Raw genomic sequence first — 55007 nt, 5'->3', positions numbered from 1 at the left:
CGGACTGATGGCACTTGCTCTTCCTGAGGTGCTCGGCAGCGGCTACGGCTGGATTCAGCAATCGATGGCCCGCGTCGACCTCGCCGCGATTCCGCTGTGGGTGGTGATGTTGTTGCCGTTCGCGAAGATCCTCGCCACGTCGTTGTCAATCGGGTCCGGTGGTTCCGGCGGCATTTTCGGTCCCGGCATGGTGATCGGGGCATTCACCGGGGCTGCGGTCTGGCGTTTGCTCGAACCCATCGCCCCCGGCGTCCCCGACAACCCGGCGCCGTTCGTCATCGTCGGCATGATGGCCTGCTTCGGCAGCATCGCCCGGGCACCGCTCGCGGTGATGCTGATGGTGGCAGAGATGACGGGCAGCATCGGCGTGCTGGCCCCGGGAATGGTTGCCGTCGCCCTCTCGTATCTCATCGTGCGGCGATCCGGGAAGACGATCTACCGGGCGCAGCTCGAAAACCGCGAGGAGGCTCGGCAGTTGCAGAATTCGCCCGGGTGAGCGGATCGGGGTCCGGTGTGTGGGCGGCCCGGTGGATTCCGGCATGCTTGTCGCCATGACTGTTCAGGTTCCTCGGTACGTCGATCTCCTGTGGCCGGCACTTCAGGCTGTGATTGCGCTCGGCGGTTCGGCGTCCAACGAGGAACTCGACAACGCGGTCATCGAGCGTGAAGGACTGTCGTCCGACGTGCAGGGTGTGCTGCACGGAGACGGGCCGAGTACCGAGATCGAATATCGATTGGCGTGGGCCCGCACCCACCTCAAGGGGATGGGTCTGCTCACGAACAGTCGCCGCGGGGTGTGGAGCGTGACAGAAAAGGGTCGCGAGGTCACCGAAGGTGAGATCCGGCCCCTGCACGCCGAGTCCTCGGCCGAGAACCGAAAAAGGAACGCCGCGCGCAAATCGGCCAAGGCCGCGTCACGCAGGAGTGACGAGCCGGAGGCGAACATCGCCGAAGTCGATACTGATGCCGGCTGGAAGGACGTGCTCCTCGAGACTGTCCTGAAGATGTCGCCCGCTGCGTTCGAACGCCTCACTCAGCGGTTGCTGCGCGAAGCCGGGTTCTCGAGCGCGTCCGTCACGTGGCGCGGGGGAGAGGGCGACATCGAGGGTCTCGGCGTGTACCAACTGTCGTTGCTCAGTTTCCCCGTTTTCTTCCAATGCAAGCGTCACAGCGGCAGCGTCGGCGCCGGGGCCGTGCGTGATTTCCGCGGCGCAATGGCAGGACGTGGCGAGAAAGGGCTCCTCATCACGACCGGCACCTTCACCGGTGACGCCCGCACCGAGTCCAAGCGTGACGGGGCACCTCCCATCGATCTCATCGACGGAGACCGGCTGTGCGACCTGCTCAAGGAACACGCGCTCGGAGTTCAGACCACCACGCGCCTCGTAGAGGACGTGGAGGTCTGTTCGGACTATTTCCGCTCACTCGAACCGAAATAGCGAAAGGCCTGCTCGTGCGCTGTTCAGGCGCATTTTCCGTTGCGGTATGGCCACGAAGCGGTCACGTCGGCCTCCAACCGCCACCCACAGCCTCCGCGGTGTGTACAGAGGAAGTAGGTGTGCACAGTGCTCACGGGAAACGAGTGCGAGGACAACTGGCATGACGACCACAACGCCGTGGCCGTTGATCGGCCGAACGGCGCGGCCTCCGGCAGGAATGCTGGTTGACCGGCGCTTCGGGAAGCTCGTGGACCAGTTCTTCCAATTGTTCAGAGACACGAAGCAAGGCGGCGGCGCCCTGTCGGTGTATCTGCACGGCGAGCCCGTCGTCGACGTGTGGGCGGGATGGGCGAGCCGGGCCACGCAGTGGAACGGCGACACCGTCACGCTGACGTTCTCCACCGGCAAGGGTGTGGCGTCTACGGTGTTGCACAGACTGGCAGGGCGCGGCGTCATCGAGTACGACGTCCCCATCGCGCAGTACTGGCCGGAGTTCGCAGCGGCGGGCAAGGAGGCGATCACGGTACGTGAGCTGCTCTCGCATCGTGCCGGGCTCCACCGGGTGCGAGGGCTGGTTCCCGAACCATTGAGCCTGATGGACCATTCCCTCGTCAGTGCCGCGCTTGCCGCCGCGACCCCGGATCGGCGCCGATTGCGCGCTCCCGGCTATCACGCGGTCACATTCGGCTCGCTGATCGCGGAAGTGACGTCGCGGGCGGCGGGAACGCCTTTTACCGAGCTGGTGCGAGCCGAGATCGCCGAACCGCTCGGGGTCAAGGACTTCTGGTACGCGGTTCCGCTCGACGAACGCGGCCGGATCGCCCGAACCTTCCCGCACATCAACCCGTTCGGTGTGCCGTGGGCCGCGACGTCCTTTGCGATGTCGCAGTTGCCGGGACTGCGCAACGTCGCTGATGCAGGAATGCCGGCGGGGTTCGATCTGCTCGTCCGCAACCCTGCTATCCACGACAGTGTGATGCCCGGGTGGAACGGAGTGTTCAGCGCTCGCGCGCTGGCAAAGATGTACGGGGCGTTGGCAAATCGCGGCACGGTGGGTGGCGTCGAATTTCTCGCCCCCGAGGTCGTGACGCAACTCGGTGAGGTACAGACGACGGGCCGCGACTACGTTCTGGGTCTACCCATGAATTGGCGTCTCGGCTACCACGCCGGCATGGTAGCGAGGCGCACCCAGCCGTCGAAGACGTTCGGCCACTACGGCTTGGGCGGCTCGGGCGCGTTCGCCGACGCCGAGACGGGGCTGTCGATCGCCTTCGTCACCAATCGGCTGGGCAACATGCTCACCCCCATCGCCGACCTACGTCTACCGAAGCTCGGATCGACCGCACTCGCTATCGCGTCCAAGGTGTAACTCTCTGCGTCAGTGGCGGGCCCGCATTCGGTCCCCGAGTTGGCGGGCCTGGAAGTCGAGGTCTCCGCCGCCGCTCACGAGGAGTGGAGTGAGTCCGATGGCGATCAGAATCGAGACAACCGCAATGCTCATGACACACCGCCCTTTCGCGATGGAACGACACTTGTTCGTGCGAGGCGTCCACCCCACACGGCCCCCAAGGTATGTGTTAATCGGAGTAACGTGCAACGTGTGGTCCCTCACGCCGCCCCGGCACCTGGCTGGGCGTCACATCGACAGGAGGCAGTGACTCGCGCGATGGTGCTTCGCCGAACTCGAGTGTCCAGTGTGACTGATGTCGTGCAAGTGGCTGGCGGGACACCAGTGAGTGTGGTGGAATGCAAACCGAACAAGATAACTACTGAGCGGAACCACACGTCGACGACACGCCGGGGCGCGACCGATTGGATATGAGGGGCACAGTGCATATTTCTCGACGAGACCTGTTCCGGTACGCGGCGGCGGGGTCGGCCGTGGCCGGAGTTGCCGCGCTCACCTCCAACTTGGTATCGGGGGCGGTGGCGCATGCCGACAGTCTCGGCACGCTCATCGACTACTCGGGCGGAGTGCCGTCTGCAGAGGCGATCAGCGCGGCCGGATACGCCGGGGCCATCAGGTACGTGTCGGATCGGCGGCCGGGGGCGGAGTGGATGGTGGGTAAACCGCTCCGCGCCGACGAGGCGAGCGCATTGCAAGAGGCGGGGTTGTCTGTCGTGTCCTGCTACCAGTTCGGGAAAGGTTCGACGGCGGATTGGCGTGGCGGACTCGAGGCGGGCAAACGTCACGCGGAGCGCGGACTCGAGCTCCACCTCGCGGCCGGGGGTCCCGAGAACAAGCCGATCTATGCGTCGATCGACGACAATCCCACGCCGGCAGACTTTCTCACGATGATCGCGCCCTATCTCGCCGGCTGGGAATCGGTGGTGGGTAAGGCGAATACGGGAATCTACGCGAACTCCCCGACGCTCGACTTAGCCATCCTCGCCGGACTCGGATCGTGGTACTGGCAGCACGATTGGGGTACACCGGAGGGGTTCGTCCACCCGAAAGCACATCTGCACCAGTACGAAATCGACGCCAGCACGGTCGACGGCGTCGGCATCGACCTCAACGACATTCTCGCCCCCGACTACGGCCAGTGGTGAGCTTCTAGCTGTGCTGAGCGCCTAACCTGTGGGCTTCTCGCCCATCCGGACAAGCCACTTCCGAGCATCGTCGGGAAGCGTTCCCGCCGCTTCCGCTGCGCGGCACCAGTTCTTGGCTGTGGCAAGAAAATTCAGCGGGTTGTACGCGTCTTCTTCCCGCGACCACAGGTTGTCGCCCGCGTAGTGGAGGATCGTGATGTTGGCGGCCGCGTGCGCCGAGCCATCTCCCGGATCTTCCATCGGGTTATCGATTTCGCAGATCACCCATCCGCGTTCTTCGTCGATCACGTACCAGTTCGCGGGAAACTGTGTCATTCGGCTGCCGGGAAACGCAGACATGGTCCGCGTGACCCATGCGCGGATCGCCTCGCGCCCCTCGAAATTTCCGAACGCATGCTCCGCGTAGGTGGCGTCCTGGGTGAAGAGGTCGGCGAAACCGTTCCAATCACCGAGTTCGACGCAACGGTTGACGCTTCGTTGATAGTGCGCGAATGCCTCGTCCAGTTCGGCCCGGCTCCACGACATGCACGTGTCCTTCCCTCGGATGACGCTCGTCGATGAGCTCCTACGAGAATGAGAACACGTTTCACTGCGGGCGTGGGGAAGTTCCCGGTGAGCGGGATTCGATCTGAAACACTGGGCGAGTCGACTCCGATGCAACAGGTGTCTCTTCTTTCACTTCGACACCGGAGGTTTCACCATGGATCTGCTCATCGACTTCGGCTACACCGTCGCGTCGTTCCTCTACACCGCGTTCTTCGTCAATGGGTCGTAGTTCCCGACGGATCTTTTGATGGGGCGTGAAGGGCGCGAGCGCGCGGGTTCAGGACTGCACGTGGGCTGTCGTGTCCCGGGCGAGGTCGGGTTCTTCGGCGATGACCGTGAGGTGGGGGTGTTCCTGGGGCGACTCGTGCCATCCGCGCCACGACATCAGCGACCAGCCCGACAGCCCGGACAGAGCAGAGCCCAAGCTCCCGAACGAGGCTGTGCTCAGCACCGACCCGATCGAGCCGGCCGACCCGATCGACAGGACCGAGCCGACGCTGCCGATGGACAGAACGGAGTAGGCCGACCCGATCGAAAGGATGGATCCTTCCGATCGAATCGACAGTATCGAGCGGTGGCCGTGCCGGGATCGATGTGAACGGCGGAAGGGTTGCGTCGCGGGAGGCATTCCTCGGTCTACCACGGTGGTGCCGCCGGCAAACAGTGATCGGCCTCGGACCGACGAAAAGACCCCCGGATGTCCGGGGGTCTTTTCGCGAGTTCGACTACTTCACGCGACGCGGAACATGCCCACGGTTGGGAGGAAGCTGCACGTGATCGGTGCCGCCCCTTCCTTCTGTGTGGTCAGTCCACCGGAAACGACAGCGATCACGCGACCGGGGCCGGTGTCGGCGATCGCGGACAGTGTGGCGGGGCCGTCAGGGTTGATCCGCGCCTCGTTGGTGAGGTTCTGGGTTGCGCGGCGCTGGTTGTCCAGGTTGATCCACGTGACGGTCAGGGGATTGGGCTGCTCGGGAGCGACCGCGCTGGTTCCGAGTGCCGTGAACACGAAGCCTGCTTGTCCGGCCTGGGGTCCGGGCGGCGGGAGATGCGCGGGGCCGGGCACGGCGAGTGCGGTGCCGACGGAGTCGGCGCCCTCTCCGATGCAGCCCTTACCGAGCGTCGGGTACAGGAACTGCGCGATGACCGGTGCGTTGTCCTGCGGGATCTCGGGGCCACCACCACCGCTGCCGTCGAGGAACGTGATGACGCGCTCGAGCGTGGACTTGATTTCGGGAGGAATCCCGGGGGACTCGAGAAGGTTGCGTGCCTGCGCGAGCAGGTCGGCCTGAGGACTGGCGGCGACGTCTGCGGTACCGGCGGCTGCGCCGATGATCGCGGGAGCGAACGACGCGAGCATCTCCACGGGTATGCCCTCGGGCACGGGCGGCGGCGCCGGCTGCGCGGATGCCTGTACCGGCACTGCCATCGCTGCTGCTGCGGCAATTGCGAAAGCAGTCAATGCCCTGCGCATACCTCGGGTTCGAAGCACAGTCTCCCCATCCTTGTCATAACAGCGTGAACGACAATCCAATCCACGTCTTACGGCTCGGGGGGTCACTCTATGTACAGCGCCCCCGGGTTGTACAGCTGACGAGTGCATCCCGTGGAAGCTGCGGCACCCCGATGGGGAGTGTATGGCATGTCGACCCCGGCGGTGATCCTTCCCGGAACCATAGCGTGTGACTAGTGGGGTCAGTGGTGATGGTGATGCAACTGTTACGCGCTACTACGGACACGACGAGGCGCGTGGGCCCGGGCGTCTACGCTGTGCGAGACCGTTTCAGGATCGGCTGAGACGTCTACACACCTCACGGGAGAGCGCCACACTGTGTCCGACCATGCAGCGTCCCACGACGGAGCGTCCGACGGCGGAGCAGGCTCCGAGGACCCGTCTTCTCCCTCGTCACAAGGTGTTTCCGTAGCCCGCGCGCTGTTGCGCTGCGCGCCCGTGCTTCTCGCGCTGTCGGTGCTCGGGCGGATGGCCTGGACGCTGCTGAGTCCCAACGGCATGAACCTCGTCGACTTACACGTCTACGTCGACGGCTCGGAGGCCCTCGGCGGTGGCAGTCTGTACGACTTCACCTATTCGGAAGTGACACCGGACTTTCCACTGCCGTTCACGTACCCGCCCTTCGCCGCGCTCGTCTTCTTCCCCCTGCATTTTCTGCCGTTCGGGCTGGTCGGCGTCTGCTGGCAGTTGCTCACCATCCTCGCGTTGTATGCGTTGGCTCGCCTCAGCCTGAGTCTCGTGCTGGGCGCCGCGGCGCGTCGTCCTCGGTGGCAGGCGGCGGCACTTCTGTGGACGACGGTGGGCGTCTGGCTGGAGCCGGTGCGCACCACACTCGACTACGGCCAGATCAATGTTTTCCTGGCCTTGCTCGTGATGACTGCGGTACGCAGTTCGCGGTGGTGGCTGTCGGGTGCGCTCGTAGGCTTCGCCGCCGGCATCAAACTCACTCCGGCCATCACGGGGCTGTACTTCCTGCTGCAACGCAGATGGAAAGCTGCCGTCTTCTCGGGGGTGGCCTTCGCCGCGACCGTCGGCATCAGTTATCTCCTGATCGGGTCCGAGGCCCGCGAGTACTTCACCCACCTCCTCGGCGACGCAGATCGCATCGGTCCGGTCGGTTCGGTCTGGAACCAGTCCCTGCGTGGGGCGCTGTCCCGGCTGCTGGGGTACGACGTCGGGACGGGCGCGGTCTGGTTGGTGGCCGTCGTGGTCACCGTCGTCCTGGCGGTGCTCGCGTGGCGTGCTCTTGCCCGCGACGACAGGCTGGGCACGCTCGTCATCGTGGAGCTGCTGGGACTGCTCGTGTCCCCGATCTCGTGGTCGCACCACTGGGTGTGGGTGATCCCGATGCTGATCTGGCTGCTTCACGGCCCGTACGGGTCGATGCTAGGCACCCGGATCGTCGCGGGGTACTGGCTCGTCACCACCCTGATCGGGGTGCCGTGGGTCCTGAGCTTCTTCCAGGACTCGATCTGGCTCATCTCGAGGCCTGCAGTGCTCGCCTGGCTCGGCACCGTCGATGTCGTGGGCGCCTTCGGTGTGTACGCCTGGGTGGCGTGGGCGGGTCGGCGGACGAAGCGGACGCCTACCCCGCCAGCACATCGATCTGAGCAGCGAGATCCAGATCGAGCTGTGTGATTCCCCCGGCCGAGTGGGTCGACAAGGTGTAGGTGACCTTGCGCCAGCGAACGTCGATGTCGGGATGGTGATTGGCGGCCTCCGCCGCGGCGGCAACCTTCCGGACCAGTTCTATCGCTTCGATGAAGCTCGGCGACTCGATGGTGCGGACCAGGGAATCGCCGGTACGCCGCCACTCGGGCAGCCCGGCGAGCCCGGTGTCGATACTTCCGTCTGACAGCAACTCGGCCATACCCCATGATGGTGCGGTGCCGAGGGAACCTGCAAGACCCACCGCTGACGTCGGCGAGGTGGTGGCGGCGGCGATCATCGTCGACGGACGCCTCCTGCTCGCCCAGCGGATGCGACCGCCGGAGCTGGCGGGCCTGTGGGAACTGCCGGGCGGCAAGGCCGAAGCAGGGGAGACGGCCGAGGACGCGCTCCGGCGGGAACTGCGGGAAGAACTCGGAGTCGAGGTGGCAGGCGGCACCCGGGTGGGGAACGACGTGCCTCTTCCCGATGGGCGCGTGCTCCGTGCATACCGGGTGGAGCTGGTGTCGGGAACGCCGTCCGCACTCGACCACGCCCAGCTGCGATGGGTGAACGGCCGGGAATTAGGAGAGGTCGACCTGGTCGCCAACGATCGAGGTTGGGTGCCCGACTTGCGCCCGTACCTCGACAGTGGGATCTGAGGGCAGCGGATCCGCGAGGGCAGGCTCAGGGTTTGCGGGCCTTCGCGAGGCCCTTCTTGAGTTCCTTTTTGGAGGCGCCTTCGTTCTCGAGCTTCTTCATCCGCATGATGACCACGGGGCACTTGAGACAGCGCTTCTTGCTGCGACAGCATTTCTTCTTCGGCTTGAGGCCCGACACCTCGGTGGCCTTGATCTTGCCCATGCTCGGCTCGGCCTCCCTGATCGGATGGAGCACCGGATGCGACGCTCGACCCAGGCTAGCGTGGTCTCGCCTTGGTCCCCGGTCGGCCCGCGAGCCGGCCCGCACACTGCGTGGCGCAGATCACTTTACGCTGATGGTCCATGGCGCTCGACGTCGGCGATGCGCGGAACTGGCCTCCGGGCGGGTAGTATTTACGTGGCCGCGATGCCTGTATGGGCGATATTGCCATCGCCTCGACGAGGGATTTTCTGAATCAGGATGACAATGCGGCCGCCAGAATGCCGTGCGAGGGAACTTTCGCGTGGCCGAATCAACTCAGCCAGGAGAGCCATCGCGTGACCATCACCAGCTTCCGTAACGTTGCCATCGTCGCACACGTCGACCACGGCAAGACCACTCTCGTCGACGCCATGCTGCGCCAATCGGGGGCTTTCGAGGAGCGCGCCGAACTGGTCGATCGCGTCATGGACTCCGGCGACCTCGAACGCGAGAAGGGCATCACCATCCTCGCGAAGAACACCGCCGTCCACAAGCATCATGCCGACGGCAGTGTCACGGTCATCAACGTCATCGACACGCCCGGTCACGCCGACTTCGGTGGTGAGGTCGAGCGCGGTCTGTCGATGGTCGACGGTGTCGTCCTGCTCGTCGACGCCTCCGAGGGCCCGCTGCCGCAGACTCGGTTCGTGCTTCGCAAGGCGCTCGCCGCGTCGCTGCCCGTGATCCTCGTGGTCAACAAGACCGACCGCCCCGACGCCCGCATCGAAGAGGTCGTCTCCGAGAGCCACGACCTGCTCCTCGACCTCGCGTCGGATCTCGACGACGAAGCTGCGGAAGCCGCCGAACTCGCGCTCGATCTCCCGGTCCTCTACGCCTCTGGCCGTGAGGGCAAGGCGTCCAAGAGCCAGCCCGAGAACGGTCACGCACCGGACGCCGAGAACCTCGACGCCCTGTTCGAGGTGCTGCTGAACTACGTTCCCGCGCCCAAGGGCAACGTCGACGCTCCGCTGCAGGCTCACGTCACCAACCTCGACGCGTCCGCATTCCTGGGGCGTCTTGCGCTGGTACGCATCCACAACGGCGAGCTGACCAAGGGTCAGACCGTCTCCTGGTGCCGTGAGGTGGACGGCGAGCCCGTCGTCACCAAGGCGAAGATCACCGAACTGCTCGCGACCAAGGGCGTCGAGCGTCAGCCCGCCGAGAAGGCGGTCGCCGGCGACATCGTCGCCGTCGCGGGCTTCCCCGACATCATGATCGGCGACACCCTTGCCGACCTGGAAAACCCGGTTCCGCTGCCGCGAATCACGGTCGACCAGCCCGCCATCTCGGTCACCATCGGCACTAACACCTCGCCGCTCGTCGGCCGCGTCAGTGGACACAAGCTGACCGCCCGCATGGTGAAGTCCCGCCTCGACCAGGAGCTCGTCGGCAACGTTTCGCTCAAAGTCCTCGACATCGGCCGCCCGGACGCCTGGGAGGTTCAGGGCCGTGGTGAGCTCGCGCTCGCCATCCTCGTCGAGCAGATGCGACGCGAAGGCTTCGAGCTGACCGTCGGCAAGCCGCAGGTGGTCACCCGTCAGGTCGACGGCAAGGTGCACGAGCCCTTCGAGGAGCTCACGATCGACAGCCCCGAGGAGTACCTCGGTGCCATCACCCAGCTGCTGGCCAACCGCAAGGGCAAGATGGTCCAGATGGCGAACCACGGTGCAGGCTGGGTTCGGATGGAGTTCATCGTCCCCTCGCGTGGCCTCATCGGTTTCCGTACCGACTTCCTCACCGAGACTCGCGGCACCGGCATCGCCAACGCCGTGTTCCACGGTTACGCACCGTGGGCGGGCGAGATCCGTGCGCGCCACACCGGTTCGCTCGTCTCGGACCGCACCGGCACCGTTACCCCGTTCGCGATGATTCAGCTGGCTGACCGCGGCACCTTCTTCGTCGAGCCGGGTGCCGATACCTACGAGGGCATGGTCGTGGGCATCAACCCGCGCCAGGAGGACCTCGACATCAACGTCACCCGCGAGAAGAAGCTGACCAACATGCGTCAGTCCTCCGCCGACGTGATGGAGACCCTCGCCAAGCCCATCAAGCTCGAACTCGAGGGCGCGATGGAGTTCTGCGCCGGAGACGAGTGCGTCGAGGTCACCCCGGAGGTCGTACGCGTGCGCAAGGTGCACCTGTCGGCCACCGACCGCGCCCGTGAGCGTTCGCGTTCCAAGGCCCGCGACAAGGCGGCCCTGTAGGTCGCGCGTCCGACCACGTAAGACACAACCGGGCGGATGTTCCTTCGGTCGATCGCCGACCGAAGGTACATTCGCTCGAGGGTTTCCGGAGCCTTCCGGTATCTCTGAGGAAAGGCGGCGCGGTGGTTGCTGGGGGTTCGTTCGACAGGGCGTGGGGAGTGCGGCGTCGAAGGCGTGGCAACGGGCTCGTGACCACCGCGGTGTTTCTCGCAGTGTCCACGACGGTCCTCACCTCGTGCACGGCCGATCCGCCGCCTCCTGTGGAGAGCACCGACAGCCCCAAACCCACCGTCTCACCCACGGAGAAACAGCCCGTCGTGGTGGCTATCGACGACGTCGGCAGTGGATTCAATCCGCATCTTCTGTCGGATCAATCGCCGGCGAATTCCGCTGTCAGTGCACTCGTCCTGCCGAGCCCGTTCCGCCCCGTGCCCGACCCCCAGCGTGCGGGCGGCAGCAACTGGGTCCCCGACTCCTCGCTCGTGATCTCCGCCGAGGTGTCTTCGCAGGAACCGTTCACCATCACCTATCAGTTGCGCAACGAAGCCCAATGGTCCGACGGCGCGCCCATCGCCGCGGAGGACTTCCGCTATCTGTGGCAGCAGATGATCAGCGCCCCGGGCGCCGTCGACCCGGCCGGCTATCAACTCATCGAGGACGTGCGGTCGTCGGGCGGTGGCAAGACCGTGAACGTGGTGATGAAGTCCGCGTACCCGGCGTGGCGAGAACTGTTCACCGACCTGCTGCCGTCGCACCTGATCAAGGATTCGCCGGGGGGATTCGCCACCGGTCTGTCCGAGAACATCCCGGTGTCGGGCGCACACTTCCACATCAAGTCCATCGACCGCGGTCGCGACGAGATCCTGCTCGAACGTAACGATCGGTTCTGGGGCAAGCCGGCGACCCCGGACCAGATCCTCATGCGGCGTGACGGAACCCCGTCGCAGCTCGCCGACTCCATGCGCAACAACGACACGCAGATCGTTCAGATTCATGGTGGGACAGCGGCTTCCGCTCAGCTCGCGGCGATTCCGACCGTGCGCACCGGTGCGTCGTTCCAGCCGCGAGGACTGTCGCTGACACTCAACGGTCGGGTGCCAGAACTCGCGGATGTCCGGGTACGCAGAAGTCTGCTGGACTTGCTCGACACAGATCTTCTAGCGGTCGTCGGGGCGGGAAGCGACGCGGCCGCCGTTCCCACGCGCTCGCAGGTGTACGCCCCCTCGGACCCGGGTTACACCGCCACCGCGCCCGCGCGTCCGTCGCGCGAACAGGTCCTGACACAGCTCGCGGAGTACGGATATATCGCCGAAACTGCCACGCCCACCCCTGATCCCGCCGGAACTGTGCCCCAGGCGAGGCTCGTCCGCGGTGGCGTGCCGCTCACGCTCGTCATCGGAACTCCGGAGGGGGACGACACCGCTGGCGCTGTCGCCAACACGGCCGCCGACCAGTTGCGTGGTGCCGGAGTGGACGCGAGCGTGCAATCCGTTCCGGCGGAAGAGTTGTACGGAGAAGCGCTGACGAGCGGCGAGATCGGTGCCGTCGTCGGGTGGTCGCGCGACGGGTCCGATCCCGCAACCGCGCTGGCCTCTCGGCACAGTTGTCCGACCGCCGCAGCGACCGGGGTTCAGACGCACACCGAAGGCGCTGCGCCAGAACGTGATTCCACGGCAGAAGCGGACGCGCCGTCCAATCTGTCCGGCGTGTGCGACCCGTCGCTGCAGCCCGCGATCGACGCCGCGCTGCGCGGTGCGGGCGACGTATCGCAGGCCCTGGCCGACGCGGATCGCCGACTGTGGGATCTTGCCGCCGTGCTGCCGATCATGCAGGACCGTACGTTGGTCGCGGCAGGGCCTGGCGTCGAGGGAGTGTCGCTGTCGGGCGCTGTGCCGGTGGGGATCTTCAGTGACGCAGCCGACTGGAGCAGGATCGAGGAATGACCGACCGGCGACTGCTGCTCGTCCATGCCCATCCCGACGACGAGACGATCACTACCGGTGGCACCATTGCGCGTTACGCCGCCGAGGGTGCCGAGGTGCACGTCCTGACCTGCACGCTGGGTGAGGAAGGCGAGGTGATCGGCGACGACTGGGCCGGGCTCGTTGCCGGCGCGGCCGATCAACTCGGCGGATACCGGATCGGTGAACTGACGTCGGCTCTCTCGATTCTCGGCGCCGGACGGCCGCGATTCCTTCTGGGGGCTGGACACTTTCGGGATTCCGGAATGGCGGGCACCCCGTCGGCGGCCAATCCTCGTGCCTTTGTCAACGCGGACAGAGAGACCGCAATCGCGGCCCTGGTGGCGGTCATTCGGGAGCTGCGACCGCACGTCGTCGTCACCTACGACGAGCACGGCGGCTACGGGCACCCCGACCACATCCAGGCGCATGGCCTCACCGAGGCTGCCGTGGAGGCGGCGGGGACCACAAGTTTCCCGGACGCCGGCGAGCCGTGGTCGGTGTCCAAGCTGTACTGGACGGTCACCGAGGCAAGCGCGCTCGAGTCGGGGATCTGCCGGATCGGCGACCTTCCCGAGGGGTGGCGACTGCCCGAGCCCGGCGAACTACCGAGCGTGCCGGACTCCGACGTGACCACGGTGATCGACGTGCGGGAGGTGTACGACGCCAAACGGGCCGCTCTCGCGGCTCATGCCACGCAGGTGACGGTGGCACCCGGAGGTGCCGAGTACGCGCTCTCCAACGCCATCGCGCAGCCCATCCTCACGGAGGAACACTTCGTGCTGGCCCGTGGTCTGTCAGGGCAGGTCGACGGACGTGGTCGCGAGCGCGACCTCTTCGGCGGCGTCGAACTCTGAACCCGGGTGTGTGCGCCACGACCGCACTCAACTGTGACGGGCATGACGTATTACACTGTGGCGCACGTCACGCAGCGGCTTCGGCCGAGTCCTTGTGACACCCGTCAGGAGAGGCATTCGATGTACAACTGGGATGTTCAGAACGCCATTGTGGCGTTCGTCGACACGCTGAAACCGTCATGGCCCGCCCAGCGCGAGCTGTACTACAGCGTGCTGTACGGATTTGCCGACATGCAGAGTCACTTGCTGACCCTGCTGGGCTACCCGCCGGTAGCCTGATCCACTATTGACACATGGCCGTCGGCACCGCAGCGAAACTTGAACATACGGACGTTCTCGCAAGGGTTACCCTTGCGCTGCTGGTGTTCGACGGCTTTTTGTGCGCCGTCCTCGCCGTTCTCTTTCTGCCGATGTATCTCGGGGCGACACCGTTCCCGGTCAGCATTCTCGTCGCCGGAGCGGTCAACGTGGCCCTGGTGATCGCCGCGCGGTCCGCGACCGGCCGGGTGGGTTCCGCGGCCCTACCGCTCGTCGGGTGGACCGCAGGCTTCCTGCTCTGCATGTTGGGCGGTCCGGGCGGCGACATTCTCCTGCTCGCGTCCGCGTGGACATTGCTGCTCTTTCTCGGCGGGTTGATTTCACCTGCTGCGTATCTGTGGAAGGTCGGGTCGGCGGTTCCGCCGACCTCCCCGGTTTCCGCCTGATCGCATATATCTCTCAGTACGCGACCGGGTGTTGCGGCTGATACACCATCATCTCGCCGGCCCCGGGAACTTTCAGAGCGGTAGTGCGGCCGTATCCTTCGTCGCGAATGTCCCGGGTGAACTCGGCGCCCTTTTCCTCCAGCTCGGCCACCGTCGCCTCGATGTCGTCGCACACGAGCGAAATCTCGTGGTGAGGCTGCGTCGACCACGGCTCCCCGCCGCGGTCGTCCGACGTGGGGTGCACGCCCATCTCGGAGGGTCCGGTGCGGAAGATCAGCCAGCCACCCCCGGCGTCCACGTGGTCCCAGCCCAGCACGTCCCGGAAGAAATCGCGGGCAGCCTCGGCGTCGTCGGCATAGACGAGCGTGTGCACAGCGGTGATCATATCGTCAGCATAAGCCGGAAAGTCCGTCACACTGGGACAATGTCGAACGATGAACTCGCGGGACTGACCATCGCCGTCACCGCCGAACGCCGAGCCGCGGAGTTCGTCACGCTGCTCGAACGGCACGGTGCCACCGTGAAGCACACCCCCGCCATCCATGTGCTGCCGTTGGTGGACGACTCCGATCTGAAAGCACGCACATCCGACATCATCGCGTCGCCGCCGGACCTCGTCGTGATCAGTACGGCCGTCGGCTTCCGGGGGTGGATGGACGCCGCACGGGCCTGGGGCGATGAAGACGGTCTCCTCAGCGCATTGCGTACGGCACGGATCATCACCCGCGGCCCCAAGGCCAAAGGCGCCGTGCGCGGCGCGGGCCTACGGGAAGAATGGTCCCCGGAGACGGAGTCGTCGGAGGAAGTGTCGAATCACCTCATCGCCGAGGGCGTGCGGGGATTACACGTTGCAGTCCAGCTGCACGGGACGATCACGGAATGGGAACCGATCACCGATCTGAGTGTCTCCCTGGCCGAGGCGGGCGCGCAGACCACGGCGGTGTCGGTGTACCGGTGGATCCGCCCAATCGATCAACGACCCCTGCGGGCGCTGCTCGACGGCATCGTCCGTGGGGACGTCGACGCGGTCACCTTCACCAGTGCGCCGGCGGTGTCCTCGCTGCTGAGCACCGCGAAGGATGCAGGCCGTGTCGATGCTCTGGTGCGCGCGTTCAACGGGCCGGTGGCCGCGATCTGCGTCGGCTCGGTGACGGCGTCGCCTCTGACCGTGCTCGGCGTCGACACCCTGCAACCTACCCGCTCGCGACTGGGCAGCATGGCCAAGTTCATCATCGAGGAACTGCCGAACCGGCGGTGACGTTCTTCGCGTGTCGGACGAACGGGACGCCCGTTGCGTCAGATCGAACGGGCGTCCCGTTCGTGCGGTGGCCGGGGGCGGGCGGGGCGGTCGGGAGCGCGCGGCTACCCGAGGAGCCCCGCAGCGCGTCCGGCGTCGGCCAGTACGGCTTCGAGCATGCTGGGGGTCAATCGGCCGGTGAAGGTGTTCTGCTGGCTGACGTGGTAGCACCCGAACAGGTGCAGAGGTTCGGTTCGGCCGGCGAGTTCGACATGGGCGCCGTGCCCGAACTTGGGGCGGGGTTTCGGGACGACCCATCCGGCGTCTGACAGCACGGGCAGCAGCGCCTGCCAGCCGAACCCGCCCAGCACGATCACCGATCGAAGCCGAGGCTGCAGAATCTTCAGTTCGGCATCGAGCCAGCGACGACAGGTCTGCCGTTCGGTGGGAGTGGGTTTGTTGTCGGGCGGCGCGCAGTGCACGGGGGCGGTAACTCTGGTGCCGAACAACTCGAGACCGTCACCGATGTGCGTGGCGGTCGGCTGACTTGCCAGCCCGACGGCATGCAGCGCGGCGTAGAGGAAGTCGCCGCTGCGGTCGCCGGTGAACATGCGTCCCGTCCGGTTGCCGCCGTGTGCGGCGGGAGCGAGTCCGACGATCAGCATCGCGGCGTCGGGTGGTCCGAATCCGGGAACCGGTCGGCCCCAATATGTCTCACCCCGATAGGCGGCGCGCTTCTCGAGGGCAACCTTCTCTCGCCACTCCACCAGACGGGGGCAGGCCCGGCAGTCGACGAGTTCGGCCTCGAGACGCGCGATGTCGTTCAGCGGCGCGCCCACACGTCACCTCCACCGGGAGTGACGGACTCGATGAGAGTCCAGGCCTGATCGGCAGGCAGGTCGATCACGAGGTATTTCCCGGTGCCCGCCGGCGTGGCGGCGATGACGGTGGCCACCCCCGACCGGCGTTGGAAGAACGTCTGGCGGACGGTCCACCCGATGATGCCGTTCGCTTCGAGGCTGTCGCGGGCCCGGTCGAGGGAGCCGCTGCGGGTGATCAGCCAACCGGGAAGAACCGCGTGGCCGAGCCCGCGGTACCGGTCCCACGCGAGGGCGGCGGCGCCGATCGTGAACACACCGATCCCCACCCAGACGGGCCAGAACACCGGCCGGCCCAGGCTCACGAGCAAAAGCGCGGCGAGGAGCGCGACACCCGCCGGCGCCAGCGCCCGCGTGAAGCGCCGTCGTCGCGCGGCAGCCCCGTGCGGTTGGAGGGCCACCGCGGCTTGACGACTGTCTCCGATCACCGTGGCCATCACCCGTTCGGCTTCTCGGCGCGGCGCCTGGGGGAGCAGGAGAGAAGACTCGTGCTTCTCGGCGCTCACGCCGGTCATGACGGCATCGAGCCGGGCGCCGCCGGCCAGCCGGAGAAGCAACGGCTCCTTCAAGGTCGTGCCGCGCAACCTCGCACGGTCGAGAGTCGTCTGCCGCGTCTTCAGGAGGCCGTGGCTGACGTGCAGCGTCCGCCCGTTGTCGGTGAGGGTCAGGTTGCCGTACGCGAGGAGATAGCGGACGCACGCCAGCGCACTGGCAGCGATCAGGAGTAGGACGATTCCGACGACCACGACGAGCGCGACACCGAGCCGTTCGGCCGACTCGATACCTTCGGTCACCGTCGACGACCGAGCGATCTCCCGGGCGAGTCCGTACTGGAACGCAACGCCGACGATCGCGCCGATGGTCACCACCCCGGTTATCGAGAACGGGGCGTATCGAACCCAGGTGGGCTTCCAGTGGCCGATCTCGCGGACAGGGGACTCGGTCGCGCTCGCGTCGGGTCCTGGCACTGTTTCGGGTGTGCGGGTGAGCAGAGCGGCGCGCAGATCCGGCACGAGGGCGGCGGAGAGCGCATTGAGTTCGAACGTCGCCGCGTCCGGTTTGGACCCGACCTGCTGTCCTGTGCCGATCCGGACGATCGACAACCCGAGGAGGCGATGCAGGACGCCCGCTTCGACATCCACCGACCGGATGCGGTTTCGTGGAATGGACAGAAGCCGTTTGCGGAAAAGTCCCTGTCTCAGTTGCACGTGAACGGGGCCGATGCGGTAGCTCGTGGTGAACCAGCGCGACAGACCGAGAGCCACGAACGCGACCACCGCGATCAGGCCCCACACGTGATTGCCGCTCTGGCTGCCCACCACCAGCGACAGCAACAGGACCGGGAGCAGCTTCACGATCTCGCTCACCGGGTGCACCAGCAGCATCCGTCGATCCAGGCGGAGCCACGGTTGTTCCGCCTCGGCAGCGACCGCGGCCTCACCGTGCGCGAGGGGAGGCGCGACTCCGGGCCGCGGGGCTGCGGTCACGTGGCGTCACCGAGGTTGGTGCCGGCGATCTCGGTGAGCTGGGCTACGGTGCGATCGGCGATGTCCTGATCGAGGGCGGTGATCTTGACCGCACCGGCCGACGAGGCCGTGGTGACGGTGACAGTGGCGAGTCCGAGCATGCGGTCGATGGGACCGCGTTCGGTGTCGACCGTCTGTACCCGGGAGATGGGTGCGATGCGTCGTTCCTGTGTGAACCATCCGGTGCGCGTGTACACGGCGGTGTCGCTGATCTCCCAGCGATGCACGCGATAACGCCAGAACGGAACGACGGTGACGTGCAGCAGTGCAAGGGCGAGAGTGATTGCCAAAACGGCGATCTGGGCCCACGCCGGCCACCAGCTGCCGACGAAGGCGCCCACCGCCTGGAGGGCGAAGACTGGTAGCCACAGGAGTGCGGCGTTGATTGCCCACAACTGCCTGGCTCGGGGACTGGGTCGCCACAGCGGGTCGGCCATGGTGACGGTGGCGGGCGCACTCATGCCCCTACTTTGGCCGTGTACCGGCATTCTGTCGAGAACCGACCTATCGTGGGAGGTCCCCCCGAAGTGAAAGGAGCGCAGACATGACGTCATTCGATGCGGCCAACTCTCCGGAGGTACCCGAAGCCGACCGTCTGGAGCAGGATCTGGCCGTCGACGACGAGCCCACCGACCAGGTCGAGGAGTTGTCGTCTTTGGAAGTGAACGAGGCCGACGCCGCAGAGCAGAGTCGAGTCGTCCCGGACGACGAAGACTATCCGCGCGAATAGCCGTACCCGCCGCTCGGGGAGTCTGGGTGGCACGCGCGCTCGTGCGTGGCGCATGATCGCTGGGTGACCCATTCAGGTGAAGAAACCGGCCGGCCCACCATGCTCCCCATGCCGGGTGTTCCAGCGGCGACCCCGACTGGCGCATCGGTGCAGGAAGTGGCACCTTCCGCATCCGCTATGCGACGCGTGTTGCGCCGCGCCCGCGACGGCGCGACGTTGAACGTCGACGAGGCGACGATCCTGCTGCAGGCCCGGGGCGAAAGTCTCGTTGATCTGTGTTCGTCGGCGGCGAAGGTCCGTGATGCGGGGCTGCTGGCGGCCGGGAGGCCGGGAGCGGTCACCTATTCACGCAAGGTGTTCATTCCCTTGACGCGGTTGTGCCGCGACAAGTGCCACTACTGCACGTTCGTGACCGTGCCGGGCAAGCTGCGGGCCGAGGGGCGCGGTGCGTACCTCGAGCCGGACGAGGTGCTCGAGATTGCCCGGCAGGGTGCCGAATTGGGGTGCAAGGAAGCCCTGTTCACGTTGGGTGACCGTCCGGAGGATCGGTGGCCCGAGGCCAAGCAGTGGCTCGATGAGCGTGGTTACGACTCGACGCTCGATTACCTGCGGGCCATGTCGATCCGGGTGCTCGAGGAGACCGGGCTGCTGCCACACCTAAACCCGGGGGTGATGAACTGGGAAGAAATTTCCCGCCTCAAGCCGGTGGCGCCCTCGATGGGCATGATGCTCGAGACCACGGCCACCCGATTGTTCACCGACAAGGGGGAGTGCCACTACGGCAGCCCGGACAAGGATCCGGCGGTGCGGCTGCGGACGCTCACCGACGCGGGCCGACTGAACGTGCCGTTCACGACGGGCATTCTGGTGGGCATCGGTGAGACCGTGCGGGAGCGGGCGGAATCGATCATGGCGATCCGCAAGTCGCACAAGGCGTTCGGTCATATTCAGGAAGTGATCGTCCAGAACTTCCTGGCCAAACCCGATACCGCGATGCGCGATGCCCCGGACGCGGGCCTCGAGGAGTTCCTGGCGTCGATCGCGGTGTCCCGGTTGCTGTTGGGCCCGGGGATGCGGATTCAGTCGCCGCCCAACCTGGTGTCGAACACCGAATGCGCCGCGCTGCTGGGTGCGGGTGTCGACGACTGGGGTGGAGTGTCGCCGCTGACCCCGGACCACGTGAACCCGGAGCGTCCGTGGCCGAACCTGGACACCCTGGCCGCGATCACGGCGGAGGCCGGGTTCGAGCTCACCGAGCGCACGGCGGCGCAGCCGCAGTTCGTGCTGGCCGGCTCGCCGTGGATCGATCCGCGGATTCTCGGGCACGTACAGGCGCTCGCCGACCCGCAGACCGGGCTGGCGAGGCGCGATACGACGCCCGTGGGCCTGCCCTGGCAGGAGCCGGACGAGTCGTGGGAGTCGACCGGCCGGGTAGACCTGAACACCGGGATCGATACGGACGGGCGTAACACGCAGACCCGCAGCGACCTCGGTAGCGCATTCGGGGACTGGGAGACCGTCCGCGAGCAGGTGCTGGAGTTGAGCGGCCCGGTGCGGGTGGACACCGACGTCCTGGCCGCGCTGCGCAGCGCGGAACGGGATCCGGCCGGGTGCACGGACGACGAGTACCTGGCCCTGGCCACGGCCGAGGGTCCGGGACTCGAGGCGATGGTGGCGTTGGCCGACGCGCTCCGCAAGGAGGCCGTCGGTGACGAGGTCACCTACGTGGTCAACCGGAACATCAATTTCACCAACATCTGCTACACCGGCTGCCGGTTCTGTGCGTTCGCGCAGCGCAAGGGGGACGCGGACGCGTTCACCCTGTCGACGTCGGAGGTGGCGGACCGGGCCTGGGAGGCGCACGTCGCCGGGGCCACCGAGGTCTGCATGCAGGGTGGCATCGACCCCGAACTTCCGGTCACCGGATATGCGGACCTGGTGCGCGCGGTGAAGGCGCGGGTGCCGTCGATGCACGTGCACGCGTTCAGTCCTATGGAGATCGTCAACGGTGCTGCCAAGGGTGGTCAGAGTATCCGTGACTGGCTCACCGACTTGCGGGAGGCCGGCCTCGACACCATCCCGGGCACCGCCGCCGAGATCCTCGACGACGAGGTCCGCTGGGTGCTCACCAAGGGCAAGTTGCCCACGGCCACCTGGGTCGAGGTGGTGACCACTGCGCACGAGGTGGGGCTGCGGTCCAGTTCGACGATGATGTACGGCCACGTCGACAACCCCAAGCATTGGGTGGGGCATCTGCGGGTGCTGCGCGGGATCCAGGATCGGACCGGTGGTTTCACCGAGTTCGTGCCGCTGCCGTTCGTGCACCAGAGCGCGCCGCTGTATCTGGCGGGTGCGTCGCGTCCGGGCCCGACCAACCGAGACAATCGCGCGGTCCACGCCCTGGCCCGGATCATGTTGCACGGCCGTATCCCGAACATTCAGACAAGTTGGGTGAAACTCGGTGTCACGGGTACTCAGGTGATGTTGCAGGGCGGCGCCAACGACCTCGGCGGCACCCTGATGGAGGAAACCATCTCCCGGATGGCCGGGTCCGAGCACGGCTCCGAGAAGACCGTCGAGGAACTGCGGGCCATCGCCGAGGGAATCGGCCGCCCGGCACGCGAACGCACCACCACACATGCACGACGCGAAGGAAGGTCACCGGCAGCATGAGCGATACGGATCGACTTGGAGACGACAAGGTCGTCGGAATACTGGATCGGGCCGCACGAGGCATCAACCCCGTGCTCGATCTGGCAATGACGGACCCGTTCGGAATCAAGGGCCGGACGTTCGTGCCGACACAGGAGGAGCGGAGCGCCGCGGAAGCCGTGCTCGACGGCATCGCCTGGGTGCTGGACACGATCCAATTCCCGGGAACTGCGTCGTGGGAGAAGGCGAACGACGAGGAACGCGCACGGTGGTGGGTGACGCGCATCGGGGCGCTCAATACCATCGCCGTCGCATTCCCCGGCATGTTCGGCGTCCTCCTGAACCGGCTGCCCATCCGAGATCTGCTCGGGTTCGCGAACCAGGCGCTCGTACTGGTCGCCGTTGCACGGGAGCACGGCGTCACCGAGCGCGCCGAGCAGGTGGATCTGCTGGCGTCGGTGCTGTGCCGGCGCGAGATCGATGCCCGCACTGTGTCTGCCGACGGAGACGAGTCCGGCCCGGTCGTAACCGAGTCGTCGTGGCGCCCGTTCGCACTGATCGGCGTGTTGTGGCGCACGGCCCGCACGCTGCGCGCACTCACCACTGAACTCGATCAACGGCCGGGGCCGGGCCGCACCTCCTCCCTGCTCGGCAACGTGCCGGTGATCGGTGTGGTGGCCGCGTATCTCGGTGAACGGGGCGCGCTGGCGAGGGCGGCACAGCAGGGCGAGCAGTGGATAGGCTCGCGTGCGGCGCTCACCCCGGGGCTACGCCGAGTCAGGTAACCCTCAGCGAAAAGTGGGAGCCCGGGCAGGGGATAATAGGGTCTCCTGCGGGTCTTCCGCAGCTCGTTGGTGGCATCAGAAAGGCAGGGAGAGCGGCAGTGCCCTACACGATTGCTGAACCGTGCGTCGATGTGTTGGACAAGGCATGCATCGAGGAGTGCCCTGTCGACTGCATCTACGAGGGTGGGCGGATGCTCTACATCCATCCCGACGAGTGTGTCGACTGCGGCGCCTGCGAACCCGTCTGCCCGGTGGAAGCCATCTTCTACGAAGACGACGTCCCGGATCAGTGGAACGGCTACATCGCCGCCAATGTCGATTTCTTCGACGAACTCGGATCTCCCGGCGGTGCCGCGAAGTTGGGCAAGGTCGACTACGACCCGCCGTTCATCAAGGCTCTGCCGCCCATGGGCGAGGACTAGATGTGCCGCGTATCTCGGTAGCGAAAGCGCTCCCCGACTTTCCCTGGGACTCCCTCGAGTCGGCCAAGGCGAAAGCACTCATGCATCCGGGCGGCATCGTCAACCTGTCGGTGGGCACACCCGTCGATCCTGTTGCGCAGATCATCCAGGAGGCGCTCGCCGCCGTCGCAGCCGTTCCCGGATATCCGACGACGCACGGCACGCAGGAGTTGCGTGTCGCGGCCGCGGAGTCGCTCGAACGCCGGTACGGGATTGCCGGGATCGATCCGGTCTCGGTGCTCCCCGCCATCGGCACCAAGGAACTGATCGCCTGGTTGCCGCGCCTCCTCGGGCTCGGATCCGAAGACTTGGTGGTCATCCCGGAACTTGCGTATCCCACGTATGAGGTGGGGGCACTGCTCGCGGGTGCCCGGGTGATCCGCGCCGATGGTCTCAACAGGCTGGGGCCGGAGGCTGCATCCCTCATCTTCGTCAATTCGCCGTCCAACCCCACAGGCAAGGTGCTGGGTCTCGAGCATCTGCGCAAGGTGGTCGATTGGGCGCGGCGGCGCGGCGCCGTCGTCGTCTCCGACGAGTGCTACCTGGGATTGACCTGGGAGGGTGAAGCCCTGTCGATCCTCGACGAGCGGGTGAACGACGGCGATCTCACCGGTTTGCTCGCCGTGCACTCGCTGTCGAAGACATCCAATCTCGCGAGTTACCGGGCCGGATTCGTCACCGGCGATCCCGTGTTGGTAGCCGAACTTCTCGAAGTGCGCAAGCACGCAGGGATGATGGTGCCACTGCCGATCCAGTCGGCAATGACTGCGGCGCTGTCCGACGACGAGCACGAGAACGAGCAGCGCGAACGCTACCGTCGTCGCCGCGACGTCCTCCTCGCGGCGGTGCGGGGTGCTGGGTTCGCCGTCGACGATTCCGAGGCCGGGCTCTACATCTGGGCCACCCGTGGTGAGTCGTGCCGCGACACCGTCGAGTGGTTCGCCGATCGCGGCGTTCTCGTCGCCCCTGGGGAGTTCTACGGTCCCCGCGGTGGCACGCATGTCCGGATCGCGCTGACGGCCAGTGACGAGCGGATCCAGGCGGCGGCCGACCGGTTGCGCTGAGGCGGCGGCCGAGGCGGCGTGAGCGCGTCGTGCCGGACGGGCGGTGGTGTGCGGTGACAGGATTGTGTACGTGAACCTCGACGAAGTCGCCGACGAGCTGTACGGCCTCGACCCCGGTGAGTTCGTCGAGGCGCGCACCGCCCGGGTGGAAGCAGCGCGTGAGGCCGAGGATCGTGCGCTGGCGACTGCGATCGGGAAGCTGCGGAAGCCGACGACGGTGGGGTGGCTCGTCAATGTGCTCTCCCGCGCGTTGCCGGATGAGGTGGGGGCGCTCCTCCAGTTGGGGGAGGCGCTCCGGGACGCTCAGCGACATCTGTCGGGGCCGGACCTTCGGAAGCTCTCCGCCCAACGGCAGCAGGCGGTGAGCGCCCTGGTACGCCGGGCAGGGGACATCGCGGCCGAGCGGGGGCGGCAGGTCGGTGAAGACGCGTTACGCGAGGTAGGGCAGACGCTCACCGCTGCGCTGGCCGATTCCGACACGGCAGATCAGGTCCGGCGCGGCCGGATGGTGACCGCCGCGAGTTACAGCGGTTTCGGCCCGGCCGGACTGAGTGTCGTCTCGGGAAAGGCGCCGAAGACGACCGAGAAGTCGGTCACCACTTCGAAGGCGAGGTCGACATCTCAGGCGGACGCCGAGTCGGAGGCGAGCAGACGCGACGCCGAGCGAGCGACCGCGAAGGCGGAACTCGCGGAGGCCACCGCGCAGGCGGAGGAAATCCGCAGCGCGCTGGGCGATGCCCGGTCGGAACTCGAACAGGCGCGCTCGACGCTGGCCACCATCGACCACCGGATCGAGGAATTGCGCGCGGAGCTCGAACATGCGGAACAGGAAAGGCAATTCACCCGGAACGCCGAGAAAGCGTCGGCGGACACCGCGGCCCGGTCGGAACGTGAACTCGACCGGGCCGAACAGCGGGTGGACGAAGCACGGCAGGCTGTCGAGGACCTTCGGTGAGCACTTGACCTCCAGCACGGTTCAGGTTCTAGCGTGAGGACATGCCGTTCACAGACGACGAACTCGCTTACCTGTCCACCCAGCGCCTCGGACGTCTCGCGACGGTCCAGCCCGACGGGACCTTGCAGGTCAGCCCCGTCGGTTTTTCCTACAACCCCACGACATCGACGATCGACATCCAGGGTTACCGCATGGCGGCGAGCCGGAAGTTCCGCAACGTCGCCGATAACGGGCGGGTCGCCTTCGTAGTCGACGACGTCCCTTCCGTCGACCCGTGGCGGGTGCGGTGTGTCGAGATCCGGGGGCGGGCGGAGGCCATCGATGCGGATTCTGCGGAAGGGCAGGGTCTCGGCGGACCGACGATCCGTATCCATCCGCGTCGCATCATCAGCTTCGGTCTCGGCGCCACCGACCAGGACGTGCATCAGATGGTCTCGAACGCCCGCGACGTGTAGTCGCCGCCAAAACCGGGTGACTACACCGCTCCGGCGCTAACCTGGGCACAGGGTTCCACGCGGTCGGGTGTCCCATCCGAACGAAGTTCCCGATCGCAGTTCGTTCCCGGTCACAGTTCCTCACGATCTGAGGGCAGGAGGCAGGCAGCATGGACGCCATCACCCAGGTTCCGGTACCCGCCAACGAGCCGGTCCACTCGTACGCGCCGGGCAGTCCCGAACGCACAAGGATCAAAGCCGCACTAGCCGACATCGCGACCGATCCCGTCGACATCCCGCACGTGATCGGCGGGGAGCACCGGCACGGCGCCGGTGACTCTGTCGACGTCGTGCAACCACATCGGCACTCCGCGGTGCTCGGTACTCTGCGCAACGCCACCCACGACGACGCCTCAGCGGCCATCGAGGCGGCCACAGCGGCAGCGCCCGAATGGCGGGCGCTGTCCTTCGACGACCGGGCAGCAGTCCTCCTGCGCGCCGCCGACCTGCTGTCGGGGCCGTGGCGGGAGAGGCTGGCCGCGGCCACGATGCTGGGTCAGTCCAAGTCGGTGCAGCAAGCGGAAATCGACGCACCGTGTGAACTGATCGATTTCTGGCGCTTCAACGTGCATTTCGCCCGGCAGATCCTTGCCGATCAACCGATCTCGTCACCCGGCGTGTGGAACCGACTCGAATACCGGCCGCTCGAGGGCTTCGTGTACGCCATCACCCCGTTCAACTTCAGTGCCATCGCGGGCAATCTGCCCACCGCCCCGGCGCTGATGGGCAACACGGTGGTGTGGAAACCGTCGTCGACGCAGACAGTCGCGGCGTACTGGACCATCAGATTGCTCGAGGCCGCGGGAATGCCACCGGGCGTCATCAATCTGGTGACCGGCAGCGGGCAGGCGGTGTCGGAGGTGGCGCTGAGCGATTCCCGTCTCGCCGGGATCCACTTCACGGGGTCGACCCGGACGTTCCAGCACCTGTGGCGGCAAATCGGGGAGAACATCGGCAACTATGCCGGATATCCGCGTGTGGTGGGCGAGACCGGGGGCAAGGACTTCGTGGTCGCCCACACCTCGGCGGACGAGGACGTGCTGCGTACCGCGTTGATCCGGGGCGCGTTCGAATATCAGGGACAGAAGTGCTCGGCGGCGTCGCGCGCCTACGTTCCGAAGTCGTTGTGGCGGAGGATGCGCGACACGTTCACCGCGGAAGTCGACGCGCTCACCTACGGTGACGTGACGGATCTCGCGAACTTCGGTGGCGCTCTCATCGACCGCCGAGCGTACGACAAAAACGTCGCGGCCATCGAACGCGCCCGCAGCACCAGCGGCGTCGAGATCGCGGTGGGCGGCAAGTACGACGACAGCGTCGGTTATTTCGTCCGCCCCACAGTGCTGCTCGCCGACGACCCGCTGGACGAGGCGATGACCACCGAGTATTTCGGCCCGCTCCTCACAGTGCACGTCTATGACGATTCGGCGCCCGGCGCATTCGCCGACATCCTCGGCGCCGTGGACTCGGCTGCCCCGTACGCGCTGACCGGGGCAGTGATCGCCGACGACCGCCGGGCGGTGGAAGCCGCCACCTCGGCGCTGCGGTTTACCGCCGGGAACTTCTACGTCAACGACAAACCGACCGGAGCGGTGGTCGGGCAGCAACCTTTCGGTGGCGCCCGGGCCTCGGGCACCAACGACAAGGCGGGGTCCAAGCTGAACCTTCTGCGGTGGGTGTCGGCGCGCACGATCAAAGAGACGTTCTCGCCCGCCACCGACTACCGCTACCCCCACATGGGGTCGGAATGAAAGCGCCCGCGTCGCTGGCAAATCCGCTTCGGCCGGCGATCCTCGCGGCCTCGCGATCATCCCGGGTGCAGCGGGCCGTCACGGGCGCGCCGGTCACGCGCAAGCTCGTCGATCGATTCATCGCCGGCGACGACCGAGACTCCGTTCTGCGGACCGTCCGCGACCTCCTCGACTCGGGCCGCTCCGTCTCCATCGATTTCCTCGGCGAGGACACCCGTGACGAGGAGGGAGCACGGGCAACGGTCGACGAATATCTGCAACTCGTCGCCGACCTCGGCGCGCTACCCGAGGCGGCGCCCGGCGGGTCGGGCGTGCGCCGGCTCGAGGTGTCGATGAAGTTGTCGGCGCTCGGGCAGGCACTCCCGGACGGTGGGAATACGGTGGCCACGAACAGCGCCCGCACCATTTGCGCCGCCGCGGAGGTCGCCGGTGTCTGGGTGACTGTGGACGCCGAAGACCACACCACCACCGATTCGACACTCGCGATCGTGCGCGAACTGCGGCGGGACTACCCCTGGCTGGGGACCGTGCTGCAGTCGTACCTTCGGCGCACCGAGCAGGACTGTCGCGAACTGGCGGGTCACGGCTCCCGGGTTCGTCTCTGCAAGGGCGCATATCAGGAACCGGAGTCGGTGGCGTTCAAAGACCGTGCCGCGGTGGACGCGTCGTATCTGCGGTGCCTCGAGATCCTGATCGACGGATCGGGATACCCGATGGTGGCCTCGCACGATCCATCGGTCATCGCGGCGGTGGGGCCTCTGGTTGCGAAAACCAGGCGCACATTCGGGGACTACGAGCACCAGATGTTGTTCGGCATCCGGGACCTCGAGCAACGCCGGCTCGCAGACGAGGGCAAGCAGGTCCGGGTGTACGTACCGTATGGAACTCAGTGGTACGCCTATTTCATGCGCCGGCTCGCCGAGCGTCCCTCGAACCTGCGATTCTTCCTTCGGTCGGTGGTGAGCAGGGACTGACACACGCTCTGCCACAGAGTCCGGGCCGGGACTGCGCCGTTGTAGAGTTTCGCGGTGACCACTTCTGTCGAAGGATGGACCGGTGCGGTCCTCTTCGCAGTGGTCCTCGTGCTGTCGACGCTGCTCGGCCAGGCGCTCGTCGGGCACCGACTGCCGGCTCACCCACCCCGGACCGCGGTAGTGCTGTGGTCGGTGATTGCAGTCCCGTCGCTGCTGCAGTTCGTGTTTCCGGCGATTCTCGATGCGCTCGATCGCGCTCCGGACCGGATCAGGGACGATCAGTGGTGGCGCATTGTCACCTCCGTTGCCGTACAGGACGGCGGGCTCGCAGGAACGCTGGTGAATTTGGCGGTTCTCGCGTGGGTGGCGCCGTTGGCAGTGAACGTGTGGGGAAGTGCTCGCGCGGTTCTGCTGTTCGTGGCCGGCCAGATCATCTTCGGGTTGTTCACCGCATTCCTCTTTCCCTCGTCCGGGGCGGGGAACTCGGGAGCCACGCTGACACTTGCGGCGTCCATCGCCGGGCTGGTGGTCATGCAGTCGAAGGAATGGCGGTCCCGCGCGGCAAGTGCCGGGGTGGTGCTGGCGGGCGTTCTGCTCGTCGCGGTAGGCGACGCTCACGGACTCGCGGTGCTCACCGGAACATTGCTGGGCGCCGCCCTGGCGACCGTCAGTCCGCCGGTAGGAGACCCGGCCAGTGCGGCCCGGACCCTGTGAGAAGCTGTCAGTGTGCTTCTGCGATCCCTGAATCCTGTGGCCGTCGCCCGCGGCGACGACATCCCCGACGCCGTCCGGATCGGCGACTCCACGCTCTCGCGCAGCGACGTGCTGGGAGCCGCGACCTCCGTGGCGGAACGCGTCTCGCGTGCCGACCGGGTCGCGATCCTCGCCACCCCTACCGTGACTACTGTGCTTGCCGTGGTGGGCTGCCTCATCGCGGGCGTCACCGCCGTACCCGTTCCGCCCGATTCGGGCCCCGCCGAACTCGAACACATCCTGCGTGACTCGGGTGCCCAGGCGTGGCTCGGCGAGACCCCGCAGGACGCCGCAGGGCTGCCCGTCATCCCGGTCCGGGTCCATGCCCGCTCCTGGCACAGTTACCCCGAGCCGCCCGACGCGGCCACCGCACTGATCCTCTACACGTCCGGGACGACGGGACCGCCGAAGGGTGTACTCCTCAGCCGGAAAGCGATTGCTGCCGGACTCGACGCGCTCGCCGAGGCGTGGCAGTGGACCGGCGCCGACACCGTGGTGCACGGACTTCCGCTTTTCCACGTCCACGGGCTCATTCTCGGGATGCTGGGACCGCTGCGATTCGGCAGCCCGCTCGTGCACACTGTCAAACCCAACCCGAAGGCGTATGCCGCCGCACGCGGAACGATGTACTTCGGCGTTCCGACCGTCTGGAGTCGTATTGCCGATGACCCTGAGTCGGCCCGCGCGCTGTCGGGTGCGCGGTTGCTGGTGTCGGGCAGTGCGCCCCTCCCGGTGCCCGTGTTCGACAAGATCCACGAGCTGACCGGGCTCGCTCCGATCGAGCGCTATGGCATGAGCGAGACGATGCTGACCCTCAGTACCCGGGCGGATGGAGAGCGGCGGCCCGGCTGGGTGGGAGTTCCCGTCCGCGGCGTCGAGACCCGCCTGCGCGACGAACGCGGCGGCGAGGTTCCTCACGACGGAGTGTCGATCGGCGGATTGCAGGTGCGGGGTCCGATGCTGTTCGACGGATATCTCGGGTGTCCGAAGGCGACCGCGGAATCGTGGACCGAGGACGGCTGGTTCAAGACCGGCGATGTCGCAGTCATCGACTCGGCGGGGTTCCATCGCATCGTCGGACGCGAATCCACGGATCTCATCAAGTCGGGTGGTTTCCGGATCGGGGCGGGTGAGGTCGAGACGTCGCTGCTCAGTCACCCGGGTGTGCGGGAAGCGGCAGTGGTCGGCCTTCCCGACCCCGACCTCGGCCAGCGACTCGTGGCCTTCGTGGTGGGGGACAACGTCTCGGAGAGCGAGCTGATCGACCACGTGGCAGCCGAGCTTTCGGTGCACAAGCGACCTCGCGAGATCAGGGTGGTCGGCTCCCTACCCCGCAACGCCATGGGAAAGGTTCAGAAGAAGCAACTCTTCTGACGTCGGTAGGGTGGCGTCCGGAACCGGATCACTACGGATGGGCAGGCGCACAGTGAGTGTCGACAGCATTGTTCAGAGCACCCGGATCGTCCTGGCCTCCCGCCCGGACGGCACGCCCACGACGGACAATTTCCGTCTCGAGGTAGTGAGTCTGCCCGACCTCGCCGACGGGCAGGTGCTCATCCGTGTCATCTACCTGTCGCTCGACCCGTACATGCGGGGACGGATGAGCACCGCCGAATCGTATGCGGATCCGGTCGAGATCGACGAGGTGATGGTGGGCGGCACCGTCGGCCAGGTGATCGAATCGCGCCACCCGAAGCTCGCTACCGGTGACTACGTTCTCGCCTACGCCGGGTGGCAGTCACATGCGGTGGTCGACGGTCGTCATCTCCGCAAGCTCGACCCGGCCGCGGCGCCGCTCTCGACCGCGGTCGGTGTTCTCGGGATGCCCGGATTCACTGCCTATTCCGGATTGCTGAAGATCGGTCAGCCGAAACCAGGGGAGACCGTCGTCGTCGCGGCGGCGAGCGGGCCTGTCGGTTCCGCGGTCGGCCAGATCGCGAAATTGAAGGGCGCCCGGGCGGTCGGTATCGCGGGCGGTCCCGAGAAATGTGCCTATCTGTCGGAGGAACTGGGTTTCGACGCCGCCGTCGATCATCGGTCCCCGGATTTCGCCCGACAACTCCGCGCTGCAGTGCCGGACGGGATCGACGTCTACTTCGAGAACGTCGGCGGCGCCGTCGCCGCGGCGGTGCTCCCGCTCCTCAATCTCTATGCTCGCGTTCCCGTGTGCGGTTTGATCGCCCAGTACAACGACACGGCGACTCCCGAGGGTCCGGATCGGTTGCCCGGCTTCTTCACTCGAGTATTGGTGAAGAGTCTCACGATTCGCGGATTCATCCAGAGCGAGTTCGTCCCCGACATGTTCGCCGACTTCCAGCGGGATGTCGCGGGCTGGATTGGGGAGGGACGTTTCGCATACCGCGAGGACTTCGTCGACGGAATCGAGAACGCCCCGGCAGCGTTCATCGGACTTCTCGGCGGAAAAAACTTCGGCAAGCTGGTGGTCCGGGTCGCCGAGGAGACCTGAGGACCAGCCCGGCTGTGCCGGTTCACACCGCGAGGGTTTTCGGGCGTCGCAGAACAGTGCACGGTTGTCTGCCGCCCGGAGCGTCTTCGCCGGGTGCAACGTCTGCACCCGACAGACTGGCGATTCGGAAATCGCCGTATTCTTCCTGCACAGAGCGTCGTCGTGATAAAACAGTTATAGAAGCGAACCCTCGTTATGTGCGCGTGATGTCGATGGTGCGAGAGTTCGGTGTCATCCACATATTGGAGTGATGAGATCTATGACAGATCACAGTTCGGGGGCGGGTTTGCAGATTCTCGTCGATGGTAGGCCGGCGTCTGCCCCGCTACGCGACACGCTCGCGGTCGCCCGAAAACTGGTACGGCATTTCGCCGACAACGTGACTCCCTGCGGATCGCTGCCCGGTGAGCAGCTCCAGAGCGACGTGACCGATTTCACCGTCGTGTGCTTGCGACTGGGCATTCAGATGCTCGACGGAGGAACTTCGCCCACCGACGACGACCTCGCGGAAGTGCGGAACGCCTCGGCTCGGTGGGCCCGCGAGGGCTTTCCCTTGACGCTGGTTCTGCGCATCCTGCACGAGGGCATCACCAAGGCCGGCGACCTCGCGGCGGCCAATGCCCGCGAGGAGGATCTGCCCGGCCTGCTGGTCATCCAGAAGGTGATGTTCTCGCTTCTCGAGTGCGTGACGGTCGCGGCCACTACCAGCTACGTGAACGAGCTCGAAGCCGTCAACAGTGAACGCGACGGCGCCGCCGTCAACCTTGTCACCGCACTGCTCAGCGGTAGGAAGGCGGCGTCGGCTGCCCGACATGCGGGGGTGGAGCCGGCCGAGAACTACGTTGTCATGGGCCTTGCGGTGCCGCCGCACCCCGCCGAGGCAGTCGCTCACCGGCGCAAGGCCGTGGTCGCGCGGCAGAAGTTGCGACGTCTGCAGATCGAACTGGCCGAGGCCTCCGGCGGGGCGGCCCTGTGTTCCCTCAGTCCCGACGGCGGCACGATACTGCTCCCCGGCTCGCCCGAACGGGCATGGATCGTGTCGCTGCTCGACCGCGTCGGGGCGGCCGCGGAAGTACCACTGACCGCGACGGTGAGTCGGGTGCGCACGGCAGACATCCCGACGGCGGCGGAGCAGGTACACGAACTTCTCGACCTCGCGCATCAGCTGGCATTGGCTCCAGGTCTCTACGAGATGAATGATCTGGCACTCGAATATCAGCTCACCCGTCCCGGCCCGGGCCGTACCCACCTCGCACGTCTTCTCGATCCGTTGCAGAACTCACCGGAGCTGATCGAAACTCTCGAAGTGCACATCGGCCACGACCTGAACCGGCAGCGCACGGCGAAGAAGATGCACCTGCACACCAACACGGTCGACTATCGGTTGAAACGAATAGCGCAGCTCACCGGGTGCGACCCGACGCGACCTTCCGGATTGCGTCAGATCCAGGCCGCGCTCGTGGCCCGGAAACTCGAGGTGGCCCAACGCGAACGCTGACTGCCGGGTTCCTCAGCCCGCGAGTTCGGTGGTCCGGGTGAAGGCGCGGTCCCTCGACTCGTCGAATCGTCGTGCCTGCGCCTCCATGTCCGTGAGGTAGCGGCTGATGCAGTCGCGGACCTGCTCGCCTGCGCTGCCGAAGTCGTTGCGGTCGAAAAGGTTCCACGCCTCGAGTGTGGGCCGCAGCACCTCGTCGAGGTGCCGCCGGAGGTCGTAGATTCCGTGCCGCGCCATCAGCGTCGCGGCGTGCCGGAAGCCCGGGAGGGTCACCCCGGGCATCTGGAAGTTCATCACCACGTCGGCCACCGCGCGGACGGCCTGGTCCGGCGCCAAGTCGAGTGCTGCCGCAACCAGATTCCGGTAGAAGATCATGTGCAGGTTCTTCTCGTCCCCGATTCTGGTGAGGATCCTGTCGGCGAGTGGGTCGCCACACACCGCTCCGGCATTTCGGTGCGACACCCCGGTGGCGAGCGACTGCACCGTGACCGACGCGAGCGAATGAAGCAGGCTGGCACCTTCGAGCGCGCAGGCAATCCCGACGGTCATGTTCTGCATCCGGGCGCGTTCGAGGGCCACGGAATCTACTCCACGGCGCTCCACCAGGTAGTCGCGCAGGACGACGCCGTGCCGGTGGGTCTCGGCAGTCCAGGTCCGCACCCATGTTGCCCAGGCGCTGTCCCTCGAGACGCTGTCGGTCAGCTGCTGCAGGCCCGACGGCAGATTGTCTCCCGTGAGCAGGGTGACGATCATCGCCGCCTCCCCGACGTCGTCGAGTTTGCGCCGTTCCGTGAATATCCTCCTAGGAGCAGGGGTTCCGCAGTCTCGGGGAAAGTAGTCGTGCGGGTGCCACACGTCGACGGCCTCGCGGTGGCGTCGCAGGTTCTCCTCCGCGGTCGGCCGCAGTTCACGGAGCAACTGGCGTTGCGGGAGCAGCGTGGGCCGGGGCCCGTGCGGGCTCGACATCGTCACGGTGGAAGTAGCGGCCATGGGAATCCCTCGGGTCGACAACTGGGGCGGGCTGACTCGAGGACCGTAGGTCGCGCACTCGAAGGCTTGCCAGTCTTCGCTGGCGTTCTTGGTGGAGATCGCAGCGGCGCCGGTGTCCGATTGTCGGGCATCACAAGGGAATGGCGGCCATCTGCGAGTAGTGGGTGCGTGAACCTCTCGTGTGCAGTAACCTTCGGCGACTCATGTCGGTGCGGGGGGTTGTCAGCCGCCATAGTGCGAGAGGGGAAACGCTGTGGCCGATAATAATTCGGAGACCGGCTTGGGGATCATGATGGCCGGCCAACCGGCGTCGGAGCCGCTACGCAATTTTCGGTCGCTGGCGCGTCATCTGGTCTCCCGATTCGCCACCGAGATCGCGTCACCGGGAACGGCGCCGGGTAAGCAGTCCGAGAACGACGTCACCGAGGTAACGGTTCATTGCCTGCAGCTCGGTATACAGATGTTCGACACCAGGAGTGCACCCGCAGACGGAGACCTGGATCCGCTGCGCACGATCGCGGCCCAATGGGCGCGTGAGGGTGTACCACTGAAGTCGGTTCTTCACGTCTACCACGAGGGAATCCGCCGGGGGTGGGACTTGGTCGTCTCCAAGGCTCGCGCGGAGGATCTGGATGACGTCGTCGCGGGTTCCCTCCTCCTGCTCGCACTGGTAGAGAGTGTGACGGTCGCTGCCACCTCCAGTTACATGGCGGAGGTCGAGGCATTGACCAGCGAACGGAACTCGGCGGCGCAGGCGATGGTCACGGCGCTCCTGAGTGGGCGTAATCCGGTATCGCTGGCCAGACAGTCCGGTATCGGACTGGTGGAGAACTATGTCGTGATCGGGTTGTCGGTGCCGCCGTATCGTGCGGATACGAACCCGAAGCTGCCCGAGGCCGTCGGGATTCGACGGCGGACCCGACGTGTGCAAGCCGCCATCTCGGACGCCTGCGGTGGTGCGCCGCTCGCCCTCCTCAGCGAAGAGGGCGGAACAATCCTCCTCCCGGGCACACCGACACCGGCGGAACTGCAGAACCTCATACGCCGGCTCGGTGAAGCATCGGAGGCGGACGTGACGGCGGCCGTCGCCCCCGCACGCATCGACCGCATTCCCAGCGCGGCTGACGAAGTGCACGAACTGCTCGACCTCGTGCATCAGCTGTCCCGGCCGCAGGGGCTGTATCGAATGGAAGACCTTGCCCTCGAGTTTCAGCTCACCCGGCACGGGCCGGGGCGAACGCATCTCGCGAGTCTGCTCGAACCGCTCGACGGTTCACCGGAACTCGTCGAGACACTCGAGGTCCACATCGGTCACGATCTGAACCGCCAACGGACCGCGAAGAAGATGCACGTCCACGCGAACACCGTCGACTACCGACTCAAGCGGGTTGCCCAGCTCACCGGTTTCGATCCCACCCGGCCGTCCGGATTACGACAGATCCAAGCGGCACTCATTGCCCGGCGCCTCGAGCAGGCCCATCCGCGTCAGTAGCGCAGGGTCCGCCGACACCACCCTTCGCTACGATGTGTGGCGGATCATATTCGATCCGGGTGTGTCGTCGGTCGTCTCGTGACCGAAAAAGTCTGGGAGGCAGGCGATGGTCGGAGGTCGTCATTCGAGTACGCGGGATGAGCGTGGTGGCCGTTCCCTCGGTTTCTACCTGATCTGTGCTGTCGTTGTGGTCGGTCTGGCGGCGTCCGTAGTCGTGATTGTGCAAGAGGTGCGGTCCTGGACCGGTGGCTGCGACCAGCTATCCGAATACACCCTTGCGGCAGATCCGAGTATCGCGCCGACGCTCAGTGACATCCTGGGCGAGGCGAAGGACACCGACACCGGTTGCGCCACCATCGCTGTCAGCGCCGCCACCTCGGGTGACATCGCCGGACGACTGGGTAAGGGCACCGACGCCCCCGACTTGTGGATTCCCGACACCGGAGCGTGGGTGGGGAAAGCGGCACTCACCGCCGCGGGTCCGGTGGAGGTGATGACCGGGTCGATCGCGTCGTCGCCGATCGTCCTGGTGTCCCGCGAGGGCGAGGCTCCGGCACCTCAGACCTGGCTCGCTGCGCTGCACCTCGAGAACATCCAGCTCGGTAACCCCCTCGTCACCGGCGTCGCGCAGGGGCCGATCACTGCTGCCCTCGCCGAAGGCGAGTCCGACCCGGTATCAACGGGCACGGTGCGAGCCGCCCTGGTGCCACTCGCGCAGGAGGAGAGTGCGCGCACCACCGACGAACCCATCGGTGTAGAGATGCTGCGAGGTGTGGCCGACAACGGCGGAGTCGCCGTCGCCACCGAACAGGCAGTGGTCGACTACACCGCGGACACCGGTCCGGGACTCGTTGCGACGGTGCCCCCGACGGGCAGCAACTTCATGAACTTCCCTCTGGTCGTCACGTCGCCGGCGCCGGACCGCCACTACAAGGCCACCCAGGTTGCGCGTGCCGTCGCCGAGGTTCTCGGTAGCGAGTCTTCCCGTACGGCTTTTGCGGACAGCGGTTTTCGCGGGCCGGACGGTAGCCCATTGCCGGGCGGGCGCGGTGTCGGTGAGGTTCCCGACCTGGGCCTGACGGAGGAGACGGTGTTGCAGGACGCACTCGGTGCGTGGGCGTTGATGGCGCTGCCCATTCGTACTCTCGTCGCGATCGATGTGTCGGGATCGATGGAGACGCCGGCGGGCAACCGGTCTCGGATGGACCTCACGGTGGACGCCGCGCTCGCCGGGAACGCCATGTTCCCGGACAGCGTGTCGGCGGGATTGTGGGCGTTCTCGCAGGGGCTCGGCGGGGGACCGCAGGACTATCGGGAGATGGTGCCGATCCGGCGCTACGACACGGTGGTCGACGGCCTCACACAACGCCAGGTCATGGCCCAGCAGGCGGAGAAGGTCGACGGTCTCGTCGGCGGCGCCACGGGTCTGTACGACACGGCGCTGGCCGCGTTCCGGACCGTGCAGGAAACGTACGATCCGCGCGCCGTCAACAGTGTGATCATCTTGACGGACGGGGCGAACGAGGATCCGGACTCCATCACCAAGGAGCAGCTGCTGAGCATCCTCGAGCGGGAAATGGATCCGGCGCGTCCCGTCATCATCGTCACGATCGGTATCACCGACGACGCCGACGCGGCCACCCTCGCGGAGATCTCGAGGGTGACCGGCGGGTCGAGTTACGTCGCGAAGGATCCGGCCGACATCTCCAATGTGTTCGTCAACGCGCTCGCTGCCCGGGGTCGGTAGCGGGAGCGGCCTTCCTGCGGAACCGCGCGTTCGCGAAGGCGAGCGCGGTGATTCCCAGGAACAGCACACACGTGGATAACAGCTGGGTGCGAGCGCTGGTGTCGAAGAGCATCAGCACGACGAACCCGCCGAGCAGGGCGAGGGTGGCGTAGCTCAGCCACGGGAACAGCCACATCCGGACGGTGAGCTTGCCCTCGCGTTCGAGCCGCGGACGCAGCCGCAGATGCGAGACGACGATGAAGATCCAGATGACCAGGAGCGCCGAGCCCACGGCATTCAAGAGCAACCCGAGCAGGTCGTCCGGCAGCCACCAGTTGAGAAGCACGCTGACGAAACCGAAGAACACGGACAGCAACACCGCGTTGAGCGGCACGCCCGAGTTGGAGATCCGGGCCATGAACGCCGGACCGTCTCCGCGGCGGGACAACGAATACGCCATCCGTGAGGTGCCGTAGATGTTGGCGTTGAACGCCGACAGCAACGCGATCACCACGACCAGTTCCATGAAGCCGGCCACGTAGGGAAGGTGCGCCTGATTCAACACGGCCACGAAGGGCCCGCTCTTCAGGTCGGAAGAATCCCAGGGGAGGACGAGGACCATGATCGAGATCGAGCCGATGTAGAAGACACTGATACGCCACACGACGCTGAGCACCGCGACGGCGATCGACCGTTCGGGGTTCTCGGACTCGGCCGCGGCAATGGTCACGATCTCGATACCGCCGAAAGCGAATGCCACCACCAGGAGTCCGGCGGCGACACCGGCAAACCCTTCGGGCATGAACCCGCCGTGCCCGAAGAGGTTGGTGGTACCCACCGGTTCGGTGTCGGGGAGCAGCCCGAACACGAGCAGCACTCCGATCGCCAGGAAGGCGATGATGACGGTGACTTTGATGGCGGCGAACCAGAATTCGAATTCACCGAAGTTGCTGACTTTGGCAAGGTTGACGGCCGCGAAGAAGATCACGAACACCAGGGCGACCACCCACTGTGGGACCCCGGGCAGCCAGCCGCTGACGATGCCCGACGCGCCGGTGATCTCGGCTCCGAGAACCATGATCAGCATGAACCATTTTGGTAGCCGTTGTACTTGGTGAAATAAAAGAAGACCCGCCGCGACTGGCATCGCAACGGGTCGGAGTCCGACTAAGAGGGAGTCGAACGTTGCTTCAGCATATCTCATACCCAGGTCAGACGCTATGAGCGTCCGCCGCGGCCCACGCAAGGCCGACCAGTTCACCATCCTCGACAACGCCGCGTTGTGTGACGATCGCCTGTCGTTCCGCGCCCGAGGAATCCTCGCCTACATCTTGTCGAAGCCAGCTGACTGGCGCACGTCGTCGGAGTCGCTCGCCCGGGCCGCGAAGGAAGGCCGCGACGCGATCCGCACTGCACTGCGCGAGCTGCGCGAGTTCGGCTACATGGTGACCGAGAAGATCCAGGACGGTCAGACCGGCCAGTGGTCGACGATCTCCACCGTCTACGAGCTTCCCGTCGACGCTGATCAGAGCCCTGTTCCGCCGAGGCCTGGAAAACAGGCGTCCGGTAAACCGGACCTCGGTAAGGCAGGCGCTACACAAAGGAATGCCTTACAAAGGACTGAGACAAACCACCACCAGACCTCCTCGCCGAAGCCCGCCCCGGCCGCGGTGAGGGAAGAGCCGGTGGTGGTGGTTCCAAGGTCTGACGAAGAACTGACCTCCCTCGCCCAGGCATGCCGGGACAAGGGGCTGCCTGCGTCGTGGGACACCCTGAGCCGCGAGAAGGCCCAGGCGATCACCGACCTGGTCGAGATCCACGGCGTCGACGCCCTTGCCGCTCACGCGCTCAAGATGCATACCCCCGGCAATCCGACGAAGCACGCGGGCGGCCTGCTCAACTTCTGGCGGTCGATGCCCATACCTCGGGCGGCCAGACCCGCAGCGAAGGATTGTGACCGCTGCGAGAACGGCTGGTACGGCGCCGACTACGACCAGCCGTGCCCGAGCTGCCGCCCGAACCTCGCCCGCGTGGCGGCGTGATGACGCATCTACAGAACGCCCTCGACTTCCGTAGCCAGCTCGACCCTGCATCGGCCGAGTACGCCGCAGTCGATGCTCTGATCACACAGCTGATCGAGTCCAACACCTTCACCTACGCCGACGCCTACGAGTACGAGCGCTACATCGCCGAGACCGATGCCGACCGAAGGAACCGCAAATGACTATCTGGCACACCACCACAGGATCGGTAAGCGGACCCGGCGCCGAGGAGATCCTCGCCCAGTTCGGCGACGACGCCTTCTACCGCCCCGACTCGAACCTGCGCCCCGACGCCCTCGGCCGAGTCCTCGTCAATGGCGGTGAGCGCACCGCAGCACTGCTGCTGACAGTCGGCAACGGTCCCGCCCCCGACGAGGACCAGGCTGCGCGAGCACTGCGTCGAGCGGGTCTCTCGACGGACGAGGAGGCGTGAGCATGCGACGTAACCTCGACGCCAACGTCGCCTACGCGATCGCGTTCCTCGCGTTCGCCCTGAGCTACTCGAAGCTGGTCGACCTCGCAGACCGTGCGGGCTACGGACTCATGGCGTACGTCTGGCCGCTCGTTGTCGACGGCCTCGCTGTGTTGGCGGCGCGGGGTGTGATGCGCCTTGCGACGTCACGGCGGTACGCCTGGTCGCTTCTCGTGGCCGGCACCGCCGTGTCGGTGTTCGCAGCGATCCTGAATGCGATGGTTCCTGCCGGACCACTGCCACCCTTCGCTGCCGCCCTCGTCGCAGTCGTACCGCCACTGTGCCTCCCGTTCGCGTCGCACCTCGCCCGCAAGATGCGAAACGACGAGGTCAGTGAGGAGTCGCAGCCGGACGTCACAGTCGAGGACGCCGCACCCAGCGACCCGCCGCCCGCGAGCGCGATGGAACCCGAGCCGCTGCACCTCGTCGCACCGACGCCCCGTCCGGGCAAGTACACGGAGGAGCAGAAGGCGCAGGCGCTCGCGCTCGTCGCAGCCGGAGTGTCGCAGCGTGAAGCCGGTCGGCGGATCGGCGGTGCACCAGGAAACACGGTTCGAAGGTGGATCGCACAAGCCCAAGCAGTCGCATGACACCGTCGTTGTAGATTCGCTCGCGCGGTCCGGTCAGGGAGGGAAGCCCAGGCCGGGCGTCGCTGGCGTACCGTCTGGTTTGATCAGCGAATGAAACGAATCCTGCTCGTCATCCCAGCCGCCCTCCTGCTCGCCGCGTGTGGCGACTCCAGCGAGCCCGTCGCAGTCGCGCCCGCGACCAGCGCACCCGTCGTAGCGACCACCACCGCTCAGGTACCGATCGCCCCAGTGCCCGCAGCCAACATCTACGAGGTCACCGAGGCAGGCCTGACGACCGCCGTCAACGTCCCCGTCACCAAGTCCGATGCCGAACTCGCCCAGGGATGCGCCGAAGCGAAGGCCGCGATGGGCGCGCTCGGCCTCACCACCGCCGAGCAACTGCTCGCGATCATGCAGGCAACCCAGGAGAACGTCAGCGCAGGCACTGTGACCGACGCTGGCGAAGACAGCTGGGCGAAGTCGACACCCGCCGAACAAGCCGCCCTCATCGAATCGATCCGCGCTGCTGCTGCCGACGAGTGCTGAACGCACAAAACGCCCCCACCCTCATTGCGAGGGTGGGGGCGAATCTGTCTGCGATCAGTGCGCGCCGATGTACGTCGAGACGACGTACGACGCATGCCGGTCGAGACTCTTCCGGGCATGGTCGTACTTCATCGTCATCCGCGGATCGCTGTGGCGCGCGGCGTCCTGGACGTCGCGCAGCGGTACGCCGGCGTCGAGTGCGCTCACGATCATGGTGTTCCGGAACGAGTGCGGCGACACCGTCTTCTTGATTCCCGCGACGTTTGCGAGGCGCTTCACGACGCGGTCTGCGGACCGCCTCGTCATCGCGGTGCCGTCGCGGCGCAACAGCAGTGGGCCGCTCGTCCGATCGCCGATCGCCGCGTCGACTGCCCGCATGACCGGCACGGGCATCGGCAACGTCGCAGGCTTGCCACCCTTCCCGACGAAGGTGATCACGCGGTGCCCGCCTTCGGCGCCCTGGCAGTTGGCGATGTCCAGCTCGCACACCTCGGAGACCCGCATGCCGAGGATGCCCATCAGCATCACCAACGCTTCGTCGGTCACCCGGTTGGTCGACTTCTGGGCTGCGGTATGGATGGCGGCGAACTCGGCGCGGGACATGCCCATCGTCCGTGTCTTGTCCTGGTGGACCTTCGGCAGCCGCACGTTCCGGGCGGGCGACTTGGCGATGTGCCCGTCCTCCTCGGCGAGCCAGTAGAACATCTTGATCGCGGCGATCCGCCGGTTCACGGTGGCGGGCCGGTTGTGGCGTTCGAGTTCGAGGTGGCGGGCGAACAGCTCGAGGTGCGGGCGCTCGACGTCGACGATGGGGTCGAGGCCGTGATGGCCGCACCAGTCGAACAGGATCTTCAGATCGGTGCGGTATCCCTCGAAGGTGTGCTCGTTGCCGTAGCGGGCAAGGAACCCGGCAACGATCATGTCGTTGCGTGTTCTCGGGATGGTGAGGGCAGTCGTCACTCGGGTAACGTCGAGCATCGGTCATCACTCCAGGCGTTTGGTGTGGTGGCAAGGCCCTCGCAGAGTGTTGGTAGCACTCGCGGGGGCCGTCCCCTTTCTGGGGTGCCACGACCTTAGACCGGAATCGCAAACGTGTAAATAATCCATGGAGCGTGTGGGTTTATGGGCGGGGGTAGCGGACCTACTTGAAGCCGGTCTGCTCAAGCGACTTGCGAAGCAATTCCCACGCCCCGTCGTCAGGGTTGTGGTCGACCATCGCTGTCGTTCCCTGGACCTCGCCGCTGTCCTTGATCCGGCGAAGGTCGACGCGGTAGCGCGCCTTGCCCTCAGTGCCGAGGAAGGGGATGTTCACGGCTTCGAACGTTCCGATGGTTTTCCCGTTGACTTTGAGGTCTAAGTGCAGCGCCACTGTCGTCAACTCTCCTGATGGTGGGTTTATGGGCGGTGTTTGTTTCAGCCTCGCAATTCGCACATCCTGTGATTTTTTGAGGCCGAAGTAAACATCAGGGTCAGGCGTAGGGGTGTTCGATCACCAGCGACCCATCAACGAGATCAACGTTGGGCGACTCGGCCTTGTCACTCCAGTCGCCGCGTTCGACGATGACGGGCAGTGAATCATCCAGGCCTTCTAGTGCGGCCCTGAGTTCTCCCACTGTTTTGCATTTCATCGCTACGATCTCCCTTCGCTGAGCAAGTCTAGGCGGGTCATTCGGGTGGCCGATCGGGTCGGCTTGGGTACGATCCCGAGGTGAATCAGAGCCAGGGAATCCGAGTGGCAATGCACGTCGCGCTCCCGTTCATTGCACTGCTCCTCGGCGTCTCCGCGTATGCGGGATTCCGTACACAGGAGATCCCAGAGCGCCCGCTCCCCGGCACGACCCAACCGCACGTCGTGACATGCGGCAGTTACCTGACTGGCGGAACCGTCTCCGAGGCGCAGGAGACAGCGACTGTCGCCGCCTGTGCCACCATCTCCGCGACTAGCGGCCTGCTCGTGTGGACGGCCTGGGGGCTGCTGATCGCCATCGCCGCACCGCTCCTGTTGTGGATCACCTTCGGTCGTCACGACGCGGAGCCCGAGACCCCGGCCCTGCCCGTACCGCCACAGCCACACCTGCTCGGGTACGACCACCCGCAACCGGGCGACCTCGGTTGGTACGAGCGGCCAGGCGGACCCTGACCTCTCATTCAGTTGGTCGAGTTGCGCAGACCGTCCGGTACGGGAGAATGCGCGACATGCCCCTGACGAACCGGAAGCCCACCCGAACGAAGCGCACGCCCAAGGCAATCGCCCTCTGGACCCTGATCGCAATCACCCCGGTCGCCGTCGCAGCCGGGTTCGCGTGGGATACCCAACGCGGGGCTGTATCCGCAGACAGGATCAGCGGGCCACCGCCCGTCGCAGACTTCACACCACCCCAGCCCGACCCGGCCGTGGTGACCCGCCCGGACGGTGGGCCGCTGAAGGTCCTGTTCCTCGGCGACTCCCTGACCTACGGGCTGTACGCCTCCAACGACGCGGCCGGGTACAGGCCGCAGTTGGTCGAAGCGATCCGAGAGGGCGGACCGGTCGAAGAGCGAACAGCCGAGCAGGTCGGCGGGAAGGTCGCTGACATCAAACCTCAGTCCTACCAATCGGGCGGCTACTCACTCGCCGTCGTGGAGCTGGGCACCAACGATGTCAACAGAACCGATCTCCCCACCTTCGAGACGAACTACCGGAACCTACTGACCTCGGTCCGTGCGTCGTCACCCGATGTGGAATTCCTATGCGCCGGCACCTGGCAGGATCCGAAACTCGGGGAACCCTACGACCTGGTGATCGAACGACTGTGCCTGGAAAACGGCGGCGCATACGTCGACCTGTCCTCACTGTTCCTCGGTGAGGGATACCGCGGACCGGCCGACCTGCCGAAGCATGGCGGCATCAGCGACAACTTCCACCCCAACGACTTCGGCTACACAGCGATCTCGGACGCTCTCTTGTACCGCCTCGAGATCGCCTAGAGCGCCATTCGTGCGATGAACTCCTGCATCGTCAACCCCAGATCGCACCCGGACGCCACCATTGCATCCAGTATTTGATTCAGCTTTGCCAGGTTGATCGTGTTGCCGTCGCCACCGGACTCCATAACCTGGTGACCCATCAAGATGATAAGGCCTTTGTCGGTGTGCGCCTTGTTCATCGCTGCCGACAGATTCGCAATCGACTGGTTCACGTTCAGTGCCTGCAAGGTAAAGAGTCGGGCCGGGGTGACGGTTTCGCACGTAATCAGCGGGTTGGTGGCGATCCGGGAGGTCTGCCAGTACCGGGAGATGATCCCCTCGACGCGAGCGTCATGGACTCCCAGCGGATACGAGTGCGAGGTGGAGTCGTATCCCCAGCCTGACTGCCACGCCTTGATCGCCTCGCACTCGTCGATCAGTTGCTGGTCAGTCAGGCCAGTGAGCCCCAGGCCGTGCGAGGACAGGGAATAGCAGTGCGCGCCAACCTCCCAACCGTGGGTGTCATGGAGTGTGGCTACCTGCGCGTTCGTCATGAACACACTCGCGTTCGTGCCGTGCGCCCCAGGGATGGGCATCAAGGTGGCTTTCAAGCCTCGAGCGGTGAGCGCGGGCTCTAGCACTGTGGCTTGTGAGACGTGCGAGTCGTCCCATGTGAGAACGATCGCTCCGTTCGCGTTGACCCCACGCGGGTCGCGGTGCACAAACTCAACACCATGGAAGCGGACCTCTGTCACGCTCGCCGCCGCGGTGGCAGTGACGATGATCGACTGAATCGCAGACCACGGCGCACCGGTGCCAATGGTGTACGTGAAGGCGGACTGCGGAATGTCGAGGATCACCCACCGGCCGACCTGGACGACGGTGCCCGTCTGCGCGGCGTCCTTCGAGATCGTCGCAACGGACGCGTTCGCGCCCGACGAGGTGCCGACGTTGACGAGGATCTGCGTCCAGTTGGTGTCGAGCACCTTCACGAACAACCGGACGTTGCACGAGGACGCATCGAACGGCGCACCGAGGACCTTCGTGACGTTCATGTTCCCAGCGGACGTGCCGTTGCTCTTGAGGCGTACACAGCGGTCGCCGAACATGGCGTCGGTCGTGTAGGCCGCCGTCGAGTCGGTGTAGTTGATCGCCGCCTGTGAGCCCGCGATCGCCCACCCGGACGAGGCCTCGTTCATCAGCAGAGACAGGAGCGGGCGGGCGGTTGCGCGGCCACGGCGGGCGGCGAACTTAGCGTCAGCGAAGCGGGGTGCCAGCCCAGGCGCGTCAAGTATTCCCATGTCAGCTCACCACAATCGCGGGTACGGCCGTCGCTGCGCCAGCGGCGTTGCGGGTTACGGCGGGTTGGGCATAGGTCTTCGTCACGGGCGAGCCGTACGTGATCGTGTAGGCATCCACCGCGCCAGGGAACGACGCGCTGAGCGTGGTCGCGGTGTACGTGCCTGGGGTGCCGTCCGGCCACACCACGGGCGCGCTGATCGCCGCCTCGTTCGAGTTCCGCGTGATGGTCCCAGCGATCAGCAGATCGGGGTTACGTGCGAGCTGGCTGAATTGGGCCGACGTGTCCGCCTTCCCGAGCGAAGTCTGCACAGTCGACGCGAGAGCGGTCTTTACGATGCCGGTGGCCGGGGCATAAATACTGTTAGCGGTCGTCCGAGTCTCCGAGTCCGGGTCCGCAAGTTTGGCCGCGATCGCCTCGTCCTGGGCGGCGGCCAGGCCCTGCGCCTGGGCGACGAGCTGCTGCACCTGACCGATCACCTGCGGTTCGTAGGTGACGAACTCCTCGATCAGGTCCATCAGATCGACGGGGCCGGTCGCGGGGACCACGATCTTGAAGGTGTCGAGATACCAGCCTGCCTCGACGCGCACCTCGTACGGGCCGGACTGGATATCGGGCGAGGCTCCGTCGCCGTCCACGATGTTCACGACAGTCTCGATCGGGGCTACGATCGCGCCGCCGGCGCCCGCGAGAAGATCGGTCCGCGTGTAAGTCAGAGTGCCGGTTTCGAGATCCTCACCCGTGGGCAAGATGAAGCTGGAATTGACAATGGTCATTCTGCTACCCCTTCCATGGGAAACGCCTCCGCGAGAAGCGGGTTCAGTTGTTCGTCACAAGCGCGCTGCAGGTCCCCGGCCCACTGATCCACCCACGCCGGGTCGGGGCCGGTCATCAGAAGCACCCACCCTTGGGGCACGTTCCCGTAGTCGCCGCGACGCTCTACCGTGGTCTCGCCCGTGAGGGTGTTCAGCAGCCATAGGTGGGGCGCCACTGGCTGGACTTCCGCCGGGCCGACGAACTCGGCCAACTCCTCCGCAGTGATCCGGAACGCTCCGTCTTGCATCATGTCGCCGACTCTCCTATCGCGCCCCACATGAGCTTCGTTTTGTCGTATGTGAGCGCTGACATAGCGATAGTGGCGGGCAGCACGCTCTGATCCCCGATGTAGGCGTGGCGGGCTTGAGGGACAGTCCCCGCTTGCTCTGCCACACCAGTTTGGAAAATGCAGCCGAGGCTCCGCGTTCCCTGAAGGAATCCCGGGGCGATCTGCAGCTGGGCGATCGCGAACAGTTGATCGTTCTGTGCTTCCTGAGTCATTCCCGTTGCGATGTGATACCGCTGCCGCTGGGACGTCAGGACGCTCTTGATATTTCCCGAGTTCCACAGCAGTTGCATGCGATCGTTCGGCTGGTCGTAAACGTAGACCCCGAGGTACCACGCATCGATGTCGACTAATCCTGCGTCGTCACCGGTAATTATTCGCACCGCTTCAACGGGGGTAGGCGTGTCACGACCACCACGGATAAAGGCAAATTCGACGAATCGCTTCCCCGGCTTGAAAGATGGGATTTCCGTCAGTGATTTGCTGGCGCCTTCGCCATCGTCATCCATGTAGTACAGGCGTTGCATCATTGTGTCAGGGAACGTCACAAGGTCCCGACCCCCAGTCGACGCCCAGATCGGTGTGGTGGTTCCGGTTCCGATGAAGCTTTCGAGGTCTGCGATCTGCTCCCCATGAACCTGGATCAGTTCGTTGTTTTCCTCCACCTGCCCGGTCAGTTCGCCCATGAATGTCGCCAGGCCGACAATGTCTGTGAACGCACCCTGAGTGATCGCCCCGACGAGGTTCGTGATTACCTGTCCGATGCTGGCATATCCACCTTTGAACAGCGACTGGGCGACCGAGAAGAGGCTGATGGGTTCGGTCTTCTCTGTGATCATGTTGACCCGCTCGGCCTCGTACTCGGCCTGTGTCTTCTGCCCCCAGGCCTCGATGCCACCGAGGCCGTCGAGCATTCCGTCCGGGGTCTGTTCGATCGGTGACGTCATCGCATACCACCGCCTTCCGTCACGTCGCTGTATCCCATTCGGGGACTGTGATGTTGTGCGTAATCAGCTCGTTCTCGAGCTGGCGGATACGCCGCCGGTTCTTCCGTTCGTTCTCCTCGGACCGGCGGACGACGGTATCGACCTTCCCCTCTAGTCGGGCGACGTCACTGTTCAATCCCTCGATCTGCTTCTGCCAATAGGCAGCCGCGGACTCGAATGCCTTCTGCTCCGCCTGCAACCGGATCGGATCCGCCGCTGCTTTCTGTGAGGACCGGCCGTTGATTTTCGCGACCAGGACCGTGCAGATCGCGGTGATGATCACCCCAGCGAGAGCCCACATCGGCCCGTTAGCTGTTCCCATCAGTCATCCTCCGGCTCAGTATGTTTCGGCAAGAGCCGGTCACCGCCCAATTGGATCGCGTTCGGCCACGACGATGCATGGGTGACGATCGCGGAGAAACCGAAATAGATGATTGCGCTGATCCACCCGGTCGTGGCGAACCCTGCCAGCCACGAGATCAGGTACATGAAACCCCAGACCATCGGCACCACAGCCAACGCCATGAACCCGTGCCGATCCGTCCGTGGGGGGTCATACAAGATTGCGCTCACAACGGCGACACCCGCGGCAATGAACCATGGCCACGCCAACACAGTGAAGCTGAACCAGTCGGGGAGCCACCCGAATGTGGCGCGCCGGGTTGCGGTGATCCCGGCCATCACGTACGAGTATCCGAAGAGCGCGTAGATCATCGCGAACAGCAACAGGAACTTTCCGCGATGGCCGTTGATGCGCCGGGTCAGCGGGCGGGTGAACCGGTCGCCGTGCAACCGGGACCACACCGCCCGCATCACCCGATCAGGCATCAGCTTCGTGATCGCCGATGTCGCCGTTCTCCCACCGCTCGAGTACGGGGGTTGCGCCCTTGAGGAACACGGCGATCGGGGTCAGTGCCGCTGCGCCCGCCGCTGCCCACAGTCCGACAGCGGCGAGGGGGCCGTCGACGAATGCGCCGGCGGCGAGACCGCACAGGATGATCGCGGTGGTGACCAGCGAGACGAGCGCTTTCGCGATCTGCGAAGCGGAGTAGTTCAGTGGGTTGTACTTGCTGTCAGCGAAACTCATGTCACTTCTCCAGCTTTTCGAGGAGGGCGTCGAGCTTGCGCTCGATGCGGGACTGGCGGGCGCCGATGGTGCGGACCAGGCCGACGAGTGAGCGCTTCGCGTCGTCCGGGACATCGGCCATCGCGGCGTCGAAGTCGTACTGGTCCCAGACGGCCTCGTTCCAGATGTCGGCCCAGATGTCGTAGGGCCATGGCTCCTGAGTGGACCGTGTCGATTCGTTGACGTTGGCGGGTGTGCCGATCTGCCGTAGCTTCCCGGCGAACGGGTGCAGTTGGGCGGCACCTTTACGGACTACGTCGGTCATGGTTTCTCCTTCGGTGATGCCGAACAGGGTCAGCAGTTCGGGGATCTCGAGGTGGGTGTAGTTCGCGTCGCACGGGCCGAACGGGGCGCACAGCACCCGGTCGGAGTACTGGTGCGCGAAGCGGTTCAAATAGTCGTAGGACTGCCCGGGTGTGCCGTTGTAGTGCGGTACGACCAGCGGGATGTCGGGTCGGGTGGGCCACAACCGGGGATCGGCCATCGGATTGAGGTAGCCGATCACCCGCCGGCCACCGAGCCAGGCCTGCACCCGGCTGATTTCAGCGTTGATCTCAGCCGAGTGGTTCCCGTGCACCGTGCCTCGATCGCCTTCGACGTCGACCATGCAGACGATGCGCGGGTCGATCTTGTCGTCGATGGTGACGACCTGCCGCCAGAGGTCGCAGTTCGCCTGCCCCGGGCGGAAGAAGTAGTACGGGATCAGGATGTCGATGCGCCCCGCCTGCAGTGCGGTGAGCCCCCATGCGAGGTTCGCCGCCGCATTCGTGTCGAGCTTGTCGCCCGAGTTCGTGCGGAACGAGAACACCCGGTGCGGGTAGGTGTCGTCGACAACGCGCTGGTATTGGCTGACGTCCGCCCAGTAGGTGCCCATCAGGACCTCCTCGGAACGAGTTGGCCGAAGCCAGCCCGCACGTAGTCGTCGTACTCAGGAGCGGCCGGCGCCGCGGGGGCGAGGATGCCATGCAGTCCGTTCACGAGTTCGGCGGCGAATGCGGCAAGAGCTCGGTTCGGCTGGCCGTCCGCATCGAACTCGCGCACACCGATCTGGTAGTGCATCTCATCGGCGCGCGCCCAGTCAGCGCCCCAGAAGACGAATCCCCGGAACAGCTTCTGGCCCTCGCGCACCTTCGCGATGCGATCTCTCGGCATGACGCGTGCGCCCCATGGGTACTGGACGGCGTTGAAGTCCAACGCCGTGCCCGACAGATGGTTGCTGTTGGCGACGTCGTTCGTCGCTGACCAACCCCAGTCGTCACCGACACCGGACTGGTATCGGTCGAGCGGTTCGACGTTGCGGTGGTACCAGGTCGCCCACGCCCGCAGCACCACCTCGGCGGGACCCGAGCGGACGATCATCGCCGCAAGGTAGTCGTTGTTCGCACCATCGATGTAGATGCGCTCGCACTCGTTGCGGTCGCACATCCGCCACCCGTTCTCGGACCAGGCGTTGCCGTACGCGGTTCGGAAACTCATCGGCCCGTCCCCCTCTGCATCGCCTCTTCCGCCTTGATCGCGTCGAGGGCCGAGTTCAGTTTTGCGCGGGCTGCCGGCGGTAGCTTCCGCACGATCTCCTCGGCCTCGTCGCGCGGTGCGTCGGGCTCTGTGATCGGAACCCATTTGCCTTCGCCAGCGAGCCAGTGCGCCTCGGTCGGGGGCAGCCGCAGCTTGAGCTTCGGCTCGGCCATGTGCCCGCACGCGTCGCACTTGAGTCGGGCGCCGAGGTCGTGCAGGCGCTTGGACATCAGGCGGTAGTACGCCCACACCATCAGCGCCAGGCCGCCCTTGAGTTCGGGCTGCGCGACGAACATCCACCAGAACATTTCCTCGGGATCGTCGAGGTCGCAGTTCTCGCGGGTCGGCATGTCATTTTCGCTGAGCACTAGAACACTCCCGCTTCCTTGAGTTCGGATCTGAATTCGGCCGCGTCGCCCATCAGGCGCACGAGCGGATCTTCCTGTGGCTTGTTCTCGCCGACGACCAGCTCCCAGCCCGCGGACCGATCGACGCCCCAACCGAGCACGGTCTTCGCGACCCGTTGCACGTGGATGCGGCGAGTGAGGTCGCCGGGAATCCGGCCCGCGATTCTGTGGCCCTTCGAGAAATGGCCGAGGCCGTTCTCTCCCAACATGTACGGCGTCGCGTCAGCGATCGACATCGACCAGGAGAAAATGGTGCGCGTGTCGTGGGCGCCCTTGCGGAGAACCATGAGCGTATCGAGTGTGTACGCCTTCCCTGCCGAGGCAATGAAGAACTCGAACAGGCGGAAATCCCCAGAGGCTTGGGCTCTTTCGAACAGCTTCACCGCGACCCAGGCGAGGACGGTGTCCTCGTAGAACGGCTTCAAGATCGCGTCGACCGATCCGCCGATCGACCCGACCTGCAACGCATTTCCGATGACGTCGAAGATGCCTTGCGTCAGGGCGCTCATAGTCTCGTTGACACCGGGCATCGAGTGACCACCCGTGACGAGCTGGACATACTTCGCGCCCTTGGACTTGAAACTCGACTGAGTCACGCCCGGTGAGTCCGGTGGGTAGTAGACGTACGGCACCCGTGGGTCGTACGAGAACGGCTTGTTCGGATCCCGGTAGTCGTCGATCACCGGCATATCGGTGATGGTCTCTTCGATGTTCTCGACGAAGTCCTCGGTGTACGAACGGATCGTGCGAGCCAGGCCGTCCGCCAGCGTGCCTCCGTTCGAGGTGCCCGCGAGCACGCCCGACATATCTTCGATCCACACGACCAGCGCACCGTGGCGGACCTGCGCTCCTGGCCAGGGTTCGGGGTCGCCCTCGAACCACCGTCGCCACCGCAGCGAAAGCTCGGCGTCGGCGAGAATGTCCTGCGCCGCTTCGTGCCAGTACTTGAACCGCGAGGTGAGGATCGCCCAGGGCACACCCTGACCCATCCAATACATGAAGCTCGACGGCTTCACGACCACGGTCCAGTTCGCCATATCCAGACCGGTGAACCAGGCGGACGGTGCGAGAGGGTCGTCGGGAAGTGTGAGGAGACTGAAGTTTTCGCGCCACAGATTTATCTGCAGCGCCGTCAGGCAGACCCACGGGGCGGGCCCGGCTAGGCCGAACACCTTGATCGGCTGGAACGCCGCCGGCATCACCGGCGTCGACCACAGCAACTTCGACTTGAGCTGCTCGAAGTCCGACAGGAACGTCGCGACGAGCCTGGTGTAGCCCGTCTCGTCGGTCTGCACATCACACTCTTCGAGCAAGCCCGACCACCGAATGCCGCAATAGTCGACCGAGACGATCACATTGCGCTTCTCGCCGCGCTGGATCCGCCCGTACATGTCGTTGAGCCACTGCGCCTGCGGCGTTGCGAAGTCGAGAATGAGCGTCCCCGGGCCGGTGTCGTTGTCCGGGTCTTCCCAGGTCGCCTCGTCCTCGCACTCGACGACGTGTACGAGATCACAGTTCGCCCCCGTGTGGAGACGCACCAGCGGGGGTTTGCGCCGCTGCGCCTGCATCCACCGGTCACGCGCCTCGGTCTCGTCCCAGATCGCCTGGCACTGCTCCTCGAGACTCAGACTCAGATCCACACTCATCGCCATTCACCTCCCCAGGGCTTCAGCCATAGACGCGGCTGGTGCAGTTCAGCGCGGGCACCGACGCCCGCCGGCGCACCCGTCACCGAGATCGGCAACATCGTCGGCGGGGTGAACGGCGGGATCTTGTGCATGAAGAAATCACGCCCGCCGTTCTCGCCGAGCAGGTTGGTGCCCGACCAGGATTCGAGCATCAGACGCATCGGGTCGTAGTTGATCCGTGCACCGCCGTGCACCGGTTCGATCGGCAGCAGAGGCACAGTGCGATCGCCGTACTCGCCACCCGGAACACGCTTCCCCTTGCGACCCACCCATGACGGATCGGGGATCGACCACGTCCCGAGGGTGAGCCGCCACGACTGGAACATCAGGACCGGTGTCGGATTCGACACCTCGATGAAGCCCGAACCCGACGTGCCGTCTGTCTCCCACGCGGTGACTACTGGCCTTGCCTCCCAGAAGGGTTGACCAGAGCGGAGCTTCAGGATCGGGTTCTCGTAGTCGTCGACGTGCGGGTCGAAATCGGGTTCGAAGTCGTCGCCGTCGTACCGCATCGCGAAGAGTCTGCGGACCGCGTTCTTCGACTTGATCACGATTCGGCCCGGTTCCCAGTCTTGATCCCACTCGTCCGGCTCGGACGGGAAGCAGTGATCCATCATCGACTCGAGGTACTCGATACCCTCGGGATGTTCGTCGCCGAACAGGTGCACACCGATGGCCATGTCCCGCATCGGGAACGACTGCGACTTGAACCGACCGCCCCGCTCGCGAGCAGCGCGCTTCCACTCCTGCGAGATCGGCGCACCGTAGATGTTCTGCACCTGACCGGCCGCCAGGACGATTCCCTGACGGCCGGCCAAACGCCCACTCACGTCGATGCGGGTGCCCTCCGGACTGATGAAGGCAATATCGACAGCCACTAGTTGCCTCCTCCGTACCGCATCATCGCGATCCGCGTACGGTTCGCCTGATCGCGCTGCCAGGACGCCTGGTCGGCGATCGTCTGGTTGTTGTTGTTGATGATCTGCACGCGCGGACCACCGCCCACACCAGCGCCGACGAGCTCGTCGAGCTTGGTCATGTTCCCTTCGGCGACCTTCCAGTGCGCGTCCTTGAGGACGTGCTCGGGTTCGTGTAGCCCGTTGAACCCGAAAGTGCCTGGCTCCCATACGCCGCCGGTATCGAACAGGCCGACACCCTTGAGGAATGACTTCGCCTGCTCGATCATCGGGATGATGTTCGGATCGCCGCCCCCGGTGTCACCACCGACCGCTGGTGCGCCAGGCGCTCCCGCAGTTCCGGAGCTGTCCTTGATCGTGTAGCGGTCGGCCAGGTCCAGCCAGTCACCCATCCCGAACATCTCGATCGACGCATCAGCCCAGATCCCGCCGATGTCGGTGAACATCGACTTGTACCGATCTCGGGCCGAGAAGGCCTTCGCCGGTTCCGTGCTCGATGCACCCGGCGTAGTCGACGGTGAGGACGGTGAAGACGGAACCGTTGACCCGGCCGGTGGGGTTGTCCCCGACCAGTCGCCCGCGGGCCCCGCGTCGGACCGGACGTCGCCCTCGCGGACGTCGTTCGGCGAGCCGAGGTCCTTCTTGAAGAAGCTCGGCGGGATGAACGCGTGGTCTGTGAACATCGGGTCGTTCGCGCCCGCGGCCTGGCCGCCGAACTGGCCATTGCCGCGGCTGCCGCCCATTTCCACGTTGACCCCAGAAGGCAGCGTGAGGCCCGTGTGCCCGCCATAGGGGCCGCCGTTGTACCAGCCCCAGGACAGTGACCCGGGAGGGCCGAGTCCCGTCTGTGCGCCGAGCGCAGCGAGCGCGTCGCCTTGGGTGCCAGTGGCGAACCGCTGACCCTCACCGGCAGGCAGACCCTTGACCGCGTAGTTTGCGACCGCAGCAGCGGCGCCCGAGCAGTCAGTGAGCCAGCCGTTACCCCAGCCGCCCCATGCGTATTTGACTCCTTCGATCGGTCGGGCGAACGAATCCATGTCCTGGACCGACACGGTGCCGTTGGCGTATCGAGGGAGTCCCGGGAACATGCCGTGCAGATCGTCCGCTGTAGGTGTCCATCCGGCGTTGAGAGCGGCAACGAGTTCAGCGCCCCCGTTGTCCATCGCCGTCTTCTTGACGACTCCCTCTTCGTCGGACACCAGGGCGGTCGGGATGCCCAGCTCGTTGATTCCGAGGATCGAGTCCGAGGTGCCCGTGCCGGGACCGAACAGCTGACCGTTCTTACGGCGACCAGCCACACCACCACCGGAGAGCAGCGGGATATCCGGCACACCGAGCGTGAATCCACCGAACTTCACGCCCGCGATCTCGACCGAGGGAATGCTGAAGTCGAGCGAATTCCACCGTTCGAGGATCCAGTTGATCGCGGACTTGAACGCGTTCTTGATGCCGTCCCACATACCTGACGCGGCGGACGAGATCCGCTCCGGCATGCTGGTGACGAATCCGACGATGTCGTTGAACCGGTCACCGACCCAGGTAGCGACGCCGCCGATCACGTCGCGGACGCCGTTGAAGGCGGGCACGATGGCTGAATTCCACAGCCAGAGTGCGACGTCTCCAATTTCCTGCATGCCTGCCCACCACAAATCGAAGATCGGTTTGATCACCGATTCCCAGGCGAACGAGATCGCAGCCTGTATGCCGGACCAAGCGGCAGATATGATCTGCCGCCCGATCTCGGTTTGGGTGAAGAAGTAGATCAGGCCAGCCGCCAGGGCGGCCACCGCGACGATGATGATGCCAATTGGGTTGGCGCTCAACGCCGCATTGAGGAGCCACTGCGCCGCCGTCATCGCACCGGTCGCGATCGTCGTTGCGACCATCGCGCCCCTGCTGATGACGAACGATGCAGCGGTTCGGGTGTTGGACGCCACCCACGCGGCCGAGGTCTTGGCCGCCTCGACGGTCGCCGAGACGGACATCGCGATAAACGTTCCGACCGCGGACAGCTTCGCAGCTGCCCACCCGGCACCGGCCTTCGCCTGCGCACCGGTCCACGCCGCACCGGTCTTGACCGCCTCGACGGTCGCCGAGGCGGACGTGTGGACGAACGACGCCACAGCCGAAGCCTTCGACTTCGCCCACCCGGCACCGGCCTGCACACTCGACCACGCCTGCTGCGCGGTGTCCTTCGCCTGTAGGAAACCGTCCTTGAGTCCGAGCACACCCTCTTTCGCGGAGTCGAACACGCCCTTCGCCTGCTCGAATCCCGCGAGCGCACCACCCATGCCGGTCATCCCGGCGATGGTGGCGAGCATCGACCCTTCGTTCTCCTCGAGCGACCCGGTGAACTCGCTCATCATCGGTAGCGCCTGGTCGCCCAGGACCCCGACGATCGAGGACTCGATCCCACGCTTGAAGGTCTCGAGCTTCGAGGCCGCGTTGTCGTTGAGGGTGTCGCCCATGGCATCCGTTGCGCCGGCGAAGTTCGCCATGGCATCCGGTGCGCCAGCCAGCCCCTGCAGGAATGCAGGGATCTGGTCGACGCTCAGATCCTCGAGCGGGGTACCGAACAGTGCGATCGCCGCGTTGGCGCGCTCCGCTGGGTCGGTGATGGTCAGCAGTCCAGAA

At 65.8% G+C, this 55007-nt stretch carries 60 protein-coding genes and 1 pseudogene (2 of these 61 only partly in view); 34 read left to right on the top strand and 27 right to left on the bottom strand.

Features of this window, described 5'->3' with window-relative positions:
* From NOF53_RS12325 to NOF53_RS12315, 3 genes are all read left to right on the top strand, one after another.
* A protein-coding gene (locus tag NOF53_RS12325) for a chloride channel protein (protein WP_374212604.1) crosses the window boundary here: on the top strand, nt 1-496 show its 3' portion. 908 nt of this gene lie to the left of the window's left edge; the window shows 496 of its 1404 coding nt (coding positions 909-1404); its start codon lies off the left edge, out of view; its stop codon occupies nt 494-496.
* Between the two features lie 43 nt (nt 497-539).
* Complete coding sequence (locus tag NOF53_RS12320; protein ID WP_255968564.1) at nt 540-1439, top strand: restriction endonuclease; 900 nt, start codon at nt 540-542, stop codon at nt 1437-1439.
* Between the two features lie 160 nt (nt 1440-1599).
* Nucleotides 1600-2808, top strand: a complete 1209-nt coding sequence (locus tag NOF53_RS12315; protein WP_255968562.1) for a serine hydrolase domain-containing protein — start codon at nt 1600-1602, stop codon at nt 2806-2808.
* 9 nt (nt 2809-2817) lie between these two features.
* Here NOF53_RS12315 and NOF53_RS12310 read toward each other — a convergent pair whose 3' ends face one another.
* Nucleotides 2818-2940, bottom strand: a complete 123-nt coding sequence (locus tag NOF53_RS12310; protein WP_255968561.1) for a hypothetical protein — start codon at nt 2938-2940, stop codon at nt 2818-2820.
* 317 nt (nt 2941-3257) lie between these two features.
* On the opposite strand from NOF53_RS12310, the gene NOF53_RS12305 reads away from it, so the two are divergent.
* Nucleotides 3258-3992, top strand: coding sequence for a DUF1906 domain-containing protein (locus NOF53_RS12305; RefSeq protein WP_255968559.1), 735 nt, complete (start codon nt 3258-3260; stop codon nt 3990-3992).
* A gap of 21 nt (nt 3993-4013) precedes the next feature.
* On the opposite strand, the gene NOF53_RS12300 is transcribed toward NOF53_RS12305, so the two are convergent.
* From NOF53_RS12300 to NOF53_RS12290, 3 genes are all read right to left on the bottom strand, one after another.
* Nucleotides 4014-4517: a nuclear transport factor 2 family protein gene (locus NOF53_RS12300; protein ID WP_255968557.1), complete on the bottom strand. Its 504-nt coding sequence runs from the start codon at nt 4515-4517 to the stop codon at nt 4014-4016.
* 298 nt (nt 4518-4815) lie between these two features.
* Nucleotides 4816-5166: a hypothetical protein gene (locus NOF53_RS12295; protein WP_255968556.1), complete on the bottom strand. Its 351-nt coding sequence runs from the start codon at nt 5164-5166 to the stop codon at nt 4816-4818.
* A 102-nt stretch (nt 5167-5268) separates the two neighbouring features.
* Nucleotides 5269-6012 (bottom strand): Rv1157c family protein, encoded by a 744-nt coding sequence (locus NOF53_RS12290; RefSeq protein WP_255968637.1) that lies wholly within the window; start codon nt 6010-6012, stop codon nt 5269-5271.
* A 357-nt stretch (nt 6013-6369) separates the two neighbouring features.
* Between NOF53_RS12290 and NOF53_RS12285 the strand changes: the two genes are divergently transcribed.
* Entirely contained in the window at nt 6370-7689 is a 1320-nt protein-coding gene (locus tag NOF53_RS12285; RefSeq protein WP_255968554.1) for a mannosyltransferase, read from the top strand.
* Here the strand turns inward: NOF53_RS12285 and NOF53_RS12280 are convergent.
* The gene (locus NOF53_RS12280; protein WP_255968552.1) at nt 7637-7921 is read right to left on the bottom strand and encodes a 4a-hydroxytetrahydrobiopterin dehydratase; all 285 of its coding nucleotides are present in this window, start codon (nt 7919-7921) and stop codon (nt 7637-7639) included. The genes NOF53_RS12285 and NOF53_RS12280 overlap by 53 nt on opposite strands.
* A gap of 58 nt (nt 7922-7979) precedes the next feature.
* On the opposite strand from NOF53_RS12280, the gene NOF53_RS12275 reads away from it, so the two are divergent.
* The gene (locus tag NOF53_RS12275; RefSeq protein ID WP_308213813.1) at nt 7980-8360 is read left to right on the top strand and encodes a (deoxy)nucleoside triphosphate pyrophosphohydrolase; all 381 of its coding nucleotides are present in this window, start codon (nt 7980-7982) and stop codon (nt 8358-8360) included.
* Nucleotides 8361-8385: 25 nt separating this feature from the next.
* On the opposite strand, the gene NOF53_RS12270 is transcribed toward NOF53_RS12275, so the two are convergent.
* Complete coding sequence (locus NOF53_RS12270; RefSeq protein ID WP_255968550.1) at nt 8386-8562, bottom strand: hypothetical protein; 177 nt, start codon at nt 8560-8562, stop codon at nt 8386-8388.
* Nucleotides 8563-8897: 335 nt separating this feature from the next.
* On the opposite strand from NOF53_RS12270, the gene typA reads away from it, so the two are divergent.
* The 5 genes from typA (at nt 8898) to NOF53_RS12245 (ending at nt 14327) form a co-directional block, all read left to right on the top strand.
* Nucleotides 8898-10805 (top strand): translational GTPase TypA, encoded by a 1908-nt coding sequence (gene typA, locus NOF53_RS12265; RefSeq protein ID WP_255968548.1) that lies wholly within the window; start codon nt 8898-8900, stop codon nt 10803-10805.
* Nucleotides 10806-10927: 122 nt separating this feature from the next.
* Nucleotides 10928-12748 (top strand): ABC transporter family substrate-binding protein, encoded by a 1821-nt coding sequence (locus NOF53_RS12260; RefSeq protein ID WP_308213810.1) that lies wholly within the window; start codon nt 10928-10930, stop codon nt 12746-12748.
* The gene (mshB, locus tag NOF53_RS12255; RefSeq protein WP_255968546.1) at nt 12745-13623 is read left to right on the top strand and encodes an N-acetyl-1-D-myo-inositol-2-amino-2-deoxy-alpha-D-glucopyranoside deacetylase; all 879 of its coding nucleotides are present in this window, start codon (nt 12745-12747) and stop codon (nt 13621-13623) included. Before NOF53_RS12260 ends, mshB begins: the two co-directional genes overlap by 4 nt.
* A gap of 42 nt (nt 13624-13665) precedes the next feature.
* Complete coding sequence (locus NOF53_RS12250; protein WP_255968645.1) at nt 13666-13902, top strand: hypothetical protein; 237 nt, start codon at nt 13666-13668, stop codon at nt 13900-13902.
* Between the two features lie 14 nt (nt 13903-13916).
* Nucleotides 13917-14327, top strand: a complete 411-nt coding sequence (locus tag NOF53_RS12245; protein ID WP_255968545.1) for a hypothetical protein — start codon at nt 13917-13919, stop codon at nt 14325-14327.
* A gap of 13 nt (nt 14328-14340) precedes the next feature.
* Here NOF53_RS12245 and NOF53_RS12240 read toward each other — a convergent pair whose 3' ends face one another.
* Nucleotides 14341-14712 carry a VOC family protein gene (locus NOF53_RS12240; protein ID WP_255968543.1) on the bottom strand — a complete coding sequence of 124 codons (372 nt, stop codon included), beginning with the start codon at nt 14710-14712 and terminating at the stop codon, nt 14341-14343.
* A gap of 39 nt (nt 14713-14751) precedes the next feature.
* Between NOF53_RS12240 and NOF53_RS12235 the strand changes: the two genes are divergently transcribed.
* Nucleotides 14752-15585 carry a uroporphyrinogen-III synthase gene (locus tag NOF53_RS12235; protein WP_255968541.1) on the top strand — a complete coding sequence of 278 codons (834 nt, stop codon included), beginning with the start codon at nt 14752-14754 and terminating at the stop codon, nt 15583-15585.
* A 104-nt stretch (nt 15586-15689) separates the two neighbouring features.
* Here the strand turns inward: NOF53_RS12235 and NOF53_RS12230 are convergent, their stop codons facing one another.
* The 3 genes from NOF53_RS12230 to NOF53_RS12220 are packed head-to-tail and all read right to left on the bottom strand — an operon-like array spanning nt 15690 to nt 18429.
* Nucleotides 15690-16403 carry a uracil-DNA glycosylase gene (locus NOF53_RS12230; protein ID WP_255968540.1) on the bottom strand — a complete coding sequence of 238 codons (714 nt, stop codon included), beginning with the start codon at nt 16401-16403 and terminating at the stop codon, nt 15690-15692.
* A complete protein-coding gene (locus NOF53_RS12225) occupies nt 16388-17929 on the bottom strand; it encodes a PH domain-containing protein (RefSeq protein WP_255968538.1) in 1542 nt (513 codons plus the stop codon). Before NOF53_RS12225 ends, NOF53_RS12230 begins: the two co-directional genes overlap by 16 nt.
* Nucleotides 17926-18429 carry a PH domain-containing protein gene (locus NOF53_RS12220; protein WP_255968536.1) on the bottom strand — a complete coding sequence of 168 codons (504 nt, stop codon included), beginning with the start codon at nt 18427-18429 and terminating at the stop codon, nt 17926-17928. Before NOF53_RS12220 ends, NOF53_RS12225 begins: the two co-directional genes overlap by 4 nt.
* Nucleotides 18430-18512: 83 nt before the next feature.
* Here NOF53_RS12220 and NOF53_RS12215 point away from each other — a divergent pair, with 83 nt between their 5' ends.
* The 13 genes from NOF53_RS12215 to NOF53_RS12155 all read left to right on the top strand — a co-directional run bounded on the left by NOF53_RS12215 (nt 18513) and on the right by NOF53_RS12155 (nt 32552).
* Entirely contained in the window at nt 18513-18698 is a 186-nt protein-coding gene (locus NOF53_RS12215) for an Rv3202a family protein (RefSeq protein ID WP_255968534.1), read from the top strand.
* A gap of 99 nt (nt 18699-18797) precedes the next feature.
* Nucleotides 18798-21371, top strand: a complete 2574-nt coding sequence (locus NOF53_RS12210) for a bifunctional FO biosynthesis protein CofGH (protein ID WP_255968631.1) — start codon at nt 18798-18800, stop codon at nt 21369-21371.
* The gene (locus tag NOF53_RS12205) at nt 21368-22135 is read left to right on the top strand and encodes a hypothetical protein (protein ID WP_255968533.1); all 768 of its coding nucleotides are present in this window, start codon (nt 21368-21370) and stop codon (nt 22133-22135) included. The genes NOF53_RS12210 and NOF53_RS12205 overlap by 4 nt, the downstream gene beginning before the upstream one ends.
* Nucleotides 22136-22233: 98 nt before the next feature.
* Entirely contained in the window at nt 22234-22557 is a 324-nt protein-coding gene (gene fdxA / locus NOF53_RS12200) for a ferredoxin (RefSeq protein WP_255968531.1), read from the top strand.
* Between the two features lie 2 nt (nt 22558-22559).
* Nucleotides 22560-23660, top strand: coding sequence for a succinyldiaminopimelate transaminase (gene dapC / locus NOF53_RS12195; RefSeq protein WP_255968529.1), 1101 nt, complete (start codon nt 22560-22562; stop codon nt 23658-23660).
* Nucleotides 23661-23730: 70 nt separating this feature from the next.
* Nucleotides 23731-24615: a hypothetical protein gene (locus NOF53_RS12190; protein ID WP_255968528.1), complete on the top strand. Its 885-nt coding sequence runs from the start codon at nt 23731-23733 to the stop codon at nt 24613-24615.
* A 41-nt stretch (nt 24616-24656) separates the two neighbouring features.
* Nucleotides 24657-25070, top strand: a complete 414-nt coding sequence (locus NOF53_RS12185; RefSeq protein WP_255968526.1) for a PPOX class F420-dependent oxidoreductase — start codon at nt 24657-24659, stop codon at nt 25068-25070.
* A gap of 149 nt (nt 25071-25219) precedes the next feature.
* Nucleotides 25220-26860: an L-glutamate gamma-semialdehyde dehydrogenase gene (pruA, locus tag NOF53_RS12180; protein WP_255968524.1), complete on the top strand. Its 1641-nt coding sequence runs from the start codon at nt 25220-25222 to the stop codon at nt 26858-26860.
* Nucleotides 26857-27834 (top strand): proline dehydrogenase family protein, encoded by a 978-nt coding sequence (locus NOF53_RS12175; RefSeq protein WP_255968523.1) that lies wholly within the window; start codon nt 26857-26859, stop codon nt 27832-27834. Before pruA ends, NOF53_RS12175 begins: the two co-directional genes overlap by 4 nt.
* 54 nt (nt 27835-27888) lie before the next feature.
* Entirely contained in the window at nt 27889-28548 is a 660-nt protein-coding gene (locus tag NOF53_RS12170) for a rhomboid family intramembrane serine protease (RefSeq protein ID WP_255968521.1), read from the top strand.
* A gap of 12 nt (nt 28549-28560) precedes the next feature.
* Nucleotides 28561-29961, top strand: a complete 1401-nt coding sequence (locus NOF53_RS12165; RefSeq protein WP_255968519.1) for an acyl-CoA synthetase — start codon at nt 28561-28563, stop codon at nt 29959-29961.
* A 52-nt stretch (nt 29962-30013) separates the two neighbouring features.
* Nucleotides 30014-31054, top strand: coding sequence for an NADPH-dependent curcumin/dihydrocurcumin reductase (gene curA, locus NOF53_RS12160; protein ID WP_255968517.1), 1041 nt, complete (start codon nt 30014-30016; stop codon nt 31052-31054).
* Between the two features lie 259 nt (nt 31055-31313).
* Nucleotides 31314-32552 carry a PucR family transcriptional regulator gene (locus tag NOF53_RS12155; protein ID WP_255968515.1) on the top strand — a complete coding sequence of 413 codons (1239 nt, stop codon included), beginning with the start codon at nt 31314-31316 and terminating at the stop codon, nt 32550-32552.
* A gap of 12 nt (nt 32553-32564) precedes the next feature.
* On the opposite strand, the gene NOF53_RS12150 is transcribed toward NOF53_RS12155, so the two are convergent.
* A complete protein-coding gene (locus tag NOF53_RS12150; RefSeq protein ID WP_255968513.1) occupies nt 32565-33539 on the bottom strand; it encodes an acyl-ACP desaturase in 975 nt (324 codons plus the stop codon).
* Nucleotides 33540-33792: 253 nt separating this feature from the next.
* On the opposite strand from NOF53_RS12150, the gene NOF53_RS12145 reads away from it, so the two are divergent.
* Complete coding sequence (locus NOF53_RS12145) at nt 33793-35031, top strand: PucR family transcriptional regulator (RefSeq protein ID WP_255968502.1); 1239 nt, start codon at nt 33793-33795, stop codon at nt 35029-35031.
* 106 nt (nt 35032-35137) lie between these two features.
* On the top strand, nt 35138-36778 hold the full coding sequence (locus tag NOF53_RS12140) for a substrate-binding and VWA domain-containing protein (RefSeq protein WP_255968501.1): 1641 nt from the start codon (nt 35138-35140) through the stop codon (nt 36776-36778).
* Here NOF53_RS12140 and NOF53_RS12135 read toward each other — a convergent pair.
* Nucleotides 36750-37850: pseudogene (locus NOF53_RS12135) on the bottom strand (amino acid permease); the annotation flags it as partial. The gene NOF53_RS12140 and the pseudogene NOF53_RS12135 overlap by 29 nt on opposite strands.
* 127 nt (nt 37851-37977) lie before the next feature.
* Between NOF53_RS12135 and NOF53_RS12130 the strand changes: the two are divergent.
* The 5 genes from NOF53_RS12130 (at nt 37978) to lpqV (ending at nt 40386) form a co-directional block, all read left to right on the top strand.
* A complete protein-coding gene (locus NOF53_RS12130; protein ID WP_255968499.1) occupies nt 37978-38799 on the top strand; it encodes a helix-turn-helix domain-containing protein in 822 nt (273 codons plus the stop codon).
* On the top strand, nt 38799-38981 hold the full coding sequence (locus NOF53_RS12125; RefSeq protein ID WP_255968497.1) for a hypothetical protein: 183 nt from the start codon (nt 38799-38801) through the stop codon (nt 38979-38981). Before NOF53_RS12130 ends, NOF53_RS12125 begins: the two co-directional genes overlap by 1 nt.
* Nucleotides 38978-39232: a hypothetical protein gene (locus NOF53_RS12120; protein ID WP_255968495.1), complete on the top strand. Its 255-nt coding sequence runs from the start codon at nt 38978-38980 to the stop codon at nt 39230-39232. Before NOF53_RS12125 ends, NOF53_RS12120 begins: the two co-directional genes overlap by 4 nt.
* Nucleotides 39233-39234: 2 nt before the next feature.
* A complete protein-coding gene (locus tag NOF53_RS12115; RefSeq protein WP_255968629.1) occupies nt 39235-39861 on the top strand; it encodes a DUF2637 domain-containing protein in 627 nt (208 codons plus the stop codon).
* A 90-nt stretch (nt 39862-39951) separates the two neighbouring features.
* Nucleotides 39952-40386 (top strand): lipoprotein LpqV, encoded by a 435-nt coding sequence (gene lpqV / locus NOF53_RS12110; RefSeq protein ID WP_255968493.1) that lies wholly within the window; start codon nt 39952-39954, stop codon nt 40384-40386.
* A 54-nt stretch (nt 40387-40440) separates the two neighbouring features.
* Here lpqV and NOF53_RS12105 read toward each other — a convergent pair whose 3' ends face one another.
* On the bottom strand, nt 40441-41364 hold the full coding sequence (locus NOF53_RS12105) for a tyrosine-type recombinase/integrase (RefSeq protein WP_255968491.1): 924 nt from the start codon (nt 41362-41364) through the stop codon (nt 40441-40443).
* 163 nt (nt 41365-41527) lie between these two features.
* Entirely contained in the window at nt 41528-41764 is a 237-nt protein-coding gene (locus tag NOF53_RS12100; RefSeq protein WP_255968489.1) for a hypothetical protein, read from the bottom strand.
* Between the two features lie 330 nt (nt 41765-42094).
* On the opposite strand from NOF53_RS12100, the gene NOF53_RS12095 reads away from it, so the two are divergent.
* Nucleotides 42095-42526, top strand: coding sequence for a hypothetical protein (locus NOF53_RS12095; RefSeq protein ID WP_255968487.1), 432 nt, complete (start codon nt 42095-42097; stop codon nt 42524-42526).
* Between the two features lie 56 nt (nt 42527-42582).
* Nucleotides 42583-43353, top strand: a complete 771-nt coding sequence (locus NOF53_RS12090) for an SGNH/GDSL hydrolase family protein (RefSeq protein ID WP_255968485.1) — start codon at nt 42583-42585, stop codon at nt 43351-43353.
* Here the strand turns inward: NOF53_RS12090 and NOF53_RS12085 are convergent.
* The 13 genes in view from NOF53_RS12085 to NOF53_RS12025 are tightly spaced (at most 19 nt apart) and all read right to left on the bottom strand, a layout consistent with a single transcriptional unit that may run on beyond the window.
* On the bottom strand, nt 43350-44633 hold the full coding sequence (locus NOF53_RS12085; protein WP_255968483.1) for a polysaccharide deacetylase family protein: 1284 nt from the start codon (nt 44631-44633) through the stop codon (nt 43350-43352). The two genes, NOF53_RS12090 and NOF53_RS12085, sit on opposite strands and share 4 nt — an antisense overlap.
* A gap of 1 nt (nt 44634) precedes the next feature.
* Nucleotides 44635-45408 (bottom strand): hypothetical protein, encoded by a 774-nt coding sequence (locus NOF53_RS12080; RefSeq protein WP_255968481.1) that lies wholly within the window; start codon nt 45406-45408, stop codon nt 44635-44637.
* Nucleotides 45405-45698: a hypothetical protein gene (locus NOF53_RS12075; RefSeq protein WP_255968479.1), complete on the bottom strand. Its 294-nt coding sequence runs from the start codon at nt 45696-45698 to the stop codon at nt 45405-45407. The genes NOF53_RS12080 and NOF53_RS12075 overlap by 4 nt, the downstream gene beginning before the upstream one ends.
* Nucleotides 45695-46681 (bottom strand): hypothetical protein, encoded by a 987-nt coding sequence (locus NOF53_RS12070; RefSeq protein WP_255968477.1) that lies wholly within the window; start codon nt 46679-46681, stop codon nt 45695-45697. The genes NOF53_RS12075 and NOF53_RS12070 overlap by 4 nt, the downstream gene beginning before the upstream one ends.
* A gap of 19 nt (nt 46682-46700) precedes the next feature.
* Entirely contained in the window at nt 46701-47042 is a 342-nt protein-coding gene (locus NOF53_RS12065) for a hypothetical protein (protein WP_255968475.1), read from the bottom strand.
* On the bottom strand, nt 47042-47548 hold the full coding sequence (locus NOF53_RS12060; protein ID WP_255968473.1) for a hypothetical protein: 507 nt from the start codon (nt 47546-47548) through the stop codon (nt 47042-47044). The genes NOF53_RS12065 and NOF53_RS12060 overlap by 1 nt, the downstream gene beginning before the upstream one ends.
* A complete protein-coding gene (locus tag NOF53_RS12055) occupies nt 47541-47807 on the bottom strand; it encodes a hypothetical protein (RefSeq protein WP_255968471.1) in 267 nt (88 codons plus the stop codon). The genes NOF53_RS12060 and NOF53_RS12055 overlap by 8 nt, the downstream gene beginning before the upstream one ends.
* Before the next feature lies 1 nt (nt 47808).
* Nucleotides 47809-48720, bottom strand: a complete 912-nt coding sequence (locus NOF53_RS12050) for a hypothetical protein (RefSeq protein ID WP_255968469.1) — start codon at nt 48718-48720, stop codon at nt 47809-47811.
* On the bottom strand, nt 48720-49322 hold the full coding sequence (locus NOF53_RS12045) for a M15 family metallopeptidase (protein ID WP_255968468.1): 603 nt from the start codon (nt 49320-49322) through the stop codon (nt 48720-48722). The genes NOF53_RS12050 and NOF53_RS12045 overlap by 1 nt, the downstream gene beginning before the upstream one ends.
* Complete coding sequence (locus tag NOF53_RS12040) at nt 49319-49711, bottom strand: phage gene 29 protein family protein (RefSeq protein ID WP_255968466.1); 393 nt, start codon at nt 49709-49711, stop codon at nt 49319-49321. The genes NOF53_RS12045 and NOF53_RS12040 overlap by 4 nt, the downstream gene beginning before the upstream one ends.
* A 17-nt stretch (nt 49712-49728) precedes the next feature.
* Nucleotides 49729-51414 (bottom strand): Gp37-like protein, encoded by a 1686-nt coding sequence (locus NOF53_RS12035; RefSeq protein ID WP_255968464.1) that lies wholly within the window; start codon nt 51412-51414, stop codon nt 49729-49731.
* Nucleotides 51411-52334 carry a hypothetical protein gene (locus NOF53_RS12030; protein WP_255968462.1) on the bottom strand — a complete coding sequence of 308 codons (924 nt, stop codon included), beginning with the start codon at nt 52332-52334 and terminating at the stop codon, nt 51411-51413. Before NOF53_RS12030 ends, NOF53_RS12035 begins: the two co-directional genes overlap by 4 nt.
* On the bottom strand, nt 52334-55007 hold the 3' portion of the coding sequence (locus NOF53_RS12025; protein WP_255968460.1) for a phage tail tape measure protein. 1199 nt of this gene lie beyond the right edge of the window; 2674 of the gene's 3873 nt are visible here — the last part of the coding sequence; the start codon falls outside the window, past its right edge — the gene reads right to left on this strand; its stop codon occupies nt 52334-52336. The genes NOF53_RS12030 and NOF53_RS12025 overlap by 1 nt, the downstream gene beginning before the upstream one ends.

It is taken from the genome of Rhodococcus tibetensis, from assembly GCF_024438035.1.
Taxonomy (GTDB): Bacteria; Actinomycetota; Actinomycetes; order Mycobacteriales; family Mycobacteriaceae; genus Rhodococcus_F; species Rhodococcus_F tibetensis.
Note: the sequence above shows the minus strand (reverse complement) of the source record. Positions and strands in the feature narration are given on the sequence as shown.

Bases quoted from the DNA above. Each gene is read 5' to 3' on its own strand.
- NOF53_RS12070 (WP_255968477.1), bottom strand. From the start codon at position 46,681: ATGACGTCACCGATCGAACAGACCCCGGACGGAATGCTCGACGGCCTC.
- NOF53_RS12185 (WP_255968526.1), top strand. From the start codon at position 24,657: ATGCCGTTCACAGACGACGAACTCGCTTACCTGTCCACCCAGCGCCTC.
- NOF53_RS12045 (WP_255968468.1), bottom strand. From the start codon at position 49,322: ATGAGTTTCCGAACCGCGTACGGCAACGCCTGGTCCGAGAACGGGTGG.
- NOF53_RS12035 (WP_255968464.1), bottom strand. From the start codon at position 51,414: ATGAGTGTGGATCTGAGTCTGAGTCTCGAGGAGCAGTGCCAGGCGATC.
- NOF53_RS12090 (WP_255968485.1), top strand. From the start codon at position 42,583: ATGCCCCTGACGAACCGGAAGCCCACCCGAACGAAGCGCACGCCCAAG.
- NOF53_RS12130 (WP_255968499.1), top strand. From the start codon at position 37,978: ATGAGCGTCCGCCGCGGCCCACGCAAGGCCGACCAGTTCACCATCCTC.
- NOF53_RS12300 (WP_255968557.1), bottom strand. From the start codon at position 4,517: ATGTCGTGGAGCCGGGCCGAACTGGACGAGGCATTCGCGCACTATCAA.
- NOF53_RS12220 (WP_255968536.1), bottom strand. From the start codon at position 18,429: ATGAGTGCGCCCGCCACCGTCACCATGGCCGACCCGCTGTGGCGACCC.
- NOF53_RS12105 (WP_255968491.1), bottom strand. From the start codon at position 41,364: ATGCTCGACGTTACCCGAGTGACGACTGCCCTCACCATCCCGAGAACA.
- NOF53_RS12080 (WP_255968481.1), bottom strand. From the start codon at position 45,408: ATGACCATTGTCAATTCCAGCTTCATCTTGCCCACGGGTGAGGATCTC.
- NOF53_RS12310 (WP_255968561.1), bottom strand. From the start codon at position 2,940: ATGAGCATTGCGGTTGTCTCGATTCTGATCGCCATCGGACTCACTCCA.
- lpqV (WP_255968493.1), top strand. From the start codon at position 39,952: ATGAAACGAATCCTGCTCGTCATCCCAGCCGCCCTCCTGCTCGCCGCG.
- NOF53_RS12205 (WP_255968533.1), top strand. From the start codon at position 21,368: ATGAGCGATACGGATCGACTTGGAGACGACAAGGTCGTCGGAATACTG.
- pruA (WP_255968524.1), top strand. From the start codon at position 25,220: ATGGACGCCATCACCCAGGTTCCGGTACCCGCCAACGAGCCGGTCCAC.
- NOF53_RS12050 (WP_255968469.1), bottom strand. From the start codon at position 48,720: ATGGGCACCTACTGGGCGGACGTCAGCCAATACCAGCGCGTTGTCGAC.
- NOF53_RS12150 (WP_255968513.1), bottom strand. From the start codon at position 33,539: ATGGCCGCTACTTCCACCGTGACGATGTCGAGCCCGCACGGGCCCCGG.
- NOF53_RS12040 (WP_255968466.1), bottom strand. From the start codon at position 49,711: ATGCCGACCCGCGAGAACTGCGACCTCGACGATCCCGAGGAAATGTTC.
- NOF53_RS12175 (WP_255968523.1), top strand. From the start codon at position 26,857: ATGAAAGCGCCCGCGTCGCTGGCAAATCCGCTTCGGCCGGCGATCCTC.
- mshB (WP_255968546.1), top strand. From the start codon at position 12,745: ATGACCGACCGGCGACTGCTGCTCGTCCATGCCCATCCCGACGACGAG.
- NOF53_RS12140 (WP_255968501.1), top strand. From the start codon at position 35,138: ATGGTCGGAGGTCGTCATTCGAGTACGCGGGATGAGCGTGGTGGCCGT.
- NOF53_RS12085 (WP_255968483.1), bottom strand. From the start codon at position 44,633: ATGGGAATACTTGACGCGCCTGGGCTGGCACCCCGCTTCGCTGACGCT.
- NOF53_RS12280 (WP_255968552.1), bottom strand. From the start codon at position 7,921: ATGGCCGAGTTGCTGTCAGACGGAAGTATCGACACCGGGCTCGCCGGG.
- NOF53_RS12250 (WP_255968645.1), top strand. From the start codon at position 13,666: ATGACGTATTACACTGTGGCGCACGTCACGCAGCGGCTTCGGCCGAGT.
- NOF53_RS12075 (WP_255968479.1), bottom strand. From the start codon at position 45,698: ATGATGCAAGACGGAGCGTTCCGGATCACTGCGGAGGAGTTGGCCGAG.
- NOF53_RS12305 (WP_255968559.1), top strand. From the start codon at position 3,258: ATGAGGGGCACAGTGCATATTTCTCGACGAGACCTGTTCCGGTACGCG.
- NOF53_RS12120 (WP_255968495.1), top strand. From the start codon at position 38,978: ATGACTATCTGGCACACCACCACAGGATCGGTAAGCGGACCCGGCGCC.
- NOF53_RS12270 (WP_255968550.1), bottom strand. From the start codon at position 8,562: ATGGGCAAGATCAAGGCCACCGAGGTGTCGGGCCTCAAGCCGAAGAAG.
- NOF53_RS12215 (WP_255968534.1), top strand. From the start codon at position 18,513: ATGACGTCATTCGATGCGGCCAACTCTCCGGAGGTACCCGAAGCCGAC.
- NOF53_RS12155 (WP_255968515.1), top strand. From the start codon at position 31,314: ATGACAGATCACAGTTCGGGGGCGGGTTTGCAGATTCTCGTCGATGGT.
- NOF53_RS12235 (WP_255968541.1), top strand. From the start codon at position 14,752: ATGTCGAACGATGAACTCGCGGGACTGACCATCGCCGTCACCGCCGAA.
- NOF53_RS12320 (WP_255968564.1), top strand. From the start codon at position 540: ATGCTTGTCGCCATGACTGTTCAGGTTCCTCGGTACGTCGATCTCCTG.
- NOF53_RS12240 (WP_255968543.1), bottom strand. From the start codon at position 14,712: ATGATCACCGCTGTGCACACGCTCGTCTATGCCGACGACGCCGAGGCT.
- NOF53_RS12295 (WP_255968556.1), bottom strand. From the start codon at position 5,166: ATGCCTCCCGCGACGCAACCCTTCCGCCGTTCACATCGATCCCGGCAC.
- NOF53_RS12065 (WP_255968475.1), bottom strand. From the start codon at position 47,042: ATGGGAACAGCTAACGGGCCGATGTGGGCTCTCGCTGGGGTGATCATC.
- NOF53_RS12315 (WP_255968562.1), top strand. From the start codon at position 1,600: ATGACGACCACAACGCCGTGGCCGTTGATCGGCCGAACGGCGCGGCCT.
- NOF53_RS12245 (WP_255968545.1), top strand. From the start codon at position 13,917: ATGGCCGTCGGCACCGCAGCGAAACTTGAACATACGGACGTTCTCGCA.
- NOF53_RS12055 (WP_255968471.1), bottom strand. From the start codon at position 47,807: ATGAGTTTCGCTGACAGCAAGTACAACCCACTGAACTACTCCGCTTCG.
- NOF53_RS12210 (WP_255968631.1), top strand. From the start codon at position 18,798: ATGCTCCCCATGCCGGGTGTTCCAGCGGCGACCCCGACTGGCGCATCG.
- NOF53_RS12060 (WP_255968473.1), bottom strand. From the start codon at position 47,548: ATGCCTGATCGGGTGATGCGGGCGGTGTGGTCCCGGTTGCACGGCGAC.
- NOF53_RS12115 (WP_255968629.1), top strand. From the start codon at position 39,235: ATGCGACGTAACCTCGACGCCAACGTCGCCTACGCGATCGCGTTCCTC.
- NOF53_RS12290 (WP_255968637.1), bottom strand. From the start codon at position 6,012: ATGCGCAGGGCATTGACTGCTTTCGCAATTGCCGCAGCAGCAGCGATG.
- NOF53_RS12125 (WP_255968497.1), top strand. From the start codon at position 38,799: ATGACGCATCTACAGAACGCCCTCGACTTCCGTAGCCAGCTCGACCCT.